At 73.9% G+C, this 54,877-nt stretch carries 56 protein-coding genes (1 of these 56 cut by a window edge); 42 read left to right on the forward strand and 14 right to left on the reverse strand.

Features of this window, described 5'->3' with window-relative positions; all coding sequences use genetic code 11:
• Window positions 1–54 precede the first annotated feature (54 nt).
• Window positions 55–1,188, reverse strand: coding sequence for a peptidoglycan recognition protein family protein (locus Q2K19_RS26895; protein WP_302764880.1), 1,134 nt, complete (start codon window positions 1,186–1,188; stop codon window positions 55–57).
• Window positions 1,189–1,531: 343 nt separating this feature from the next.
• On the opposite strand from Q2K19_RS26895, the gene Q2K19_RS26900 reads away from it, so the two are divergent.
• From Q2K19_RS26900 to Q2K19_RS26955, 12 genes are all read left to right on the forward strand, one after another.
• Window positions 1,532–1,972 (forward strand): TlpA family protein disulfide reductase, encoded by a 441-nt coding sequence (locus Q2K19_RS26900; protein WP_302764882.1) that lies wholly within the window; start codon window positions 1,532–1,534, stop codon window positions 1,970–1,972.
• A gap of 115 nt (window positions 1,973–2,087) precedes the next feature.
• Window positions 2,088–2,528, forward strand: coding sequence for a DUF4395 domain-containing protein (locus Q2K19_RS26905; protein WP_302764884.1), 441 nt, complete (start codon window positions 2,088–2,090; stop codon window positions 2,526–2,528).
• 386 nt (window positions 2,529–2,914) lie between these two features.
• Window positions 2,915–4,018: a LacI family DNA-binding transcriptional regulator gene (locus Q2K19_RS26910; protein ID WP_302764886.1), complete on the forward strand. Its 1,104-nt coding sequence runs from the start codon at window positions 2,915–2,917 to the stop codon at window positions 4,016–4,018.
• Window positions 4,015–4,947 (forward strand): carbohydrate ABC transporter permease, encoded by a 933-nt coding sequence (locus tag Q2K19_RS26915; RefSeq protein WP_302764887.1) that lies wholly within the window; start codon window positions 4,015–4,017, stop codon window positions 4,945–4,947. The genes Q2K19_RS26910 and Q2K19_RS26915 overlap by 4 nt, the downstream gene beginning before the upstream one ends.
• A gap of 1 nt (window position 4,948) precedes the next feature.
• Window positions 4,949–5,788: a carbohydrate ABC transporter permease gene (locus Q2K19_RS26920; protein WP_302764888.1), complete on the forward strand. Its 840-nt coding sequence runs from the start codon at window positions 4,949–4,951 to the stop codon at window positions 5,786–5,788.
• A gap of 38 nt (window positions 5,789–5,826) precedes the next feature.
• The gene (locus Q2K19_RS26925) at window positions 5,827–7,122 is read left to right on the forward strand and encodes an ABC transporter substrate-binding protein (RefSeq protein WP_302764891.1); all 1,296 of its coding nucleotides are present in this window, start codon (window positions 5,827–5,829) and stop codon (window positions 7,120–7,122) included.
• A gap of 2 nt (window positions 7,123–7,124) precedes the next feature.
• Window positions 7,125–8,258, forward strand: a complete 1,134-nt coding sequence (locus tag Q2K19_RS26930) for an ADP-ribosylglycohydrolase family protein (protein ID WP_302764893.1) — start codon at window positions 7,125–7,127, stop codon at window positions 8,256–8,258.
• A complete protein-coding gene (locus Q2K19_RS26935; RefSeq protein ID WP_302764895.1) occupies window positions 8,255–9,643 on the forward strand; it encodes an ADP-ribosylglycohydrolase family protein in 1,389 nt (462 codons plus the stop codon). Before Q2K19_RS26930 ends, Q2K19_RS26935 begins: the two co-directional genes overlap by 4 nt.
• On the forward strand, window positions 9,640–10,572 hold the full coding sequence (locus Q2K19_RS26940) for a ribokinase (RefSeq protein WP_302764897.1): 933 nt from the start codon (window positions 9,640–9,642) through the stop codon (window positions 10,570–10,572). Before Q2K19_RS26935 ends, Q2K19_RS26940 begins: the two co-directional genes overlap by 4 nt.
• Entirely contained in the window at window positions 10,569–12,512 is a 1,944-nt protein-coding gene (locus Q2K19_RS26945; RefSeq protein WP_302764899.1) for an SUMF1/EgtB/PvdO family nonheme iron enzyme, read from the forward strand. The genes Q2K19_RS26940 and Q2K19_RS26945 overlap by 4 nt, the downstream gene beginning before the upstream one ends.
• The gene (locus tag Q2K19_RS26950; protein ID WP_302764900.1) at window positions 12,512–13,699 is read left to right on the forward strand and encodes a CaiB/BaiF CoA transferase family protein; all 1,188 of its coding nucleotides are present in this window, start codon (window positions 12,512–12,514) and stop codon (window positions 13,697–13,699) included. Before Q2K19_RS26945 ends, Q2K19_RS26950 begins: the two co-directional genes overlap by 1 nt.
• Window positions 13,699–14,520, forward strand: coding sequence for an HpcH/HpaI aldolase/citrate lyase family protein (locus Q2K19_RS26955; protein ID WP_302764902.1), 822 nt, complete (start codon window positions 13,699–13,701; stop codon window positions 14,518–14,520). Before Q2K19_RS26950 ends, Q2K19_RS26955 begins: the two co-directional genes overlap by 1 nt.
• A gap of 74 nt (window positions 14,521–14,594) precedes the next feature.
• On the opposite strand, the gene Q2K19_RS26960 is transcribed toward Q2K19_RS26955, so the two are convergent.
• Entirely contained in the window at window positions 14,595–14,768 is a 174-nt protein-coding gene (locus Q2K19_RS26960; RefSeq protein WP_302764904.1) for a hypothetical protein, read from the reverse strand.
• A gap of 107 nt (window positions 14,769–14,875) precedes the next feature.
• Complete coding sequence (locus tag Q2K19_RS26965; RefSeq protein WP_302764905.1) at window positions 14,876–15,379, reverse strand: MarR family winged helix-turn-helix transcriptional regulator; 504 nt, start codon at window positions 15,377–15,379, stop codon at window positions 14,876–14,878.
• 149 nt (window positions 15,380–15,528) lie between these two features.
• On the opposite strand from Q2K19_RS26965, the gene Q2K19_RS26970 reads away from it, so the two are divergent.
• Entirely contained in the window at window positions 15,529–16,389 is an 861-nt protein-coding gene (locus Q2K19_RS26970; protein WP_302764907.1) for an SPFH domain-containing protein, read from the forward strand.
• 15 nt (window positions 16,390–16,404) lie between these two features.
• Here the strand turns inward: Q2K19_RS26970 and Q2K19_RS26975 are convergent, their stop codons facing one another.
• From Q2K19_RS26975 to shbA, 3 genes are read right to left on the reverse strand one after another with little or no spacing between them, the layout of a single operon-like run.
• Window positions 16,405–18,012, reverse strand: a complete 1,608-nt coding sequence (locus tag Q2K19_RS26975) for a sensor histidine kinase (protein WP_302764908.1) — start codon at window positions 18,010–18,012, stop codon at window positions 16,405–16,407.
• Between the two features lie 46 nt (window positions 18,013–18,058).
• Complete coding sequence (locus tag Q2K19_RS26980; RefSeq protein WP_302764909.1) at window positions 18,059–18,916, reverse strand: anti-sigma-D factor RsdA; 858 nt, start codon at window positions 18,914–18,916, stop codon at window positions 18,059–18,061.
• A complete protein-coding gene (shbA, locus tag Q2K19_RS26985) occupies window positions 18,913–19,491 on the reverse strand; it encodes an RNA polymerase sigma factor ShbA (protein ID WP_302764911.1) in 579 nt (192 codons plus the stop codon). Before shbA ends, Q2K19_RS26980 begins: the two co-directional genes overlap by 4 nt.
• Window positions 19,492–19,653: 162 nt before the next feature.
• On the opposite strand from shbA, the gene Q2K19_RS26990 reads away from it, so the two are divergent.
• The 14 genes from Q2K19_RS26990 (at window position 19,654) to Q2K19_RS27055 (ending at window position 34,621) form a co-directional block, all read left to right on the forward strand.
• Window positions 19,654–20,667: an ABC transporter ATP-binding protein gene (locus Q2K19_RS26990; RefSeq protein ID WP_302764913.1), complete on the forward strand. Its 1,014-nt coding sequence runs from the start codon at window positions 19,654–19,656 to the stop codon at window positions 20,665–20,667.
• Complete coding sequence (locus tag Q2K19_RS26995; protein ID WP_302764916.1) at window positions 20,664–21,434, forward strand: MlaE family ABC transporter permease; 771 nt, start codon at window positions 20,664–20,666, stop codon at window positions 21,432–21,434. Before Q2K19_RS26990 ends, Q2K19_RS26995 begins: the two co-directional genes overlap by 4 nt.
• 1 nt (window position 21,435) lies before the next feature.
• The gene (locus Q2K19_RS27000) at window positions 21,436–22,239 is read left to right on the forward strand and encodes an MlaE family ABC transporter permease (protein ID WP_302764918.1); all 804 of its coding nucleotides are present in this window, start codon (window positions 21,436–21,438) and stop codon (window positions 22,237–22,239) included.
• A gap of 2 nt (window positions 22,240–22,241) precedes the next feature.
• On the forward strand, window positions 22,242–23,522 hold the full coding sequence (locus tag Q2K19_RS27005) for an MCE family protein (RefSeq protein WP_302764920.1): 1,281 nt from the start codon (window positions 22,242–22,244) through the stop codon (window positions 23,520–23,522).
• Window positions 23,519–24,553 carry an MCE family protein gene (locus tag Q2K19_RS27010; protein WP_302764922.1) on the forward strand — a complete coding sequence of 345 codons (1,035 nt, stop codon included), beginning with the start codon at window positions 23,519–23,521 and terminating at the stop codon, window positions 24,551–24,553. Before Q2K19_RS27005 ends, Q2K19_RS27010 begins: the two co-directional genes overlap by 4 nt.
• A complete protein-coding gene (locus Q2K19_RS27015; protein WP_302764924.1) occupies window positions 24,550–25,533 on the forward strand; it encodes an MCE family protein in 984 nt (327 codons plus the stop codon). Before Q2K19_RS27010 ends, Q2K19_RS27015 begins: the two co-directional genes overlap by 4 nt.
• Window positions 25,533–26,774 carry an MCE family protein gene (locus Q2K19_RS27020; RefSeq protein WP_302764925.1) on the forward strand — a complete coding sequence of 414 codons (1,242 nt, stop codon included), beginning with the start codon at window positions 25,533–25,535 and terminating at the stop codon, window positions 26,772–26,774. Before Q2K19_RS27015 ends, Q2K19_RS27020 begins: the two co-directional genes overlap by 1 nt.
• Window positions 26,771–28,171, forward strand: coding sequence for an MCE family protein (locus Q2K19_RS27025; protein ID WP_302764927.1), 1,401 nt, complete (start codon window positions 26,771–26,773; stop codon window positions 28,169–28,171). Before Q2K19_RS27020 ends, Q2K19_RS27025 begins: the two co-directional genes overlap by 4 nt.
• A complete protein-coding gene (locus Q2K19_RS27030) occupies window positions 28,168–29,403 on the forward strand; it encodes an MCE family protein (RefSeq protein WP_302764928.1) in 1,236 nt (411 codons plus the stop codon). Before Q2K19_RS27025 ends, Q2K19_RS27030 begins: the two co-directional genes overlap by 4 nt.
• A 23-nt stretch (window positions 29,404–29,426) precedes the next feature.
• Complete coding sequence (locus Q2K19_RS27035) at window positions 29,427–30,269, forward strand: hypothetical protein (RefSeq protein WP_302764930.1); 843 nt, start codon at window positions 29,427–29,429, stop codon at window positions 30,267–30,269.
• A 15-nt stretch (window positions 30,270–30,284) separates the two neighbouring features.
• Window positions 30,285–30,791 (forward strand): hypothetical protein, encoded by a 507-nt coding sequence (locus tag Q2K19_RS27040; RefSeq protein ID WP_302764931.1) that lies wholly within the window; start codon window positions 30,285–30,287, stop codon window positions 30,789–30,791.
• Between the two features lie 239 nt (window positions 30,792–31,030).
• Entirely contained in the window at window positions 31,031–32,677 is a 1,647-nt protein-coding gene (locus tag Q2K19_RS27045; protein ID WP_302764932.1) for a serine/threonine protein kinase, read from the forward strand.
• 54 nt (window positions 32,678–32,731) lie between these two features.
• Entirely contained in the window at window positions 32,732–33,622 is an 891-nt protein-coding gene (locus tag Q2K19_RS27050; protein ID WP_302764934.1) for a hypothetical protein, read from the forward strand.
• Between the two features lie 75 nt (window positions 33,623–33,697).
• Complete coding sequence (locus Q2K19_RS27055) at window positions 33,698–34,621, forward strand: mechanosensitive ion channel family protein (protein ID WP_302764935.1); 924 nt, start codon at window positions 33,698–33,700, stop codon at window positions 34,619–34,621.
• A gap of 164 nt (window positions 34,622–34,785) precedes the next feature.
• On the opposite strand, the gene Q2K19_RS27060 is transcribed toward Q2K19_RS27055, so the two are convergent.
• On the reverse strand, window positions 34,786–35,232 hold the full coding sequence (locus tag Q2K19_RS27060) for an SRPBCC family protein (RefSeq protein ID WP_302764937.1): 447 nt from the start codon (window positions 35,230–35,232) through the stop codon (window positions 34,786–34,788).
• A 190-nt stretch (window positions 35,233–35,422) separates the two neighbouring features.
• On the opposite strand from Q2K19_RS27060, the gene Q2K19_RS27065 reads away from it, so the two are divergent.
• The 3 genes from Q2K19_RS27065 to Q2K19_RS27075 all read left to right on the forward strand — a co-directional run bounded on the left by Q2K19_RS27065 (window position 35,423) and on the right by Q2K19_RS27075 (window position 39,187).
• Window positions 35,423–36,745 carry an MFS transporter gene (locus tag Q2K19_RS27065; protein WP_302764939.1) on the forward strand — a complete coding sequence of 441 codons (1,323 nt, stop codon included), beginning with the start codon at window positions 35,423–35,425 and terminating at the stop codon, window positions 36,743–36,745.
• A 111-nt stretch (window positions 36,746–36,856) separates the two neighbouring features.
• Window positions 36,857–38,713: a transketolase gene (locus Q2K19_RS27070; protein ID WP_302772759.1), complete on the forward strand. Its 1,857-nt coding sequence runs from the start codon at window positions 36,857–36,859 to the stop codon at window positions 38,711–38,713.
• Between the two features lie 66 nt (window positions 38,714–38,779).
• On the forward strand, window positions 38,780–39,187 hold the full coding sequence (locus Q2K19_RS27075) for a DUF2267 domain-containing protein (protein WP_302764940.1): 408 nt from the start codon (window positions 38,780–38,782) through the stop codon (window positions 39,185–39,187).
• 17 nt (window positions 39,188–39,204) lie between these two features.
• Here Q2K19_RS27075 and ligD read toward each other — a convergent pair whose 3' ends face one another.
• The gene (gene ligD, locus Q2K19_RS27080) at window positions 39,205–40,170 is read right to left on the reverse strand and encodes a non-homologous end-joining DNA ligase (RefSeq protein WP_446839591.1); all 966 of its coding nucleotides are present in this window, start codon (window positions 40,168–40,170) and stop codon (window positions 39,205–39,207) included.
• 135 nt (window positions 40,171–40,305) lie between these two features.
• Here ligD and Q2K19_RS27085 point away from each other — a divergent pair, with 135 nt between their 5' ends.
• Both Q2K19_RS27085 and Q2K19_RS27090 read left to right on the forward strand, forming a co-directional pair.
• A complete protein-coding gene (locus Q2K19_RS27085; RefSeq protein ID WP_302764941.1) occupies window positions 40,306–40,695 on the forward strand; it encodes a DUF2267 domain-containing protein in 390 nt (129 codons plus the stop codon).
• Window positions 40,696–40,730: 35 nt separating this feature from the next.
• Window positions 40,731–41,525, forward strand: coding sequence for a maleylpyruvate isomerase family mycothiol-dependent enzyme (locus tag Q2K19_RS27090; protein WP_302764942.1), 795 nt, complete (start codon window positions 40,731–40,733; stop codon window positions 41,523–41,525).
• A 41-nt stretch (window positions 41,526–41,566) separates the two neighbouring features.
• On the opposite strand, the gene Q2K19_RS27095 is transcribed toward Q2K19_RS27090, so the two are convergent.
• From Q2K19_RS27095 to Q2K19_RS27105, 3 genes are all read right to left on the reverse strand, one after another.
• On the reverse strand, window positions 41,567–41,956 hold the full coding sequence (locus tag Q2K19_RS27095) for a VOC family protein (protein ID WP_302764944.1): 390 nt from the start codon (window positions 41,954–41,956) through the stop codon (window positions 41,567–41,569).
• Window positions 41,953–42,660, reverse strand: a complete 708-nt coding sequence (locus Q2K19_RS27100) for a hypothetical protein (protein WP_302764945.1) — start codon at window positions 42,658–42,660, stop codon at window positions 41,953–41,955. Before Q2K19_RS27100 ends, Q2K19_RS27095 begins: the two co-directional genes overlap by 4 nt.
• A gap of 226 nt (window positions 42,661–42,886) precedes the next feature.
• On the reverse strand, window positions 42,887–43,645 hold the full coding sequence (locus tag Q2K19_RS27105) for a FadR/GntR family transcriptional regulator (protein ID WP_302764947.1): 759 nt from the start codon (window positions 43,643–43,645) through the stop codon (window positions 42,887–42,889).
• Between the two features lie 137 nt (window positions 43,646–43,782).
• Here Q2K19_RS27105 and Q2K19_RS27110 point away from each other — a divergent pair, with 137 nt between their 5' ends.
• From Q2K19_RS27110 to Q2K19_RS27145, 8 genes are all read left to right on the forward strand, one after another.
• Window positions 43,783–45,072, forward strand: coding sequence for an ABC transporter substrate-binding protein (locus Q2K19_RS27110; protein WP_302764949.1), 1,290 nt, complete (start codon window positions 43,783–43,785; stop codon window positions 45,070–45,072).
• A gap of 74 nt (window positions 45,073–45,146) precedes the next feature.
• Complete coding sequence (locus Q2K19_RS27115; RefSeq protein WP_302764950.1) at window positions 45,147–46,094, forward strand: carbohydrate ABC transporter permease; 948 nt, start codon at window positions 45,147–45,149, stop codon at window positions 46,092–46,094.
• The gene (locus tag Q2K19_RS27120; protein WP_302764952.1) at window positions 46,091–46,906 is read left to right on the forward strand and encodes a carbohydrate ABC transporter permease; all 816 of its coding nucleotides are present in this window, start codon (window positions 46,091–46,093) and stop codon (window positions 46,904–46,906) included. Before Q2K19_RS27115 ends, Q2K19_RS27120 begins: the two co-directional genes overlap by 4 nt.
• Before the next feature lie 5 nt (window positions 46,907–46,911).
• The gene (gene dgoD / locus Q2K19_RS27125) at window positions 46,912–48,060 is read left to right on the forward strand and encodes a galactonate dehydratase (RefSeq protein ID WP_302764954.1); all 1,149 of its coding nucleotides are present in this window, start codon (window positions 46,912–46,914) and stop codon (window positions 48,058–48,060) included.
• A 4-nt stretch (window positions 48,061–48,064) separates the two neighbouring features.
• Window positions 48,065–48,688: a bifunctional 4-hydroxy-2-oxoglutarate aldolase/2-dehydro-3-deoxy-phosphogluconate aldolase gene (locus tag Q2K19_RS27130; protein WP_302764955.1), complete on the forward strand. Its 624-nt coding sequence runs from the start codon at window positions 48,065–48,067 to the stop codon at window positions 48,686–48,688.
• Between the two features lie 31 nt (window positions 48,689–48,719).
• Window positions 48,720–49,673 carry a sugar kinase gene (locus tag Q2K19_RS27135; protein WP_302764956.1) on the forward strand — a complete coding sequence of 318 codons (954 nt, stop codon included), beginning with the start codon at window positions 48,720–48,722 and terminating at the stop codon, window positions 49,671–49,673.
• 28 nt (window positions 49,674–49,701) lie between these two features.
• Window positions 49,702–50,931 (forward strand): D-mannonate dehydratase ManD, encoded by a 1,230-nt coding sequence (gene manD / locus Q2K19_RS27140; RefSeq protein WP_302764957.1) that lies wholly within the window; start codon window positions 49,702–49,704, stop codon window positions 50,929–50,931.
• Window positions 50,921–51,466, forward strand: a complete 546-nt coding sequence (locus Q2K19_RS27145; protein WP_302764958.1) for a gluconokinase — start codon at window positions 50,921–50,923, stop codon at window positions 51,464–51,466. The genes manD and Q2K19_RS27145 overlap by 11 nt, the downstream gene beginning before the upstream one ends.
• A 16-nt stretch (window positions 51,467–51,482) precedes the next feature.
• Here the strand turns inward: Q2K19_RS27145 and Q2K19_RS27150 are convergent, their stop codons facing one another.
• Window positions 51,483–51,899 (reverse strand): YchJ family protein, encoded by a 417-nt coding sequence (locus Q2K19_RS27150; protein WP_302764959.1) that lies wholly within the window; start codon window positions 51,897–51,899, stop codon window positions 51,483–51,485.
• Window positions 51,900–51,920: 21 nt separating this feature from the next.
• Window positions 51,921–52,391, reverse strand: coding sequence for a hypothetical protein (locus tag Q2K19_RS27155; RefSeq protein WP_302764960.1), 471 nt, complete (start codon window positions 52,389–52,391; stop codon window positions 51,921–51,923).
• Window positions 52,392–52,620: 229 nt separating this feature from the next.
• Between Q2K19_RS27155 and Q2K19_RS27160 the strand changes: the two genes are divergently transcribed.
• Together Q2K19_RS27160 and Q2K19_RS27165 are read left to right on the forward strand one after the other, a co-directional pair.
• Window positions 52,621–53,565: a hypothetical protein gene (locus Q2K19_RS27160; protein WP_302764961.1), complete on the forward strand. Its 945-nt coding sequence runs from the start codon at window positions 52,621–52,623 to the stop codon at window positions 53,563–53,565.
• Window positions 53,566–53,674: 109 nt separating this feature from the next.
• Entirely contained in the window at window positions 53,675–54,292 is a 618-nt protein-coding gene (locus Q2K19_RS27165) for a mycothiol-dependent nitroreductase Rv2466c family protein (RefSeq protein WP_302764962.1), read from the forward strand.
• Between the two features lie 84 nt (window positions 54,293–54,376).
• Here Q2K19_RS27165 and Q2K19_RS27170 read toward each other — a convergent pair whose 3' ends face one another.
• Window positions 54,377–54,877, reverse strand: the 3' end of a protein-coding gene (locus Q2K19_RS27170; protein ID WP_302764963.1) for a PhoX family protein. 975 nt of this gene lie beyond the right edge of the window; the window shows 501 of its 1,476 coding nt (coding positions 976–1,476); its start codon lies beyond the right edge, outside the window; the stop codon is at window positions 54,377–54,379.

Genomic DNA, 54,877 nt, shown 5'->3' on the forward strand with positions numbered 1-54,877 from the left:
CGGTGGGGGTGGCGTCGTTTGCCACCCCCACCGCTCTCCCCGCCGGTGCGTCGGTCAGTCCTGCTGGAACGACTGACGCACCACACCCCCCACCAGGGCACACCAGGTGGTGGTGCTGACCTTGCCGTTGGTGTCCAGCCCGTGAAGTTCCTGCAGGTCCTGGAGGGCCTTCTTGGTCACCCAGTCGTACTCGCCGGTGATCGCGACGTCGGCGTAGCCCTTGGAGTTGAGCATGAACTGCACCGCCTGGACTGGGATGCCGGTCGCGTCCTTGTCCAGCTCGGGCGCCAGGGTCTCCCACGTCGGTGCGGTCAGGGTGGCGTCGATGTCGACCGGGATGCCGTTGCGGGCCTGCCAGTCCTGCACGGCGGCGACGGTGGCGGCGTCGAACACCCCGGTCACCGGCACGGTGTAGCCGCGGAAGGTCAGCAGGTACTGCGCGACCTTCACCACCGGACCGCCGACGAAGCGCCAGATGTCCGGCCAGCGGCGGGCCGGCACGTCGGCCAGGTCCGTGCCGAGCTCGGCGAAGACCCGGCGGCGCAGGGCCGGGAACTCCCGGTAGAACATGGCGCCGGGGCACTGGGTGGCCCGGAAGTCCCAGTGGCCGAAGATGTCGTGGGCGTGCAGGCCGTACTGCTGGCAGATGGTGGTGCAGAGCTTGACCAGCGTGTCGAGCAGCTGCTGCGGCGGCGTCTCGGTGACGTACGTGCCCTCGTTCTCGATGCCGATGGCCCGCCCGTTCTCGCCGGGGCAGTGCGCCGAGATCATCTGGCGGTCGCCGGCCTGGAGCCGCTCCAGGCTGCCGTGCCGGCCCTCGGTGACGTGACCGCCCCGGCTGACCGTGAAGTGCTGCCCGGTGTCCGACCAGCGGTTGACGTCCATGTGCAGGTTCTGGCAGTCCCGGGCGAGCTGCTTGGCGTGCTCCTCCGAGTAGTCGGTGCTGTTCGGGAAGGCCATGTGGTGCACGATGATCTTGTTGGTGGGGATCGCGCTGACCGACAGCGGGTCCGCCGGCGGACGGGCGCCCCACTCGTCGCAGCTGATGATCCAGTCGAGGTCCGCGCCCGGCGCGGCCTGCGCGGCGGCGGGGAGGGCGAGCTCGCTCCCGACGACCGCGACCGCGGCGGCGCCGAGTCCGGCCCGCAGCAGGGTACGGCGGTCCAGCTCGGGGTGGTCGAAGTGCATGTCATCTCCTCTGTGGCCGGTCAGCGGCCCACGACGGCACGCGGGAACGGGCGGCGGCCCGTTCGGGGCTGGTGAAAAGGAACTCCAAGAACCACGCGTGCTGTGGAGGATATTGCCAGGGCCGGCCGAGCGCCAGAGGCTCCGCGAGTTCGATGTGAGTGGCGGGTCCGGAGTGGACCGGCCCGTCGTGCGCCGACGCCCGGTGCCGACGCGTTGTGGCCGGGTCGGGGGAGCGGCCGGCAACTCCGATCGGCTGGATAGGTGATCCGGTGTCCGTCAGGCGGGACGGCAGGGGTCGAGCAGCACCCCGCTGTGGCACGATTGTGCGGTGCAAAGCCCCAGCATGACCGGCGTTCTCGTGGTCCTGGTCGCGCTCGCGCTCGCCGGCCTGCTCGGCTGGTGGTGGCAGCGCCGCGACGGCCGGCTCCGGGCCGTGGGGGCGGCCCCGGACGCGACCCACCCGGCCGGGTCGGCCGCCCTGGCCGCGGTCGGCGTACCGGCCGGCGCCGTCACCCTGGTGCAGTTCTCCGCCCCGGTCTGCGCGCCCTGCCGGGCCACCCGGCGGGTGCTGGCGGAGGTCCGGGCGAACCTGCCCGGCGTTCACCTGGTCGAGGTCGACGTCGAGGAGCACCTGGACGCGGCCCGGGCGCTGGACGTGTGGCGGACCCCGACCGTGCTGGTGGTCGACGCGGCGGGGCGGGTGGTCCAGCGGGCCGCCGGGGTGCCGGCACCGGACGATCTCCGGGCGGCGCTCGCCCCGCTGCTGGCCGAGGCGCAACGGTGACCGGGGTCGCGTTGACCCGGCGCCGGGTCGTGGATCACGGGTGGCTGGCGGCGAGTCTCTGTGCGTCGGTCCGTCCCGCCTGACCGACCAGACCCTCGCCCGAACGGAGCCCGTCATGCTGCTCGACCCTCGGGGGCCGCGGTTCGCCGCCGTCCTCACCACCGTCGTCCTCGCCGTCGCCCTGATCACCGGCTCGGGACTGCTCGTCCTCGCCCAGGCCGCCGTCTTCGCGATCACCGCCGCGAATCCCCGCCTCGGCCCGTACGGCCTGCTCTACCGCGCCCTGGTGGCGCCGCGGCTGGGTCCGCCCGCCGAGCTGGAGCCGGCGGCCCCGGTCCGCTTCGCCCAGCTGGTCGGGCTGATCTTCGCCGGGCTCGGGGCGGCCGGCTGGCTGGCCGGCGTGCCGGCGTTCGGGCTGACTGCCACCGGCGCCGCGCTCGCCGCCGCCTTCCTCAACGCCGCCTTCGACCTCTGCCTCGGCTGCGTCGGCTACCTGGCGCTGCGCCGCCTCCTCGGCCGCCCGCTGGCCGCCCGGGTCCCGGCCCCGACGCGCTGACCACCGCCGGCGCCGCACCGTCGGCGGCGCGCACGATCGGCGGCGCGCTCCGGCGGCGCCGCACCACCGGCGACCGCCCCGGCCCGCCAGCCGGCCGCAGCAGACGTCGGCCGGTAGCTGTCGTGCGGCCCGTCGCGCCGGGCACAGGAGGAACTCCTGGGCGACATGCCTCTCCGGCATATTTTGTGCCGGAGAGGCATATCGCTCTGAAGAAGTGGCTCAGGGGAGCGGCGTCACGTGCGGTAGCGGAAGCTCCGGCGATCAGCCGCGTCAAGGGCGGTGGACCAGCGGTTGGAAACGTTTTCGTAACGAGCCCTTGACCTGACTGTCGAGCGGGGCGCAGACTCCCGGAAACGTTTACAGCTAGCAGCTGGAGGTGCCGGGGCGTGGGTCGTAAACGTTTACAGGAGTCGGCCGACGGCCGGCCCACCGTCCACACCGTCGCCGCCCGCGCCGGTGTCTCCATCGCGTCCGCCTCCCGGGTGCTCAACGGCGTCGGCGGCAGCCCGGAGACCATCCGCAAGGTGCGCGAGGCGGCGGCCGAGGTCGGGTACGTGCCCAACGCCATCGCCCGCTCGCTCCAGTCGCAGCGCACCGGCCTGATCGCCCTCGCCGTCGAGGACATCGGCAACCCGGTCTACGTCGAGATGATGCGGGCCATCGAGTCCGTGGTGGCCGCCTCCGGCCGGCAGCTGCTGGTGCACGCCACCGGCGGGCAGATCGGCAACGAGACCGCGCTGCTGCGCCGGCTCGCCCACCGCTACGTGGACGGCATGATCGTCTCGCCGATCCGGGTCACCGACGACCACCTCGCCGCGCTGGTCGACAGCCCGGTCCCGGTGGTCGTGGTCGGCCAGCTCCCGGCCGACGCGCCGGTGGACAACGTCCGCACCGACTCGCGTACCGGCGTGGGGCTGGCCGTCGACCACCTGGTCACGGCCGGGCGGCGGCGGATCGGCTTCATCAACGGCCCGCTCGACACCGTCCCCGGCGCGGCCCGGGACGCCGGCTTTCGGGCCGCCCTCGCCGCGCACGGCATCGACCTCGACGAGCGCCTGGTCGAGGTCGGCGACTTCCAGTACGCGGCCGGCCGCGCCGCCACCGAACGGCTGCTCGCCCGGGCCCACCCCGACGCGCTGGTCTGCGCCAACGACCTGATCGCCGTCGGGGCGCTGCACGCCCTGCTCGCCGCCGGCCACCGCGTCCCGGCGGACGTGGCGGTGGTCGGCATGGACGACACCGAGCTGGCCCGGATGATGTTCCCGCAGCTCTCCAGCGTCTCCCTCGGCTCGGCCGAACGCGGTCGCCGGGCCGCCGAGCTGCTGCTGCAGCGCATCGCCGACCCGGGCCTCCCGCCGCGTCGCGAGCAGGTCGCGCCGAGCCTCGCCGTCCGCGCCTCCAGCGCCGTCGTGCCCGACGCCGCGCCGCTGTTCCTCCCCGCGCCGGCGCAGCCGGCGTCCGTGCCGCGTACCCCGGAGGTGACCGCATGACCACGGTGGCCGAACGGCCCGACGTCGCCCGCGCCGACGGGCCCCGCGCGGCGCGGTCCCGCTCCGACCGGCTCGGCATCTACCTGCTGCTGCTCCCGTCGCTGCTGCCCATCGTGGTGCTGTCGGTCTTCCCGCTGCTGCGCGGCATCTACCTCGGCTTCACCGACGCCCGCGCCGGCCGGCACGTCGAGATCAGCTTCACCGGGCTGGCCAACTACCGGGAACTGCTCGGCGACGAGCTGTTCTGGAACTCCTTCAAGATCGGCCTGCTCTGGGCGGTCGGGGTGACCGTGCTCCAGTTCCTGCTCGCGCTCGGCCTGGCCCTGCTGCTCAACCAGCAGCTGCGCTTCCGCGGGATCGCGCGGGTGCTGGCGGTCGTGCCCTGGGCGATGCCCCCGGTCGTCGTCGGCATCCTGTGGAAGCTCGTCTACCACCCGGACGCCGGCCTGCTCAACGAGTTCTTCCACCGCATCGGCGCGGACGGGCTGCGCACCAACTGGCTCGGCGACTTCAGCACCGCGCTGCCCGCGGTGATCCTGGTGGGCGTCTGGGCCGGCATGCCGCAGACCACCGTGGTGCTCCTGGCCGGGCTGCAGGGCGTGCCGCGCGAGCTGCACGAGGCCGCCGCGGTCGACGGGGCGAGCACCTGGCACCGGTTTCGCAACGTCACCCTGCCCGCCATCGCGCCGGTCGTCGTGGCGATCACCTCGCTGGACTTCATCTGGAACTTCAACTCGTTCGGGCTGGTCTACGTGCTCACCGCCGGCGGCCCGGGCGGCAAGACCATGCTGCCGATGCTCTTCGCCTACGAGGAGGCGTTCCGCTACGGCAACTACGGCTACGCCGCCGCGCTGGGCAACGTGATGGTCGTGATCATCGTCGCGCTGCTCGCGGTCTACCTGCGGCGCCGACTCCGGGAGGCGAACTGACATGTTCGGAAAGCCGAGCCGCACCGGGCGGACGCTGCAGTACGTCGCGCTGACCGGCTACCTGATCTTCCTCGGGTTCCCGCTGGTCTGGCTGCTCTCCACCGCGTTCAAGCCGCCGCGGGAGCTGGTCAAGCTGCACCCCACGCTCATCCCGAGCAACCCGACCGTGCAGAACTTCGTGCAGGCCTTCACCGAGCAGCAGCTCGGCCGGGCCGCGCTGAACAGCCTCCAGGTGTCGCTCGCCTCGGCGGTGCTCACCGTGCTCGTCGCGCTGCCCGCCTCGTACGCCCTGGCCCGGTTCCGGACCAGGCTCGGCACGGTGGCGCTCGGCTGGGTGCTGCTGTCGCAGCTCTTCCCGTTCGTGCTGCTGATCATCCCGATCTTCCTGATCCTGCGGCAGGTCGGGCTGGCCAACACGCACGCCGGACTGGTGCTGATCTACGTGGTCTGGGCGCTGCCGTTCGCCCTGTGGATGCTGCAAGGCTTCGTCCGCAACATCCCGCGGGACCTGGAGGAGGCTGCCGCGGTCGACGGCGCCAGCCGGCTCCAGGTGCTGCGCCGGGTGGTCTTCCCGCTGCTCGCGCCGGGCATCGTGGCGACCGCGCTGTTCTCCTTCATCTCCGCCTGGAACGAGTTCTTCTTCGCCCTCGTGCTGGTCAAGACGCCCGAGCTGGCGACCCTGCCGGTCGCCCTGGCCCGGTTCGTCGGCATCGAGGGCACCGCCCGCCTGGGCCCCCTGGCGGCCGGTTCGCTGCTGGCCACCCTGCCCAGCCTGATCTTCTTCGCGGTCATGCAACGCCGCCTCTCGTCCGGGTCGCTCGCCGGCGCGGTCAAGGGCTGAACCACATCCCCCCAACCACCACCAAGGAGGAATCCCCCATGCTCCGTAGCAGATTCCGTCGACTCGCCGCGGCCGCCGCGGTCGCGGTCGTCGGGCTCGGCGCCCTCACTGCGTGCGGTGACGGCGACGGCGCGGACGAGAACTCGTCCGGCCCGGTCAAGCTGCGCTTCCTCAGCCTCGCCTGGCAGAAGGAGTCGCTGCAGGCCAACAAGGACCTGGTCGCCAAGTGGAACGCCGAGCACCCGGACATCCAGGTGGAGTACGTCCAGGGCGACTGGAACTCGGTCCACGACCAGCTGGTCACCTCGTTCGAGGGCGGCGACGTGGCCGACATCGTGCACTACGAGGCCTCGTCGATCGGCGAGTTCAGCAAGCAGGGCTACCTGGCCGACGTCTCCAAGCTGCTCAGCGATGACTTCAAGGGCCAGATCGACCAGGGCGTGTGGGACACCGCCACCTTCGACGGCAAGGTCGCCGGCGTGCCGTTCCTGCTGGAGTCGCAGGTCGTCCTCGCCAACAAGAAGCTGCTCGACGCCGCCGGCATCGCGGTCCCGCCCGCCGACGGCGGCTGGACCTGGGACGAGTTCCAGGCCAACGCGCAGAAGCTCACCAAGCCCGGCCAGTACGGCGTGGCCTGGGCGCTGAAGTCGCCCACCAACCGGGTAATGAACCTGGCGCTGAACTACGACGGCAAGTTCTTCTACACCGACGGCGGCAAGACGGAGGTCAAGGTCGGCGACGCGGAGAAGGAGGTGCCGAAGCGGATCCACGACATGCTCTACACCACCAAGTCGGCCTCCCCGGAGGCGCTCGGGATGAGCGGCGCGGACACCCTGCCCGGCTTCTTCGGCGGCAAGTACGCCCTGCTGCCCGGCTCGGTCTCGCTGCGCCAGCAGATGGTCGAGCAGGCCCCCGCCGGCTTCGACTGGGTGACCCTCCCGCCGATCAAGGGGCTGTCCAGCAAGCAGGCCGCCAACCCGCAGACGCTGTCGATCGCGGAGGACAGCAAGCACAAGAAGCAGGCCGCTCAGTTCATCGAGTGGTTCCTCAACCCGACCAACATGGCCGCCCTGGCCAAGGGTGACTGGCTGGTGCCCACCGGCAAGCAGGCCAACGAGGAGCTGGTCAAGCTCACCGGCGGCAAGCAGGGCTGGGACGTCGCCGCGGACAGCTCCGCCGACCTGACCGTCGCCCCGTTCCAGAAGGCCGACGGCTACCCGGAGTGGAAGACCAAGTACGCCACTCCGGCGCTGCAGCAGTACTTCGCCAACAAGATCACCCTGGACCAGCTCGGCACGCAGCTGGTCGACGGGGGCAAGCAGGTTCTGAGGTAACCATGTCACTCTTGCTCGACACGTCGGTCGGTTGCCTGGTCGGCGCCGCGGTGGGCGACGCCCTCGGCGGGGCCACCGAGACAGCGCTCCCCGAGCAGATCCGCGCCCGCTTCGGCGGCTGGGTCGAGGGAATCGTTCCCCCGTACCACGCCGACTGGGCCACCGCGCGGCCACTCGCGCCGTACCACAAGGGCGACGGGCACATCACCGACGACACGTTGATGACCCACGCGCTGGTCCGGGCGTACGCGGCCAAGCGGGACCACCTCGACGCGTACGACGTGGTGGAACTGCTCGTCCCCGACCTGATCGAGCGGGTGGTGTACATCCCGGACCTGGAGCGGGAGGGGGTGACCTTCCACCGGCTGGCCGCCGCCGAACGGTGGTTGGTCACCCGCCTGCACCACGCGCACGCCGATCCCCGGGAGGCCGGCGTGGGCAACATCGTCAACTGTGGCGCCGCCATGTACATGGCCCCGGTCGGCATCGTCAACGCCGGCGACCCGGCCGGGGCGTACGCGGAGGCGGTGGAGATCGCCGGGGCGCACCAGCACAGCTACGGACGGGAGGCCGCGGCGGTCTTCGCCGCCGCGGTCGCCGCCGCCGCGACCCCCGGCGCCGGCGTCGAGGACGTGCTCACCGCGGCGCTCGACGTGGCCCGCGACGGCACCCGCGCCGCGATCGACGCGGTGGTCAAGGAGGCCCGCGGCCACGACGACTGGAAGGCCGCCATCCCCGCGCTGCGGGCGGCGGTCGCCCCCTTCGACACGGTGGGGGAGGAGTACCGCAGCCCCGGCCTGGGCGCCCGCCGCCCGAGCCGGCTGCACGCCATCGAGGAGCTGCCGGTGGCCCTGGGCATGCTGGTGGTGGCCGGCGGCGACTACCGGGCGGCGGTGCTCGGCGCGGTCAACTACGGCCGGGACGCCGACTCCACCGCCACCATGGCCGGCGCGATCGCCGGGGCGCTCGGCGGCGCGGCGGCGGTGCCGGCCGAGTGGTCGGACGCCGTCGCCGCGGCGTCCCGCACCGACCTGGTCGAGCCGGCCCGGGTGCTCGCCCAGGTCGCCACCGAGGTCTTCGACCGCGACCGGGAGCGGTTCGCCCGCCGCGCCGAGCGGTTCGGCGGGCTGGCATGAGCACCGCGGCCGGCGGCCAGCCGGCCCGCGGGCTGCGGCTGACCTGGGTGCAACCGGAGGACCTGCTGCCGCACGAGCTGGCCGCCAGCGCCGACGAGGGCCGCGAGGTGGCCGCCCTCGCCGAGCGCTGGGCGGCGGCGGGCGGTGACGGCACCGCCCCGGTCAGCGGTGCCTCGCCGGTCCCCGCGCCGCCGGCGCTGCGCGCCCTCGCCGTCGAGCTGCTCGACGCCGCCGACGCGCTGCCCACGCCGGACCCGGAATCCGAACCGGGTGACCTCGACGCGGTCCGGAAGAGCTGGCCGGACGCATGGCAGCTGCCGACCACCGTCGAGCGGGACCGGCTGCACGGCGCCTGGCTCGGCCGGGCGGCCGGCTGCCTGCTCGGCAAGCCGGTGGAGAAGATCCCCCGTCACGGGATCCGGGAGATCCTCACCGCCACCGGCCGGTGGCCGCTGCGCGACTGGTTCACCGCGCAGGGGCTGCCGGCCGAGGTGGCCGCCCGCTGGCCGTGGAACCGGCGCAGCGCGCCGACCAGCCTGGCCGAGAACATCGCCGGCATGCCCGAGGACGACGACCTCAACTTCCCGCTGCTGGCGCTGCGCATCCTGGAGACCCGCGGGCCCGGTTTCACCAGCGCCGACGTGGCCCAGGCCTGGCTGGACTGGCTGCCCGCCGGCCGGGTCTTCACCGCCGAGCGGGTCGCCTACCGCAACCTGCTGCTCGGCCTGACCCCGCCGGAGACCGCCCGCCGGCACAACCCGTTCCGGGAGTGGATCGGCGCGCAGATCCGCACCGACGTGTACGGCTGGACCAACCCCGGCCGCCCCGACCGGGCCGCCGAGGCGGCTTGGCGCGACGCCGCCGTCAGCCACGTCCGCGCCGGGGCGTACGGGGCGATCTGGGCGGCCGCCCTGGCCGCGGCGGCGCCCGTCGCCGGCAGCGTCGACGAGGTGCTCGACGCGGGCGAGTCGGTGCTGCCCCCGGGCAGCCGGTTCACCGCCGCGATCCAGGAGGCACGCGCCCTCGGCGCCGGCGGCGACGACTGGGAGAACATCGTGGACACCCTCTACGCGCGCCACGGGCACCTGCACTGGGTGCACGTACGCAACAACGCCGCCCTGGTCGCGGCGGCCCTCGCGTACGGGCGCGGCGACCTGGACCGGTCCATCTGCGCCGTGGTCGCCGGCGGCTGGGACACCGACTCCAACGGGGCCACCGTCGGCGCGGTCACCGGGGCGCTCACCGGCGCCTCCCGGCTGCCCGCCCGCTGGGTCGCCCCGCTGCGCAACCGGCTGGCCAGCAGCATCGCCGGCTTCGACGGCATCGGCTTCGACACGCTGGCCGACCGTACCCTCGCCCTGGCCCACGCCGGGGGCGTGGCATGAGCGCCCGGGTGGTGGTGGTCGGCAGCGCCAACCTGGACCTGGTGGTCACCACGCCGCAGCTGCCCCGGCCCGGCGAGACGGTGCTCGGCGACGACTTCCGCACGGTCCCCGGCGGCAAGGGCGCCAACCAGGCGGTCGCCGCCGCCCGGGCCGGCGCGGACTGCGACTTCGTCGGCGCGGTCGGCGCCGACGAGTTCGGCGTGCTGCTGCGGGACAACCTGGTCGCCGCCGGCATCGACGTGCGCGGCCTGCGCACCGCCGACGGTCCGTCCGGCGTCGCGCTGATCGCCGTCGACCACGCGGCGGAGAACTGCATCGTGGTCGCCCCCGGCGCCAACGCCACCCTGGCCCTGGACGACGCCGACCGGACCGCGGTGGCCGCCGCCGACGTGCTGCTGCTGCAACTGGAGGTGCCGCTGCCGGAGGTCACCCGGGCCGCCGGCTGGGCCCGCGCCGCCGGCACCGCCGTGGTGCTCAACGCCGCCCCGGCCCGACCGCTCCCCACCGAACTGCTCGACCTGCTCGACGTGCTGGTGGTCAACGAACACGAGGCGGCGGTCGTCGCCGGGGTGTTGACCGACGAGCCCGCCGCGCTGCTCGACATCCTGGTCACCCTGGTGCCCCGGGTGGTGCTCACCCTGGGCGCGCGGGGCGCCGCCTACGCCGACCGGGACGGCACCCGGATCGAGGTGCCGGCGCCGAAGGTCGACGCGGTGGACACCACGGCCGCCGGTGACGCCTTCACCGGCGCGCTCGCGGTCGCCCTCGCCGAACGCGGCGGCCTCACCGCCGACACCGCGACCGCCGTGCTGCAGTGGGCGTGCGCCGCCGGTGCCGCCTGCGCCCAGCGACCCGGCGCGTCCACCGCCCTGCCCGAGCGGGCCGCCATCGAGGCGCTGTCCGCGACCACCTACGGAGGGGCCGAGTGAGCTTCAACCCGTACGTGCCGAGGCCGATCGACCGGCCCACCGAGGTGCCGCTCGGCGCGCACGCCGACCTGACCACCCTGGACGAGGCGAAGATCTTCGCCGCCCCCGACGACCCCGCCGACTGGCCCGCCTGGCGGGAACAGCTCACCCGGTGGCGGGCCGACGCCCGGGGTCGCCTCGGCTACACCGGCGAGCACTACGACGAGATCGCCGGCGACTGCTTCAGCGTCTGCCTCGCGTGGCTCTGGGACGAGACCCTCTACGACCACGACCGGGGCGTGTTCACGGTGGCGGCGTTCCTCGACGACGCCCGGCGCGACTTCGGCGGCTTCGACGGGGTGGTGCTCTGGCACGCGTACCCGGTGATCGGGCTGGACGAGCGCAACCAGTTCGACTGGTACCGCGACGTGCCCGAACTGCCCGACGTGGTGCGCGCGTTCCAGGACCACGGGGTCCGGGTGTTCGTCGACTACAACCCGTGGGACACCGGCACCCGGCGCAAACCCGGCGCCGACGCCGAGGAGGTCGCCGCGCTGGCCGCCACCCTCGGCGTCGACGGCGTCTTCCTGGACACCCTCAAGGAGGGCGCCGGGGAGCTGCGCAAGGCTCTCGACGCCGTCCGCCCCGGCCTGGTCCTGGAGGGGGAGAGCCGGGTGCCGCTGGCCCGGATCGCCGACCACGCCATGTCCTGGGCCCAGTGGTTCGCCGACTCGGACACCCCGGGTGTGCTGCGGGCCAAGTGGTTCGAACGCCGGCACCTCCTGCACCACACCCGCCGCTGGCACCGCAGCCACCTCGACGAGCTGCACTCCGCCTGGCTCAACGGCTGCGGGATGCTGGTCTGGGAGAGCGTCTTCGGCGTCTGGGTCGGCTGGAACGACCGGGACAAGGCCGTGCTGCGCGCCATGCGCCGGGTGCAGGCCAGCCACGCCGCGTGGCTGCGCGCCGAGGACTGGGTCCCGCTCGCCGACCACCCCGGCACGGGCCAGGTGTACGCGTCCCGCTGGACCCACGACGACCAGCCGCTGTGGACGGTGGTCAACCGGGGCGCCGCCCACGACGGGCCCTGGCTGGTCACCGAGCCCCGCCCGGGACGCTTCGTCGACCTGGTCACCGGCGCCGAGCTGGCCGTCACCGAACTGGAGGACGGGCGGGTGGCCGTCGGTGGGCCGCTGGCCGCCGGGGCGATCGCCGCCGTGGCCGTCACCGACGCGCCGGTGCCCCGGCACGAGCCGCCGACCGGCGACCCGTCCTTCCCGGCCCGCGCCGCGGTGCGGACCCGCACCCCGCAGGCGCGGCTCGCCGCCCTGCCCGATGGCATGGTCACCCTCGAGGCCGGCCGCCACGACCTGACCGTCCGCCACCGGGTCCGGGAAACCGGCCTGTACGGCGAAGCCCCGTACGTCGACGAGTGGAAGCCGCTGCCGCCCCGGCTGCACCACACCGGCACCCTGCACCGGCCCGTGCGGCTCGGCCGCTTCGCCATCGAGACCCACGAGGTCACCCACGGGCAGTACGCCCGCTTCCTGGCCGCCACCGGCTACCGCCCGGTGCGACCGGAACGGTTCACCGCCGGGCAGGGGCCCGCCGAGGCCCCGGTCACCGGCGTCGACCTCGCCGACGCCCGCGCGTACGCCGACTGGGCGGGGATGCGGCTGCCCACCGAGGACGAGTGGCAGGTGGCCGCCGAGGCCGGCCGGCTCGTCCGGCGCGAACCCCTGGTGTGGAACCTGACCGAAAGTGAACACTCGGACGGGCGGACCCGGTTCGTCATCCTCAAGGGCGGCTGCGGGTACCGGGCCGAGGGCTCCGACTGGTACCTCGACGGCGGCCCGCAGCCCCCCGAGGTGTCGGTGAAGTTGCTGCTCACCGGCGCCGGCCTCACCCGGTCCACCTCGATCGGCTTCCGCTGCGCCGCCGACCTGCCGGGGGAGGCGTGATGACCGCGCCGCTGCACGGGGTCAAGGTCGTCGACCTGGCCACCCTCTTCGCCGGCCCGCTCGCCGCCGCGTTCCTCGGCGACTTCGGCGCCGACGTCATCAAGGTCGAGCACCCGGCCAAGCCCGACCCGTCCCGGGGACACGGCCCCGCCAGGGACGGCGTCGGCCTGTGGTGGAAGGTGCTCGGCCGCAACAAGCGCACCGTCACCTGCAACCTCTCCGACCCGGAGGGCGCCGAGCTGCTGCGCCGGCTGCTGGCTGACGCCGACGTGTTGGTGGAGAACTTCCGCCCCGGCACCCTGGAACGCTGGGGCCTCGGCCCGGACGAGCTGCACGCGGTCAACCCGCGGCTGGTGATCGCCCGGATCAGCGGCTTCGGTCAGCTCGGCCCGTACGCCCCCCGGCCCGGCTTCGGCACCCTCGCCGAGGCGATGAGCGGCTTCGCCGCCGCCACCGGCGAACCCGACGGGCCGCCCACCCTGCCCCCGTTCGGGCTGGCCGACTCGGTCACCGCCCTCGCCGCCGCGTACGCGGTCATGCTGGCCCTGCGCGGCCGCGACCTGACCGGCCGCGGCCAGGTCGTCGACCTGGCCATCATCGAACCCATCATGGCGATGCTCGGCCCGCAGATCACCTGGTACGACCAGCTCGGCTACGTCCAGCCCCGGCTGGGCAACCGGTCCAACAACAACGCCCCGCGCAACACCTACCGCTGCGCCGACGGCCGCTGGGTGGCCGTCTCGACCAGCGCGCAGAGCATCGCCGAGCGGGTTCTCCGGCTGGTCGGCCGCCCGGAACTGGTCGACGAGCCCTGGTTCGCCACCGGCAGTGGCCGGGCCGCGCACGCCGACGAACTCGACGCGGCGGTCGGCGCCTGGGTGGCGAAGCGGGACCGGGACGAGGTGGTGGCCGCGTTCGAGGCGGCCCAGGCGGCCGTCGCCCCCGTCTACGACGTCCGCGACATCCTCACCGACCCGCAGTACGCGGCGCTCGGCACCGTGGTCACCGTCCCCGACGAGGAGTTGGGCGAGGTCCGGATGCAGAACGTGCCGTTCCGGATGTCGGACAGCCCGGGGGAGATCCGGCACGCCGGCCGCCGCCACGGCCAGGACACCGACGAGGTGTTCCGCGCGCTCGGCCGCACCGACGACGAACTGGCCGCGCTGCGCGAGCGCGGGGTGATCTGATGCTGCTCACCTGGCTCTACGTGCCCGGCGACCGGCCCGACCGGTTCGCCAAGGCGGTCGCCTCCGGCGCCGACGCGGTCATCCTCGACCTGGAGGACGCCGTCGTCGCCGGCCGCAAGGCGTACGCCCGCGACGCCGTCGCCGAGTTCCTCGCCGACCGGCAGCCGGTGCCCGTCCAGGTCCGGGTCAACGAGCTGACCGGCCCGGACGTCGACGCCGACCTGGCCGCCGTCGCCGGCGCGCCCGGGCTCGCCGGGCTGCGACTGCCCAAGGTGGAGTCCGCGGCGGACATCGCCGCCGTCGCCGCCCGGGTGGACACCCCGCTGCACCCGCTCATCGAGTCGGCCCTCGGCCTGGAGTTCGCGCACGCCGTCGCGGACGCGCATCCGGCGGTGGCCTCGCTCGGGCTCGGCGAGGCCGACCTTCGCTCCGACCTGGGCGTCGCCGACGACGACGGGCTGCTCTGGGCGCGCGGCCGGATCGTGATCGCGGCCCGTGCGGCCGGGCTGCCGCCACCGGCCATGTCGGTGTACGCGAACGTCGCCGACCTCGACGGGCTGGCCGCCTCCTGCGCGACCGGCCGGCGGCTCGGCTTCCTCGGCCGCGCCGCCATCCACCCGCGCCAGCTGCCGGTGATCACCGAGGCGTTCCGGCCGGGCGACCGTGAGGTGGCCCGGGCGCGGGAACTGCTCGCCGCGGTCGCCGAGGCGCAGACCCGCGACTCCGGCACGGCGGTGCTGCCCGACGGCCGGTTCGCCGACCGGGCCATGGTGGCGGCGGCCCGCCGGGTGGTCGACCTCGCCGCCCGTTACGCCGCCTGACCGGCCCGCCGCCACCGGACGCGGTGCGCCGGTCGCTCGGCCCGCGCCGGACCTGGTCCGCGGCGGCCGACCGGTCAGCCGCCGGCCGGGTCGCGGCGCGGGTGGGTCAGCGCCTCGGCGATGCCCTCGATGGTCTGGGCCAGGTAGTCGAAGTCGGGCACGGCGACCCGCTCCGCGCGTTCGTGCAGGTTCGCCGGGGTCACCGTGTCGTCGATCCGGGCGACCTCGTGCCGTCCGTCGCGTTCCATGACTGCCTCCCTGATGGCGAGGCGGCGCTGCCCGGCAGCGCCGTCAGACGGTTCCGAGCACAGGCCAATCATTGCACTATGCAATCGTGCCGGCCAGGGCTATCGCGTCAGGCGTCGGCGGTCGCCTCCGCGTCCCGCGCGGTGAAGCCGAGCCACCACTCCTGCTCGGGCACCTCGCCCGCGGCGGCGGCGAAGGCGGCCAGCGCCTCGGTCACCTCCGGCTGCCAGTAGCCGGCCGTGGCCGCCACGATCCGGGACAGCTCCTCCCGGCGGCGCCGGATCACCTCCGCCACCAGGCGCTGCCCGGCCGGGGTGAGGCGCAGCCGGACCACCCGCCGGTCGGCGGTGGACCGGGTGCGGCGGATCAGGCCCTTGCGGATGAGCCGGTCGCACATCCGGGTCCCGGTCGACGGGGCGACCTGCAACTCCGCCGAGATGTCCGCCGCGCGCTGCGGGCCCCGCGTCGCCAGCACGACCAGCGCCCGGAACTGCGGCAGGGTCACCTCGGCGTCGAGGTCGGCCAGCGACCGGGCGGCCAGCCCGACGAAGGCCCGGCTGGCGGCCATCAGCGCCTCGACGGCGCGGTCGGGATCCGCGGCGGGTGGTGGCATGCCGACCATCATCGCAGCCGATCCGGCTCCGTCCGGTGGCCGGTCGGGACCGGCGGGGCGGCGCGGGGTCGAGGCGTGCAGGCGTGAAACGCGGCGGAACGGGTAGGCGCGGCGCCGGGAGGCGGGCGCCTCCGGGATCGAGGGGGGCCATGGGAGTCGCCGTTGCCATCGTGCTGGTCATCGTCGTCGTGCTCGTGGTGCTCGTGCTGTCGCTGAGTGTCCGGCTCGTGCAGCAGTATCAGCGGGGCGTGGTGTTCCGATTCGGCCGGGTGATGGACCGCATCCGGCAGCCCGGCTTCCACCTGATCATCCCGGTCGCCGACCGGATGGTGCGGGTCAGCATGCAGACCACCGTGATCGGGGTGCCCGCGCAGGGCGTGATCACCCGGGACAACGTCACGCTCACCGTCGACGCGGTCGTCTACTACCGCGTGGTCGACCCGGTGAAGGCGCTGGTCAACGTCCGCGACTACCCGTCGGCCGTGCTCCAGGTGGCGCAGACCGCGCTGCGCTCGGTGATCGGCAAGGCCGACCTCGACACCCTGCTGCGGGACCGGGACCGGATCAACGCCGAGCTGAAGGCCGTCATCGACGCGCCGACCGAGAAGCCGTGGGGCCTGCTCATCGAGCGGGTCGAGGTGAAGGACGTGTCGCTGCCCGAGGGGATGAAGCGGTCGATGTCCCGCCAGGCCGAGGCGGAGCGGGAACGCCGGGCCCGGGTGATCGCGGCGGACGGCGAGTTCCAGGCGTCCCGCCGGCTCGCCGACGCCTCACGGGCGATGGCGAACACGCCGGGCGCGTACCAGTTGCGGCTGCTGCAGACGGTGGTGGACGTCGCCGCGGAGAAGAACAGCACGCTGGTCATGCCGTTCCCGGTGGAGCTGCTGAAGTTCTTCAACGCGTTCGCCGAGGGCGCCCGTGCGCCGGCGGCGCAGACCCCGACGCTCGGTCCGACCACCGAGAGCGTGGCCGCGGCCGCCGAGGGGGACGGGCACCGACGCGAGGGCTGACCCGGCCGCCGCCGGTCAGGCCGGGGCCGCCGGGCTCCGCTCGCCCGCCTGCGCCGGCACGGTCACCGCGGCCGGCTTCGGCAGGGTGAAGACGAAGCGGGCGCCGCCGGCGTACGCGTCGTCCAGCCGCAGCGCGCCGCCGTGGTACTCGACGATCTTCTTGCAGATCGCCAGGCCGATGCCGGTGCCGTCGTACGCGTCCCGGGCGTGCAGCCGCTGGAAGATCAGGAAGATCTTGTTGGCGTACCTCGGGTCGATGCCGATTCCGTTGTCCGCCACGGCGAACGACCAGGCGGCCGGCTCCTCGGTGACCTCGACCCGGACCCGGGGCGCCCGGTCGGCGCGGCGGAACTTCACCGCGTTGCCGAGCAGGTTCTGCCAGAGCATGGTGAGCAGGGTCGGGTCGCCCTGCACCACGGGCAGCGGGTCCGCGGTGACCACCGCGCCGGCCTCGGCGATCGGCCGGGACAGGTTCGACTCGGCCTGCTCCAGCACCTCGGCGAGGTCCACCTCCCGGTCGTCGCGGTAGAACCGCCCGATCCGGGAGAACGCCAGCAGGTCGCTGATCAGGTTCTGCATCCGGGTCGCCCCATCCACCGCGTACCCGATGTACTGGCGGGCCCGGTCGTCGAGCTGGTCGGCGTAGCGGCGCTGGAGCATCTGGCAGAACGACGCCACCTTGCGCAGCGGCTCCTGCAGGTCGTGCGAGGCGACGTACGCGAACTGCTCCAGGTCCTCGTTGGAGCGGCGCAGCTCGGCGGCCTGCTCCGCGAGGGCGTCCCGGTGCCGCCGGCTGGTCTTCAACGCGTCCACCACCCGCTGCCGCATCGTCTCCACATCCGCGGTGAGCCGGGCGATGTCGGCCGGCCCCTCGGTGGTCAGGCGGTGGTCGAAGTCCCCACCGGCAACCTGCCGCACCGAGGCGCCCAGCCGGCCCAGCGGGCGCAGCACGGTCACCCGGACCAGCACCGAGATGACGATGCTGGACAGCAGCAGCATCGCCAGGATCGACACGAAGAGCAGGTCGCGCAGCGCGCGGGCAGCGTCCAGGTCGGCCCGCCCGGCCGCCTGCAGCCGGTCCAGCCGGGTCTCCAGGGTGGTCAGGGCCCGCTGGGCGGCGTCGAAGGCGAGCCGGCCCCGCTCCACGATCGGGGCCAGCTCCGCCGCCGTGGCCCCGGCCCGACGGGCCGCGATCAGCCGGGTCGGATAGTCCGCCCGCCAGCGGTCGGCGAGGGTGAGCGCCGCGTCCAGCTCGCGGCGCACCCCCGGCTCGTCGGCGAGGAGGTCGCGCGCCCGCCGCGCCACCGCGCGCTCGCTTGCCACCCCGTCGTCGTACGGGCGCAGCAGCTCCGGATCGCCGGTGACGAGGTAGCCGCGTACCGCCGCCACCTGCTCCAGCAGGCCGCTCTCCAGACGGCTCACCGCGGTGCGGGCGGGGGAGATCCGGTCCGCCAGGCGGTCGGAGACCGCAGCCGTGTGCGACAGCGCCGCCGCGCCGACTCCACCGCCGGTGAGCACCAGGACGGTCATGGCGAGCATCATGACGCTCAGCCGACCGCTCGTCGTCATCCGCGACCGGCGACCCTCGGTGGCGGACCCGTCCGCCGGCGCTGTCCTGCGCACGGCAGCACAGTAACGGAGGGCCGGGAATGTCGCGCGAGAGCGATGCTCAGTCGAGCAGGCCGCCGGTGGGCAGCGGCAGCCCCGGCAGCAGTGGCGACAGGGACGGCAGCGGCAGGTCGGGCAGGGGCAGCAGCGGACTGGCCGCGCCGCTCGGGGAGGTGCGCGGCGCGCCGCCGGCACCGGACCGGGACGGCTGCGGTGCGGGGGCCCGGCTGCCGCCGGAGGGACGCGCGGCGGGCGTGGTGGGTCGGGGGGCGGGCGTGGCGGCGGCCGGCGGGGTGGCCGGCGGCGGCTCCTGCGCCGCGGCGAGGTCCCGGGCGAGCGCGTCGAGCTCGGCACGCAGCCGGTCGGCCGTGGCCGGGTCGGTGACGTCGGCGAGCTCGTGGCGGGCTCGGTCGACGAGTTGTCGGGCCGCGTCCCGGTCTCCGGCGGCCAGCGCGGCGCGGGCCTGGGCGATCAACTCCTCGACGTCGCGCACCTCGGCCTGCTGCGGGTACAGGACCCGGGTCAGCGACCACAGTGGGCTGCCCGGCCCGGCGTTGCGGCTGCCGACGCCGAGCCCGGCCACCAGGGCGAGCAGGGCCACGGCGGCCGCTGCGAGGCGTACCGCCCAGGGCCGGTGCCGGCGGGCCGGCAGCGGCGTCGGGGCCGCCGCCGTCCGGGTCTGCGGGGTGGTCAGCGGCAGCGGGACGGGCGTCGTGGGCTCGCCGTCCGGTGCGGCCGGCCGGAGCGCCGGGGCGGGGGCGCCGTCGGCGACGTCGGCCTGCCAGGCGGCGAGCATCGCGGCCAGGTCGTCGCCGGGCGGGGCCGGCTCACTGCGCCCGAGGGCGTCGAGCAGCAGGTCGTCGCGGGCGAGGAGCTCCAGATCCATCGCCTCGTCACCGCCTCCCGTGCGCTCGTTCATGCCGCCACCTCGTCAAGCGACCCCTCGGCAAGGGTACGGAGCCGGGCCAGTGCCCTCGACTGGGCCATTCGCACGGCGGCCGCCGTCATTCCGACGATCGTGCCCACCTCGTCGGCGGAGAGGCCCACCGCGACGCGCAGCAGGATGATCTCCCGCTGGACGTCGGGCAGGCGGTCCAGCAGCGCGGACAGGCGCCGCGCCAGGTCGCTCGAGACGGCCTGCTGCTCCGGCCCGGGCGCGGCGTCGGGCTGTTCCAGCGGCGCGTCGGTGGGGGTGACCGCGGCGTCCCGGACGGCGGCCCGCTGCGCGTCGGCGACCTTGTGGGCCGCGATGCCGTAGACGAAGGCGGCGAACGGCGCACCCTGCTCCCGATACCGGGGCAGCGCGCGCAGCACCGCCACGCACACCTCCTGGGCGACGTCGTCGGCGGTGGTGTACGCCCCGCCGACGCGGCCCAGCCGGGCCCGGCAGTAGCGCACCAACCCCGGCCGCACGTCGGTGAGCAGCGCCTCGATCGCCGCCGGGTCGCCCGCGGCGGCCCGGCGGACAAGCTCTGACTCGATCGCTGTCGTCATGACGTTCGCGAGACACCCTCATTGCCGGCCGGTTTCCGGCACGCTATCCGGACCCGGCCGGTTTTGCCTAGCTCGCCGACCGTCCGTGGCAGGTGACGCAAAGTAGTTTGTTGCGTCCGGCCGACCCCGCCCGATGTCCCAGGTGAGACGAAGGGAGGGGCGATGGGCGTCGAGGTGGCGGTCCACGGACTCACCAAGTCCTTCGGTGGGCACCCCGTGTGGTCGGACATCACCCTGACCCTGCCCGCCGGCGAGATCTCCGTCCTGTTGGGACCCTCCGGCACCGGCAAGTCGGTGTTCCTCAAGACGCTGGTCGGGCTGCTGCGGCCCGACCGGGGCTCCATCGTCATCGAGGGCCGGGACCTGCCCCGGCTCTCCGAACGCGACCTGTACGAGGTGCGCAAGCTGTTCGGCGTGCTGTTCCAGGACGGCGCGCTGTTCGGCTCGATGAACATCTACGACAACGTGGCGTTCCCGCTGCGCGAACACACCCGCAAGTCCGAGTCGCAGATCCGGGCCGTGGTCAACGAGAAGCTGGACATGGTGGGCCTGGTCGGGGCGGAGCGGAAGCTGCCCGGCGAGATCTCCGGCGGCATGCGCAAGCGGGCCGGCCTGGCCCGCGCGCTCGTCCTCGACCCGCAGATCATCCTCTTCGACGAGCCGGACTCCGGGCTGGACCCGGTCCGCACCGCCTACCTCAACCAGCTCATCATCGACCTCAACCAGCGCACCGAGGCGACCTTCCTGATCGTCACCCACGACATCAACACCGCCCGGACCGTCCCGGACAACATCGGCCTGATCTACCACGGTCACCTGGCCATGTTCGGGCCCCGGGAGATGCTGCTGTCCAGCACCGAGCCGGTGGTGCGGCAGTTCCTCAACGCGCAGCGGATCGGCCCGATCGGGATGGCCGAGGAGAAGGACGCCGACGAACTGGCCGCCGAGGCGGAGTCCGGGGCGGAGCTGCCGCCGCTGCCGCCCATCCCGCTGCAACTGCCCCCCTCCGACGGGCTGCCCCGCCGGGCCGAGCGCCCACCCGGGCAGTGGTGCCGGGAGCACGGCGTCACGCCGCCGCCCGGCTCGTTCGCCGGCCGGGGGGACGAGGAACGACCCACCATCGACCTGGGCCCGCACCTCGCCGCGGACGGCCGCCAGCGGGAGGTGACCGGATGAGCGCCCCGACCACCGCGGTCCGCAACACCGGCGAGTTCTTCGCGTTCTGCCTGGACACCCTGCGCGGCCTGGGCCGGCGGCCGGTGCAGGTCCGCGAGTTCGTGCAGCAGGCCTGGTTCATCAGCTCGGTGTCGATCCTGCCCGCCGCGCTGGTGTCCATCCCGTTCGGCGCGGTCATCGCCCTCCAGCTCGGCTCGCTGGTCCGCCAGCTCGGCGCGCAGTCGTTCACCGGCGCCGCGTCGGTGCTCGCCGTGGTCCGCGAGGCCGGTCCGATCGTCACCGCGCTCATCATCGCCGGCGCCGGCGGCTCGGCGATCTGCGCCGACCTGGGCTCCCGCAAGATCCGCGAGGAGCTGGACGCCATGCAGGTCCTCGGCATCGACCCGATCCACCGTTTGGTGGTGCCCCGGGTGCTCGCCTCGATGCTGGTCGCCGTCCTGCTCAACGGGCTGGTCAGCGTCGTCGGGGTGACCGGCGGCTACACCTTCAACGTGGTGCTGCAGGGCGGCACGCCCGGGGCGTACGTGGCCAGCTTCCAGGCCCTCGGGCAACTACCCGACCTGCTGGTGGGCGAGGTGAAGGCGCTGCTGTTCGGCGCGGCCGCCGCGCTGGTCGCCTGCTACAAGGGGATGACCGCCAAGGGCGGACCGAAGGGCGTCGGTGACGCCGTCAACCAGAGCGTCGTCATCACCTTCATGCTGCTGTTCGCGCTGAACTTCCTCGTCACGGCCGTGTACTTCCAGGTCGTACCGCAGAAGGGAAGCTGACATGACCCCGCTGCGCTACCTCGACGACCTCGGCGGCCAGCTCGCCTTCCACCTGCGCGCCCTGGCCTGGGCGCCGCGTACCCTGCGCCGCTACAAGCGCGAGGTGATCCGGCTGCTGGCCGAGGTCAGCTTCGGCACCGGCGCGCTGGCCGTGCTCGGCGGCACCGTCGGCGTCATCTGCTTCCTCACCTTCTTCACCGGCACCGAGGTCGGGCTCCAGGGCTACCAGGCCCTCGACCAGATCGGCAGCAGCGCCTTCACCGGCTTCGTCTCGGCGTACTTCAACACCCGCGAGATCTCGCCCCTGGTCGCCGCGCTGGCCCTGTCCGCGACCGTCGGCTGCGGCTTCACCGCCCAGCTCGGCGCCATGCGGATCTCCGAGGAGGTCGACGCGCTGGAGGTGATGGGCGTGCCCTCCCTGCCGTTCCTGGTCACCACCCGGATGATCGCCGGCTTCATCGCCGTCGTCCCGCTGTACGTGATCGGGCTGCTCGCCAGCTACCTGGCCACCCGCACCATCGCGGTCGGCTACTTCGGACAGTCCGCCGGCACCTACGACTACTACTTCCACCTCTTCCTGCCGCCCGGGGACGTGCTCTGGTCCTTCGGCAAGGTGCTGGTGTTCAGCGTGATCGTGGTGCTGGTGCACTGCTGGTACGGCTACACCGCCCAGGGCGGACCGGCCGCCGTCGGCGTCGCCGTCGGGCGGGCCGTGCGGACCGCCATCGTCGCGGTCAACGTCGTCGACTTCTTCCTCTCCCTGGCCATCTGGGGCGCCACCACCACCGTCCGGATCGCGGGGTGACCATGCGACACCGTCTTCTCGGCATCGTCTTCATCGCCCTGCTGACCGCGGCGCTGACCGCCTCCGTGCTGCAGTACCGCAAGGCGTTCACCCCGGTCGACCGGGTCACCCTCCAGGCCGACCGGGCCGGCCTGCAACTCCTCGAAGGCGCCGACGTCAAGGTTCGCGGCGTCGTGGTCGGCGACGTCCGCTCGATCCGCAGCGACGGCGACGGGGCGGTCATCGGGCTCGCCCTCGACCCCGCCACCACCGGCCGGATCCCCGCCGACGTGACCGCCCGGCTGCTGCCGAAGACCCTCTTCGGCGAGCGGTACGTGGAACTCGTCCCGCCGACGGGCGGCACCGCCGACCCGATCCGCGACGGCGCGGTCATCACCCAGGACCGCAGCCGCACCGCGGTCGAGCTGGAGCGGGTGCTCGACCAGGCGCTGCCGCTGCTGCAGGCCATCCGCCCGGACCAGCTCGCCGCCACCCTCGGCGCGATCGCCACCGCGCTGGACGGGCGCGGCGACCAGCTCGGCGCCAACCTCACCCGGCTCGACGCGTACCTGCGGCAGCTCAACCCGCAACTGCCGACCATCACCGAGGACCTGCGCCAGCTCACCGCCGTGCTGGACAGCTACGACGCCGCGCTGCCCGACCTGCTCGCGTTGCTGCGTGACGTCACCGTCACCGCCGGCACGGTCAGCGACCAGCGCAGCCAGCTCGCCGCGTTCCTCGCCGACACCACCGACACCGCCGACACCACCCGCGGCTTCCTCGACCGGCACGGCGACCAGCTCATCCGGCTCGGCGACGTCAGCCGCCCGGTGCTGGAACTGCTCGCCACCTACGCCCCCGAGTACCCGTGCCTGGTGCACGGGCTGGTCGCCCTGCAACCGCGGGTGGAGGAGGTCTTCGCCGGCGGTCGGATGCACATCACCCTGGAGGTGACCCGCGACGGCGGCCCGTACGAGCGGGGCCGCGACGAGCCCGTCTACGCCGCCGACGACGGCCCGAACTGCCGGCACCTGCCGAACCCGCCGCTGCCCGCCCCGGAGGTGCCGGTCGCCGACGGCTACGACTACGGCGGCACCCGTACCCGACCACTCCTGCCGGTCGGCCTGCCGGCCGGCCCGGCGGCGCCCGGCACCGCCATGGGCCAGGCCGGCACCGGCGAGGAGCAGGCCCTGGTCAAGCCCCTCGTCGGTGGACTCACCGGCACACCCCCGGTCGAGGTGCCCGACATCGCGGTGCTGCTCTGGGGCCCGCTGCTGCGCGGTGCGGTGGTGAACGCCCGATGACCGGGAAGACGACCTCCGCGCTGGTCAAACTGGTGGTGTTCGCCGCCGTCACGCTGCTGGCCACCGGCCTGCTCGCCCAGACCCTCGGCGCGTTCCCACCCGACGGGGTCACCTACCGGGCCCGGTTCACCGACGTCACCGGCCTGCTCCCCGGCGACGACGTGCGCGTCGCCGGGGTCCGGGTCGGCAAGGTCGCCGACATCGCCGTGGTCGACGACACCGTCGCCGAGGTGGCCTTCACCGTCGACCGGGACGTGCCGGTGGCCGCCGGCGTCCGCGCCGCCATCCGCTACCGCAACCTGGTCGGCCAGCGCTACCTGGCGCTGACCGAGGGGCCGGGGGACGGGCGGCCGCTGCGGGCCGACGGGCTCATCCCGCTCACCCAGACAAGGCCCGCGCTTGACCTGACCGTGCTGTTCAACGGGTTCCGGCCGCTGTTCACCGCGCTCAACCCCGACGACGTCAACAAGCTCGCGTACGAGATCATCCAGGTTCTCCAGGGCGAGGGCGGCACGGTCGCCAGCCTGCTGCGGCGGACCGCGTCGCTGACCACCACCCTGGCCGACCGGGACGCCGTGATCGGCCGGGTGGTCACCAACCTCAACCAGGTCCTGGGCACCCTGGCCAGCCGCGACCGCGAGCTGGACCAGAGCGTCAGCCAGCTCCAGCAGTTCGTCTCCGGGCTCTCCGCCGACCGCACCGCCATCGGCGAGGCCCTGGTCAACCTCGGCGAGCTGACCGACACCACCGCGGGGCTGCTGCACGACACCCGGCCGCCGCTCGCCGCCGACGTCCGGGCCCTCGGCGACCTGGCCGGCACCCTCGACCGCAACTCGGCCGTCCTCGACGCCACCCTGGGCCGGCTGCCGCAGCGCTACGAGTCGCTGACCCGGGTCGCCTCCTACGGCTCCTGGTTCAACTTCTACCTGTGCGACTTCGACGGTCGGGTGGCCGTCGCCGGCCAGCCGCCGCTGACCACGCCCGGCGTCAGCGCCCCCGCCGCCCGCTGCGCCACCGGAGGTGCCCGGTGAAACCGTTCCGCGAACGCAACCCCGTCGTCGTCGGCGCGGTCGGCCTGGCCGTGATCCTCGCCGCGCTGCTCGGCGCCTTCCAGCTCGACCGGATCGCCGCGCTCACCGGCCGCACGTACCAGGCGGCGTTCCACGACGCCAGCGGGCTGGCCACCGGCAACGAGGTCCGGGTGGCCGGGGTGCGGGTCGGCATGGTCACGGCCGTGGAACTCGCCCGCGAACCGCAGCCGTACGTGCGGGTCCGCTTCCGGGTCGACGACGACGGCGTACGCCTCGGCAGGGACACCGGCGCCACCATCCGGATCAAGACCGTGCTCGGTCAGAAGTACCTCGCGTTGGCGCCCGCCGGCCCCGGCAGGCTGCCCGAGGACGGGCAGATCCCGCTCGACCGCACCGCCGCCCCCTTCGACGTGGTGCAGGCCGTCACCGGGCTGGCCGACACCCTCGACAAGGTCGACACCGACCAGCTCGCGCAGGCGTTCACCACCCTGTCCGAGACCTTCGCCGACACCCCGGCCAGCGTCGGCACCTCACTGACCGGGCTGTCCCGGCTGTCCCGCACCGTCGCCAGCCGGGACGCCGAACTGCGTGCCCTGCTCGCCCGCGCCCACACCGTCACCGGCGTCCTGGCGCAGCGCGACGAGGAGTTCCGCAAGCTCGTCACCGACGGGGAGAAGCTGCTCGCCGAGGTCAGCCGCCGCCGCGACGCCATCCATCAGCTCCTCGTCGGCACCGACCAGCTCGCCACCGAGCTGTCCGGACTGGTCGCCGACAACCGCGGCCAGCTCGAACCGGCGCTGCGCAAGCTGCGCGACGTGGTCGCCGTCCTGCAACGCAACCGCGACGACCTGGAGCAGACCATCCGGCGGATGGGACCGTTCGTCACCGCCTTCGCCAACGTGGTCGGCAACGGCCGCTGGTTCGACTCCTACGTCGATGGTCTGCTCCAGCCGTACCTGCCCACGACGGGAGGACGCTGATGCCCGGTCCCATCCAGCGCTGGCGACGCCCCCTCGCCGCGGCCACCGTCCTGCTCACCGCCGTCGCCGCCGGCGTCGTGGTGTGGCGCCACGAGACACCCCAGCGGCGGGTCGTCGCGTACTTCACCCGGGCCGTCGGGGTGTACCCGGGCTCGGACGTCCGGGTGCTCGGCGTCCGCGTCGGTGAGGTCGAGAAGGTCGTCCCGCAGGGCACCACCGTCCGGGTCGAGATGCGCTACGACCCGGCGCTGCGCGTCCCCGCCGACGCCCAGGCGCTGATCGTCCCGCCCAGCGTGGTCAGCGACCGCTACGTGCAGCTCACCCCGGCGTTCACCGGCGGACCCGACCTCGCCGACGGCGCCGAGATCCCGGTCGCGCGGACCGCCGCGCCGATGGAGATCGACGACATCTACGCCGCGCTGGACGAGTTCAACAAGACCCTCGGCCCGCAGGGCGCGAACGCCGACGGCGCCCTGTCCGACCTGGTCGCCACCGGCCGGGCCAACCTGGAAGGCAACGGCCAGCACCTGCACGACACGCTCGACGGGCTCTCCCGCGCGCTGGACACCCTCTCCACCGGGCGCGGCGATCTGTTCGGCACGGTGGTCAACCTGCAGCGCTTCACCACCACCCTGGCCCGCAGCGACGAGCAGGTACGCCGCTTCAACCAGCAGCTCGCCGACGTCGCCGAGCAGCTCGCGGGGGAGAAGGAGGAACTCGCCGCCGCCCTGCGCAACCTCGCCACCGCGCTGGCCGAGGTCACCACCTTCGTCCGGCAGAACCGGAGCGCGCTCACCTCCAACGTCACGGCGCTGGCCGACATCACCCGGGTGCTGGTCCGCCAGCAGCAGGCCATGATCCAGATCCTCGACGTGGCGCCCCTGGCCGTGGGCAACCTCAACCTCGCCTACAACCCCCGCTCCGGCACGCTCGACACCCGGGACAACGCCCTGGGCCCGTACGACCCGGCCACCTTCGCCTGTTCCCTGATCGTGGCCCAGCTCCCCACCGAGGTGCCGGCGAAGTGCACCGCGCTGGCGCAGACCCTGCACTCCCGTGGTCTGCCCCTCACCGACCAGCTGCGCAAGCTGCTCAAGCTGCCGCCCGGCGCCCCGGCGGCCGGCGGGTCCCCACCGGGCTCCGTCAGCTCCCCCGGTGCGCCGACCGCCGACGAGGCGCCGGGCGGCTCCACCACCACGAGCGACCCCACGCTCGGCGGCATCCTGCGGGGCTCGGCGTGACCGCCCGGCGGCTGCGCCTGCTGGCCGCCGCGCTCACCGTGGCGCTGCTGCCCGCCGGCTGCGGCCTGCCCGAGGTCGCCGACCTGCCGCTGCCCGGCGGCGAGCCGGCCGGCGACGGCTACACCGTCACCGCCGAGTTCTCCGACGTGCTCGACCTGGTGCCGCGCGCCGCCGTCAAGGTCGACGACGTCACCGTCGGCACGGTGGAGAAGATCTCCCTGTCCGGCTGGCACGCCCAGGTCCGGCTGCGCCTCGACCGCGCGGTGCGGCTGCCCGCCAATGCCACCGCCGCCGTGCGCCAGAGCAGCCTGCTCGGTGAGAAGTACGTGACCGTGGCGCCGCCGCCCACCGAGCCGGCCCGCGGCCGGCTCGCCGACGGTGACCTCATCCCGCTGTCCCGCACCACCCGCGGCGCCGAGGTCGAGGAGGTCCTGGCCGCCCTCGGCCTGCTGCTCAACGGCGGCGGCCTGGCGCAGCTCCAGACCATCAACGCCGAACTCGGCAAGGCCCTCGCCGGCCGCGAACCGGAGCTGCGGGACACGCTGACCCAGCTCGACACCTTCATCGGCGGACTCGACCGGCAGAAGGCGGACATCGTCCGCGCCATCGACGCGCTCGACCGGCTCACCGGCCGCCTCGCCCGCCAGCGGCAGGTGGTCGGGGACGCGCTGGACTCCCTCGCGCCCGGCCTGACCGTGCTGGCCCGGCAACGCGCCCAGCTCACCCGGTCGCTGACCGCCCTCGGCCAGCTCGGCACCGTCGGCACCCGGGTGGTCGAGCGCAGCCGGGAGGACACCGTGGCCAGCGTGCAGGCTCTGAAACCGATCCTGGAACAGCTCGCCCGGGCCGGCGACGACCTGCCGAAGTCGCTGGACTTCATGCTCTCCTACCCGTTCCCGCCGAACGTCACCGGCGCGATCGTCGGCGACTTCGTCAACCTCTCCGTCACCGCCGACCTGGACGCCGCGAGCATCCTGGCCAACCTGGTGGCCGCCGCGCCCGCCCCGGCGACGGGTGCCCCCCGCACCAAGGCCCCGAGCGCGTCCCGGCCGCCGGTCACCGGCCCGGCGGTCCCCGGCGGCACACCCGGCGGGGTCCTTCCCGAGCTGCCGCTGAAGTGTCTGCCGGAGCTGACGGACTTCCCGGCCACCTGGACCCCGCCCAAGGAATGCGGACTGCCGGAGGGCTGCCAGCTGCTCAAGCCCGGCTCGACGGTGCCCCTCGGCGGGCTGCTGCTCCCCAAGGGCATCGTGCCCGCCGGCACCGCGCTGCCCGCCGGCACCGAACTGCCGGACGGCACCGTGCTCACCGCCGATTGCGTGCTGCCGCTGACCGGAGCCGTCACCGGACAGATCGGCGGGCTGACCGACATGCTGGGTGGAGGGCTGATCCGATGATCGGACGTACCACGAAACTCCAGGTCATCGCCTTCGTGCTGGTGAGCGTCCTGGGCATCGGCTACGTCGGGATCCGCTACGTCGGCCTCGGCGACAAGCTGCTCGGCGCCGGCTACCTGGTCCACGTCGACCTGGCCCGCGCCGGCGGCCTGTTCGCCAACGCGCCGGTCACCTACCGCGGGGTGCCCGTCGGCCGGGTCACCGCCGTCGGACTGCACGGCGACGGCGTCCGCGCCGACCTGCGCATCGACCGGGGCGTCCGGGTGCCCGAGGCGCTGCGGGCCGTGGTCGCCCAACGGTCGGCCGTGGGGGAGCAGTACCTCGACCTGCGGCCCGACCGCGACGGCGGGCCGTACCTGGCCGACGGCGCGGTCATCCCGGCCGACCGGACCGGCCTCCCGCTCGCCCCGGAGACCCTGCTGACCAACCTGGACGCCCTGGTGCGCTCGGTCGGCCCGGACGACCTGACGGTGCTGATCACCGAGCTGGGCACCGCGTTCGAGGGCAACGAGCAGGCCCTCGCCCGGATCCTCGACTCCGGTGACGCCCTGCTCACCGAGGCCGACACCCGGCTGCCCGAGACGCTCGCCCTGATCCGCGACGCGCGTACCGTGCTCACCACCCAGGCGGAGTCCGCCGAGGCGCTGCGCCGCTGGTCGGCCGGCCTGGCGCAGCTCGCCGCCACGCTCCGCGCCGCCGACCCGGACCTGCGCAAGCTGCTCGCCGTCGGGCCGCCGGCCGGCACCGAACTGCGCGCGCTGCTGCGCGGCCTGGAACCGGACATCGGAACCCTGCTCGGCAACCTGGTCACCGTCAACGGGATCGCCGCCCGCCGCCTGCCCGGCATCGAGCAGCTCCTGGTGGTCTACCCGATCGCGGTGGCCGGCGGGTTCACCGTCACCCCCGGCGACGGCACCGCCCACCTCGGACTCGTGCTCAACGTCAGCGACCCGCCGTCCTGCGTCTACCACGGCGGCGGCACCCGCTGCAGTGCCCGGGACCGCGCCGCCGGGGGGAGCGCCCGGGGCGCCGGGAACGCGCCCCGCCCGTCCGGCGCCGACCCGGCGCCACCCGCCGCCGAGGAGGAGACCACCCCGGGGTACGACCCCGCGACCGGCCTGGTGCTCGGCTCCGACGGCGCACCGCTGCAGTTCGGCGGCACCGGCGGGCAGTACCGCACGGCCGGCGACCAGTCCTGGAAACAGCTGTTGCTCGCCGGGCTGACCCCGTGACCGGCGTACCGGAGGAGGTGGCGGTGACCAGCCGCAGGAACACCACATTCAGAGTCATCAAGGGCGCGAAGGCCGGTGGCCCGACCCCGGCGCGCCGGCGCGTGGTCACCGTGCTCCGCCCGGCCGAGCCGATCGAGCAGGTGCTGGAACGCCTCGACCAGGAGCCGGTCGAGGACCCCGCGGAAGCCGGCGACCTCACCGTGATCGGCGACCCCGCGGAGGTCGAGGACCTGCCCGAACCCGCCGACGAGCCGCGCCGCCTCGCCGGTCGCCGCCACCCGTCCGTCCAGGTGGTCCGGAACCCGCGGGCCGGATCCGACGAGGACACCGGATCCGCCCCCGCGGCGGACCCACGCCAGCCGGCCCGGTCCGGCGGCGCGCACCGCGGCCGCGTCCGCACCGCCCTGCTCGTCGTGCTGCTCGCCGCCGCCCTGGCCGGCGCCGGCGTCTACGGCCACCGCTGGTACGTCGACCGGGCCACCGACCAGGCGCACCGGGAGGCCGTCGCGGCCGCCCGGCAGGCCGCCGTCAACTTCGTCTCGGTCAGCGCCGCCAGCGTCGACCGGGACCTGCAACGCGTCACGGCCGGGGCCACCGGCGACTTCAAGGACGAGTTCACCCGCGGCCAGGCGCAGGTCCGCACCGCCGTGGTGGAGAACAAGGTGCAGTCGCAGGGCAGCGTGCTCCGCGCCGGCCTGGTCTCCGGGGACCGCCGGCACGCGGTGGTGCTGGTGGCCGTCGACGCCACGGTGAAGAACGTGAAGGCGCCCGATGGCCGCCCGTCGCACTACCGCATCCAGCTCGACCTGGTCCGGGACCGGGACTCGGGCGAGTGGCTGGTGTCCAAGCTCCAGTTCGTCGGCTGACCGGAGGAGAAGACCATGCGTGTCCCGACCGTGCTGCGCCGGCGCCCCGCGCGGCTGCGATCCGTGCCCGTGCTCGTCCTCGCGATCGTCCTGGCGGCGGTCGTGGCCCTCGCCGGCTGGTACGGCGACCACCGCGCCGGCGCGCGCGACCAGGCCGTACGGCAGGCCCTGGCCACCGCGCCCGCCGCCGCCAAGGCCCTCTTCTCGTACGACTACCGCACCTTCGACGACAGCGTCGCCAACGGGCGCAGCTTCGCCACCGGCGCTTTCGCCGACGAGTACGCCCAGACCACCGCCGCGCTCAAGCAGACGGCCACCAAGCAGCAGGCGGTCGTGCTGGCCGAGGTCTCGGCCACCGGCGTGGTCAGCGCCGCGGCGGACCGGGTCGAGCTGCTGCTCTACCTCAACCAGTACCGGCGCAACGTGACCACGGCGGGGGAGAAGGTCGATCAGAACCGGGTCGTGCTCACCATGGTCCCGGTGGGCGGCGAGTGGAAGGTCGTCAAGGCCACCGCGATCTGACCGGCGGGCTTGCCGGCGTCTGCTAACTGTGGCGGCGTGTCCGTAACCGACCACGCCCCGGCCGCGCCGCCCGGCCCGCCCCGGACGGGCCCCGGATGCGGCCGGCGCCCGGGTTCCGGGGCCGCCGTCCGGCGGTGGGAAGCACCCGTTGCGCCGATGGACGCCAGCCCCGGCGGGACCAGAATGATCGGCGAGACGGGGGCCGACACCCGTCCCTGGAGCGCCGTGGGGTTCGTCGCATGAGCGGCTGGCAGCTGTCCGGCTACACGCCGGTCCGTCGGCTCGGCGCCGGCGCGTCGGGCAGCGTCATGCTCGCCACCCACGACGCCACCGGCACCCCGGTCGCCATCAAGTACCTGGTGCGCGACATCGGCGACGACCCGTCCTTCCGGAGCGCCTTCCGCGAGGAGGCGCGGCTGCTCGGCGAGATCGACGACCCGCACGTCTCCCGGCTGTACGAGTACGTCGAGTCTCCCGGCGGCGCGGCCATCGTGATGGAGCTGGTCAACGGGGTGTCGCTGCGGCAGATGCTGCGCGCGCACGGCCCGACCACGCCCGAGTCGGCGCTCTGCGTGCTCAAGGGCTCGCTCGCCGGGCTCGCCGCCGCGCACGCCCACGGCGTCGTGCACCGCGACTACAAGCCGGAGAACGTGCTGGTCACCGGCGAGGCGCTGAGCAAGCTCGCCGACTTCGGCATCGCCATGCCGGTCGGCCGGGGTTCCGACACCACCGTCTCCGGCACACCCCGCTACATGGCCCCCGAGCAGTGGACCGGTGCCCCGGCCAGCCCGGCCTGCGACATCTACGCCGCCACCGCGACCTTCTTCGAGTGCCTCACCGGCCGCCCCCCGTACCAGGCGGGGGACCTGTTGGCCCTGCGCGAGCAGCACGCCTCCGCGCCGATCCCCACCGACCCGGCCCCGGCGCCGGTGCACGACCTGCTCCGGCACGGGATGGCCAAGCAGCCCGCCGACCGCCCGCAGCCCGCCCAGGTCTTCCTGGAGCTCCTCGACCGGGTGGCCGGCGCGGCGTACGGCCCGGACTGGGAGCGGCGCGGGCTGCGTGAGCTGGCCCGCCGGGCCGCCCTGCTCGCCGCGCTGTGGCCGTTCCCGGACGGCACCGGTGGCGCCACCAGCCTGGCCAGCACCGTGCTCGGCGCGGGCGCGGCGCCGGTCCGCCGTGGCCTGTTCCGCCGGGGCCGGAAGCGGACCGCGCTGGTCGGCGGCGCCCTCGTCGCGGCCCTGCTGGCCGGCGGCGCCGGCTACCGGTACGCCGCCCAGGACGACCCCGCCGTCGCGGCGGCCCCGCCCGCCCCGGCCGGCGTCGACCCGGCCGCGACCGACCCGCAGAGCAGCAGCCCGACCGACGCCGGCACGCCGAGCCCCACCCCCGGCCCGAGCGGGTCGGCCAGCCCCACGCCGGCGGCGGCCCCGAGCGCCACGCCCAGCCGGTCCCGGCCCGCCACGCCAACCCGTTCCCCGGTGCGCACCACCGCGCCGGTGCCGACCCCGTCGACCAGCACCCCGCCGCCGGACGGCACCGCCCCCACCGTCGGCGACGTCACAGCCAACCCCGGTCAGCTGGAGCCCAAGGGTTGCCCGTACGGCTACCAGACGAGCACGGTCGCCGCCAAGGTCACCGACGACCGCAGCGGCCCGGCCGCCCTCGAGGTCAGCTTCCGCTACACCCTGGAGGGCGTCACCGCGACGGTCGGGATGAGCTCGGCCGGTCGCGGCGTGTTCCGGGGGACTCTGGGCCCGCTGCCGGCGCCGAGGCAGAGCAGCCGGATCCCCGTCCAGGTCACCGCCGTCGACGCCGCCGGCAACACCGCCACCTCGGCGTCCCCGGTGTACGTGACCCTCTACAACTACTGCAGCCCCGGCTAGGAGAGTCGACGTGCCCGCTACCAACCGATCCACCGCGGCCCGGGGACGGCTCGGGTGACCCGGCCGGAGGAGCCCACCGAGGCGTTGACCACCCGGCCGCTGCCCGTCGACCCGGGGGCGACCGTCGACCTCGACCGCACCCTGCCGGTCGGCGGCGCCGAGCCCACCGTGCCCCTCGCCGCCACCGATGCCACGGTGCACCTCGCCGCCACCGACGCCACCGTCCACCTCGGCGCACCGGAGCGGACCGCGCACCTCGGCGGGCCGACCGCCGCCGAGCCGGCCGTCCACTTCGCCGCGACGGCCGACCCGCGGCCCACCACGGCCGGCCCCACCCTGGCCGCGACCGCTCCGGCCACCGCTGGGACCGGTGGCGCGACCGGCGCGTACCCCCGGACCACGGGGGAGGCGCGGGCGGCGACCGGCGCCGCGCAGCCGGCACCCGGCGGCGAAGTGCGCTTCGGGCCCGGCGTGCCGGTCACGCCGCCGGCCGCCCCCGCCTGGCCGACCGTGGCCGGGGCGCGCCGGCCACGGCCGCTGTGGCGCCGGGTGGTCTCGGCGCTCTCCACTCTGCTCACGGCCGCCCTCCTCGTGGTCGTCGGGCTCTACCTGTGGCAGCGGCTCAGCCCGCTGGAGGTCGAGGGCGTCAGCGTGGCCGTGCCGCAGCCGGCCGGCGAGCGCTGCGACGTCACCGTCGACGTGGTGGCCACCGTGCGGACCAACGGCCGGGGCGGGGTGATCCGGTATCAGTGGCTCCGCTCGGACGCGCCGCCGGGCGCCCTGCTCACCGAGCGGGTCGGCCGGGGCCAGCGCACCGCCACGCTCACCCTCAAGTGGACGTTCAGCGGCGTCGGCGCCACCACCGGGACCGCCACCGTCAACCTCGTCGAGCCGTCGCCGGTGCAGGCCGGCACGCAGGTCGCCTACCGCTGCCGGCGGGGCTGACCGCGTTTCTCCGCACGGCGCTCCGGGTAGGTCAAAGCGGACTGACCTGAACCTGCCTGTGCCAGGAGGCCGTAGATGAGAGACAATTTCGGCAACGCGGTGGGCGACGCGTTTCGCTCGGTGATGCTGTTCCTGCCCAAGGCGGTCGCGTTCATCGCGATCCTGGTGGTCGGCTGGCTGATCGCCAAGGCCGTGCTCAAGATCGTGGACAAGGTCCTCGAGCGGCTGCACTTCGACCGGGCCGTCGAGCGCGGCGGCATCAAGACCGCCCTGGCCCGCTCGAGGTACGACGCCAGCGACATCGTCGCCAAGCTCGCCTACTACGCGGTGCTGCTGGTCACCCTGCAGCTCGCGTTCGGCATCTGGGGCCCGAACCCGATCTCGGACCTGATCTCCGGGGTCGTCGCCTGGCTGCCCCGGGCGTTCGTGGCCATCGTCATCGTGGTGGTCGCCGCGGCCATCGCGAAGGCGGTCAAGGACATCATCTCCAGCGCCCTCGGCGGCCTCTCCTACGGCCGGATCCTGGCGAACATCGCCTCGGTGTTCATTCTGGGCCTGGGCATCATCGCCGCGCTCAACCAGATCGGCGTGGCCACCGCGGTGACCACCCCGGTGCTGATCGCCGTCCTCGCCACCGTGGGCGGCATCCTGGTCGTCGGCGTCGGCGGCGGCCTGGTCCGTCCCATGCAGAACCGGTGGGAGAGCTGGCTGGCCCGCGCGGAGGAGGAGTCGCGGACCATCGCCACCCACGCCCGGGCGTACCAGGCCGGCCGGCGGGACGTCGAGTCCCGGCTGAGCGAGCCGACCAGCCCGTACGCCGAGGCCGAGCTGACCCAGCCGGTCGCCCGGGACGGATCGGTGGTGCCCACCGCGCCGGCGTACGCCGGCTCGGAGCTCACCCAGCCGACCACGCCGCGCCAGCCCACCGCCGAGCAGGCGGCGGACAGCGAGGCCACGATGATCCTGCCGACGGCGGACGCGGAGAAGTTCCGCCGCTGACCGTCCGCGCCACCACCGGGGCGGGACCCGATCGGGTTCCGCCCCGGTTTCCGTGCCGAACCAGCATCGACTGAAGCCACGATGTGCCACGTCGGCCCGAGACGCGGGTCAGCAGCGCCCATGACCTCGGAAGCAGCCCGACCAGACCACGACGCAGCCGGTTCTCAGCCCGGCCGCGCCTCCAAGAGCATCTTCAATCTCGCCAGGTCCTTCCGGTTCGCCCGGCGCATCGCGCCGGCGAGAACCGGTGCGGCGATCGTCGCGAAGCCGCTCGGCTCGCCGCGGTTGCGCAAGGTCATCCGGGTACGCTCCGGGCCCTGCGGCGTCCATTCGTAGCTGGTTTCCATCGGAAACGGGCCCTCGGCGGTCCGCATGACGAGCCGCTCGTCGGGTACCAGCTCGACGATCTCGTACGTGTAGGCCAGCCGCCGCCCGAGGAAATGCGCTACGAAGGCGACCCGGGAGCCGACCTGCAACGGCGGGGACGTCTGCCACTCGACGGAGCTGATGTTGACGTACCACGCGGGGGCGTTCGACGGGTCGCCCGCGTAGGCGGCCACCTCGCCGAGCGGGCGATCGATCACCACTTCGGACCGCACATCCACTGGCACGGAAGCCTCCTTCGGTTCGCTCCATCGTCGCAGTCGGCGCGCGGCGATGTCGCGGGCCGCACGATCGGCCGATGCCGGTTAGCATCAGGCGCATGACCTGGCGATGTTGATCCCGCCCTAGAGGCCGTGGCCGCGGGCCGCCGCGGACGCCGTACGTCCGGTGTCCGTTTCGTCCCCGTGGGAAGGCCTCATGATCGTCACTCCTGCGCGCGTACCGGCGACCCGCCCGCTGGCGGCCACGCTCTACGGCTACGCGTTCCTCACCGACTTCGTCCTGCTCTATCCGCTGTACGTGCTGCTGTTCGCCGACACCGGGCTGTCGGTCGGGCAGATCTCCTCGCTCTTCGTGATCTGGTCGGCCACCGGCATCCTGCTGGAGGTGCCCTCCGGCGCCTGGGCCGACGCGGTGTCCCGGCGGCTGCTGCTCGCCCTGGCCCCGCTGCTGCCCGCGGTCGCCTTCGCCCTCTGGGTGTTCGTCCCGTCCTACCCGGCGTTCGCCGTCGGCTTCGTGCTCTGGGGGGCGGGCGGGGCGCTGCGCTCCGGCGCCCTGGAGGCGCTGGTCTTCACCGAGCTCGACCGGCTCGGCGCCGCCGACCGCTACGCCCGCCTCATGGGCCGGGCCCGCACCGCGGACGTGGCCGCCGCGGCGGCCTCCGGGGCGCTGGCCGGTCCGGTCTTCGCCCTCGGCGGCTACCCGGCGGTCGGCGTGGCCAGCATCGGGGCCTGCCTGCTCGCCGCGGCCGTGGCGACCCGGTTCCCGGAGCACCGCGCGGTCCCGGCCGCGGGGCCCACGGCGGGCGCCGGCGGACCCGGGCCGGACGACGGCGACGACGAACCGGGCTGGCTGGCCAGCCTGCGCGCCGGCCTGGCCGCGGCCCGCGCCGACCGCACGGTCCGCGCGGCCCTGCTGCTCGTCCCGGCGGTGACCGCCGTCTGGGGCGGCCTCGACGAGTACACCGGCCTGCTGGCCCGGGACACCGGCGTCTCCGAGGCCACCGTGCCGCTGCTGCTCCTGCTGCTCTGGGGCGGGATGACCGTGGGCGGGCTGCTCACCCCGGTGGGGGAGCGGCTGACCACCGGCGGGTACGCCGGGCTGCTGGTGCTCGCCGCGTCGACGCTGGCGGTGGGCGCCCTGCTCGGCCGCCCGGCGGGGTTCCTGCTGCTCGCGGTGGCGTTCGCCGCGTTCCAGCTCGCCACGGTGCTGGCCGACGCCCGGTTGCAGGCACGGATCACCGGGACCGCGCGGGCCACGGTCACCTCGGTGGCCGGGATGGCGACCGACCTGACCATCGTCGCGTTCTACGGCGCGTACGGGCTGGTCGCCGGCGCGGCGGGCAACGCGCTCGCCTTCGCGCTGGCCGCGGTGTCCTACCTGGCGGTGGCGCTCTGGCTGGCCGCGCGGCGTGGGGCCGTCGACGCCCGGCGAGGCGGACCGCCGCCGGCTGCCGGTGCGGTGGGTGATCCCGGCCGGCCGGCAAATCGGCAGTTACCGGAAAAGAGTTCGCCGTCCTGACTACGGTAGGTGCGCAAGGCGGTCAGCGGAACGCGGCCCGGCCCGTGCCACGACGGTCCGCGGCGGTGGGCTGGCCGGGCAGGGCCGACCCCGGAGGCGATACCGGTGACGATGGAAGCAGAGCGCACCCTGCGGGAGGAGGAGCTCACCCGGCTGGGTGAGCTCGCCGCCCAGCTCCGAGTGGACGCGATCCGGAGCAGCACCCGGGCCGGATCGGGGCACCCGACGTCCAGCCTGTCCGCCGCCGACCTGCTCGCGGTGCTGATCTCCCGGCACCTGCGCTACGACTGGTCGTACCCGGGCAACCGGGCCAACGACCACCTGATCTTCTCCAAGGGCCACGCCTCGCCCCTGCTGTACGCGGTCTTCCGGGCGGTGGGCGCGATCAGCGAGCAGGAACTGATGGACACCTACCGGCAGTCGGGGTCGCGCCTGCAGGGCCACCCCACCCCGGTCCTGCCCTGGGTGGATGTCGCCACCGGTTCGCTCGGCCAGGGGCTGCCGGTCGGCGTGGGCATCGCGCTGGCCGGCCAGTACCTCGACCAGCTGCCGTACCACGTCTGGGTGCTCTGCGGCGACAGTGAGATGGCCGAGGGCTCCATCTGGGAGGCCCTGGACAAGGCCGGACACTACGGCCTGCGCAACCTCACCGCGATCGTCGACGTCAACCGGCTCGGCCAGCGCGGGGCGACCGAGCTGGAGTGGGACCTGGACACCTACCGGCGCCGGGTCGAGGCGTTCGGCTGCCAGGGGATCGTGGTCGACGGCCACGACCTGGTCGCCGTCGACGAGGCGCTGGGCCGGGCCCGGCAGGCGACGGGACCGACCGTGGTGCTCGCCCGGACGGTCAAGGGCAAGGGCGTGCCCGAGATCGAGAACAAGCCGGACTGGCACGGCAAGGCGCTGAAGCCGGACATGGCCGAGCGGGCCGTCGCCGCGCTGGGCGGCGTCCGCCAGATCCGCGTCACCGCGCCGCCGCCCGAGCCGGTGCCGGCGGCCGGCGCGCCGGCCCCCGCCGAGCCACCCGCCCTGCCCGAGTACCCCAAGGGGGAGAAGGTGGCCATTCGCAACGCGTACGGCGACGCGCTGCGCGCGCTGGGCGCCCGCCGGGACGTGGTCGCCCTCGACGGCGAGGTCAGCGACTCCACCCGCGCGGACAAGTTCGGCGAGGCGTACCCGGACCGGTTCTTCGAGATGTTCATCTCCGAGCAGCAACTGGTCGCCGCCGCGGTCGGGCTCCAGGTGCGCGGCTACCGCCCGTTCGCGGCGACCTTCGCCGCGTTCCTGTCCCGCGCCTACGACTTCATCCGGATGGCCGCCATCTCCCAGGCCGACATCGTGCTGGCCGGCTCGCACGCCGGCGTGGAGATCGGCCCGGACGGCCCCTCCCAGATGGGGCTGGAGGACCTCGCCGCCATGCGCGCCGTGCAGGGCTCCACCGTGCTCTATCCGAGCGACGCCGTCTCCTGCGCTGCCCTCGTCGCCCAGCTCGTCGACCGCGAGGGGGTCAGCTACCTGCGCACCACCCGGGGCAAGTACCCGGTGCTCTACGACAGCGGCGACGTCTTCCCCGTCGGCGGCAGCAAGCTGCTCCGCGACGGCGACGACGTCACGCTGATCGGCGCCGGGGTGACGGTGCACAACTGCCTCGCCGCCGCCGACGAGCTGGCCCGCGAGGGGATCGACAGCCGGGTCATCGACCTCTACTCGGTCAAGCCGGTCGACCGGCAGCGGCTGCTGGACGCCGTCCGCGCGACCGGCGGGCGGCTGGTGGTGGTCGAGGACCACTATCCGGAAGGGGGACTGGGCTCCGCCGTCCTCGAATCGCTGGCCGACCTCGCCGAGCCGGTGCGGGTCAGCCACCTCGCGGTACGCGGACTGCCCGGCTCCGCGACGCCGACCCAGCAGATGAACCAGGCGGGGATCGGGGTGGACGCCATCGTCCGGGCGGCACGCGCCCTGGGGTGACGGTCCCCGTCGTTTCACCCCCCTCTGCGCGGGTACCCGCAGGTCCGGTCCGAGAGGGGGTCCCAGGTGAACCACACGGAGTTCATCCAGTTGGTGGCGGCGAAACCGCAGATGTCACCGGCGCAGGCCGAGCCGATCACCCGTGCCACGCTCGAGACGCTGGCGGAACGGATCACCGGCGGACAGGCGCGCGACCTCGCGTCGCAGCTTCCCCAGGAACTGAAGGGGTGTCTCAGCTTCGCCGGGGTGAATCCCGAACCGTTCGGGCTGCCGGAGTTCCTCGAACGGGTGCAGGCCCGGGCGGCGGTGGAGCTCCAGGCGGCGACCGACGGCGCCCGCGCCGTGTTCGACACGTTGCGGGAGACGATCAGCGCCAAGGAGTACGGGGACTTCATCGACCAGTTGCCGCAGGACTTCTGGCAGCTGACCGGGCCGTCGGTCAACCGGATGGAAACCCGCCGGGTCGGCACCTGATCGGGGGACCGGCGGGATCACCGCCGCAACCGGATCTCGGCCGGTTCGCGGTCGCTGCGCAGCCCCTTCCAGGAGGGGTGCCGGAGCCGCTGGTCCGGGGTCCAGGACCGAAAGGTGACGTCCCCGACCAGGACCGGGTCCACCCAGACGGCGTGCCGCGCGTGCTCGCGCGGAACCGGGGCGTCGAACGGCGGGTCCCGTCGGGTCAGCGGCTCCAGCCGGCGCTGGAGGTCGCGCAGCACGGTCTGGGTGAAGCCGGTGCCGACGTGCCCGACATAGACCAGCCGGTCGTCCGGGTCGTACATGCCCAGCAGCAGGGAGCCGATGGTGCCGGAGCGCCGGCCGGCGCCCGGTTTCCAGCCGCCCACGACGACCTCCACGGTGTCGTTGAGCGGCACCTTGACCCAGGCGGACGCGCGGCGGCCGGGCTCGTACGTCGAGCGGAGTTGCTTGGCGACCACCCCTTCGAGGCCGAGCTCCGCCGCCGCCGTGGCCAGATCCCGGCCGGCGTCGCCGGTCCAGTAGGGCGGGGTGTCGACGCCGTCGCCGCTGAGCTCCAGCTCCTGCAACGCGCTGCGGCGTTCGGTGTACGGCAGGGACGTGGTGTCCCGCCCGTCCAGGTACAGCAGATCGAACAGGTAGATCCGTACCGGAGTGGCGCTGACCAGCGCGGCGGCCGGCGCCCGGACGTGCATCCGGCGCTGCAGCGCCGAGAAGCTGGGCCGGCCCGCGCCGTCGAGCGCCACGATCTCCCCGTCGAGCACCGCCCGCCGCCCGGCCAGCAGCGTCGCCAGCTCGCCCAGCTCCGGGTAGGCCCGGGTGACGTCCCGGTCGTTTCGGCTGAGCAGCCGGAGCCCCTTGTCGACGTAGGCGATCGCCCGGACGCCGTCCCACTTGAACTCGTAGCCCCAGCCGGGCCCGGTCGGCAGGGCGCCGCTGGAGGCGAGCATCGGCGGCACGAGCGTCGGCATCCTGGCAGCCACGTCTCGATCCTGGCCGACCTCGCCCGGGGGTGACGCCGTTTCCGGCCTTCTGCCCGGACGGCCGCGCAGGCCACCGTTTGTGGCGGTCACCGCTGGGTAGCCACGGACGCTGTCTCCCGGACGGGAAGGTGGGACATGGCGGAGCTGGAGTTCTTCGAGAAGGTGGCCGCACGGGCGGGGGTGCCGGCGGCGACCGCCCGATCCCTGACCGAGGCCACCCTGCGGACGCTCGCCGAACGGATCAGCGGCGGCGAGGCCGCGGACCTGGCCGACCACGTGGCGCACGAGCTGCGCCCGCTGCTGGCCCGGGCCCGCCCGGAGGAGCCGCAGGTGTTCGGGTACGACGAGTTCCTGCGGCGGGTGGTGGAGCGGGCCGGGACGACGCCGGACGTCGCCGAGCGGGGCGCACGGGCCGTGCTGCAGACCTTGCACCGGGTGGTGGGGCACCAGGAGTTCGAGCACGCGTTGGCGCAGCTGCCGAAGGAGATCGGGGCCCTGGCCCAGCCGGTGCCCCGCGCGCCCTGACCGGTGGGGGATCGGCCGGCCATTAGGCTGGGTCGATGGATGTTCTGAGCTTCGACCGACACCGTGCCGAGATCGTCGCGCAGAGCGATCTGCTCCGTGCCCACCTCGACGGCGCCGACCTGACCACGCCCGTGCCCTCCTGCCCGGGCTGGAACGTCGGCCAGTTGGCCCGGCACCTCGGCGGGGGCCAGCAGTGGGCGGCGGAGGTGGTCCGCACCCGGGCCGCCGAGCCGCCCTCCGACGCCCACTTCCGCGACCTGTCGCCCTACGCCGACGAGGATCCGGCGGTGGTCGGGCCGTGGCTGGTCGAGGGCGCCGCGGGACTGGCCGAGGCGCTCACGGCGGCCGGCCCCGAGGTGACCACCTGGACGCCGCTGCCGGTGCCGGCTGCCGGGGCGTTCTGGGCCCGCCGGTTCGCCCACGAGACGCTGCTGCACCGCGCCGACGCCGCCCTCGCCCTTGGCGTCGACTTCGCCGTCGACCCGGCGGTGGCCGTCGACGCGCTGGACGAGTGGATGGAACTGGGCTCCCTGCCGCAGATGTTCGACTTCCACCCGCATCGGCGCGAGCTGCTCGGGCCGGGCCGTACCCTGCACCTCCACGCCACCGACCTGCCGGCGGCGGCCGGCGCGGAGTGGCTGGTCGACCTCACCGGCGACACCCTGGCCTGGCGGCGGGCGCACGAGAAGGCCGCGGTGGCCGTCCGTGGGCCGGTGAGCGAGCTGCTGCTGCTCGTCTACGGCCGGCGGCCGGTCGACACCGCCGTCGTCGAGGTCCTCGGCGACGCCAAGCTGCTCGACTTCTGGCTGGAGCGGGTCGCCTTCGGCTGACGGCGGTCCGGCGGCCATCGACCGCCGGCGCCACCACCGGCTCAGCCGGGCAGATGCACGAACGACCACTGGTGGCCGTCGAGGTCCCGGAACCCGCGCATGTACATGAAGCCGAGGTCCTGCCCCGGGCCCAGCGACGTGCCGCCCGCGACGACCGCCAGGTCGACCAGGTCGTCCACCCGCTCCCGCCGGTCGACGCCCAGGCCGACGATCACCTCCCGGCTGGTCGAGGTGTCGCAGACCTCGGCCCCGGCGAACGCGGCGAAGGCCACCGGCGTGTGCAGGATGAGGTGGGTGGTCCCGCCGAGGGTGAGTTGGGCGCTGTCGCCGCCCGGCTGAAGGGGACCGGCGGTGAACCCCAGCGCGGTGAAGAACTCGATCGCCCGGTCGAGGTCGCGTACCGGCAGGTTGACGAAGGTGGCGACGCTCATCGGACCGCCTCCGTCGACTCCAGCACCTGCTTCAGGGCGGCGAGCCGGTCCCGCCAGTACGTCTTCAACCGCTCGGCCTCCTCGGCGTCGGTCAGCTTCTCGTGCAGGACGGCCACCCGGGCCTTGGCCTCGCCCAGCGGGGTGAAGCCGACGGCGATCCGGGTCGGCCCGCCGGCCCAGTCCGCCCGGAAGGTCTTCGGTGCGGTCGCCGTCCGAACCCGCAGGTCCACCTCGGGCAGCCACCGGCGGCGCAGCGTCTCGTCGGCGAACGCGTCGAAGAGCACCGCCACCGGTACGGCCACCGTCCGGCTCCCGGAGGTCTCGAAACCACCACCCCGGCGCTGGCCGGGGGCGCGCAGGCCGCGGGCCTGCTCGTACCCGACGGTGATGGTCTGCGCCCACCAGCCCGGCACCTCGTGCACGGTGACCAGCCAGTGGGCGATCTCGGTGTGGGTCCGTTCGACCGCGCCCCACGCGTCGAGCCGGGCGAACCAGGCGTCCCAGTCGTCTCCGGTGCGCTCGCGCAGCAGCGCGGCGGAGACCCGGTCCAGCTGGCTGCGGCTGCGCGCGGCGTCCGTGGTGGCGGTGGTCGGGGCGGCCGGCGTGGTCCTGGTGAGCAGGTGCCGGCGGGCGGTCGTGTAGCTCTCGCCGGTCCTGGCCATCCGGGCGCGGACCCGGGACTTGAACGACTTCTGACTCGTCATCACATGCTCCCTGTCGACGGCGCGGTCGCAGGGGACTCACGCTCCCGTCGACCCCGCCGTGGGCATGTGGCGTGTGTCGGTGGGCCAGTTGGCACCGCGTCCCGAGGGCTCGGGGCCCCCTTTGCCTCCGCGGGGCCGGTGGCGTGAGCACCGGGCTGGAGGTGAGGCGCAGGACTGCGCCGTGGCCAGCCTACGCCATCCGCCGCCCGGGGTGGGGGAGGTCAGCTCACCGGCCGGGCTCGGCCGCCTGCTCCCACATCGACTTCATCTCGTCGAAGGCCTGCTCCATGATCTGCACCATGGCCCGGCGGGCCCGCTCCCCGTCGCGGTGCTGGAGCGCCTGGGCCACCTCGGCGTGCAGCTGCAACGCCTGCTGGTCGGGGTGGTGCGGCATCAGGTGGTAGTGGTGCCGGCCGGTGAGCACCTCGGCGACCAGTTCCTGCAGCTTCACGAACATCTCGTTGCCGGAGGCGACGAGGACCCGCCGGTGAAAGTCGATGTCCAACCGGAGGAACCGCTCCTCGTCGCCGGCCTCGCCGGCGGCCCACATCTTCGCGGCGATGCCGACCAGGTCGCTGGCCTCGTCGGGGGAGATCCGGCTCGCCGCCAGCCAGGCGGCGTGCGGCTCGATCGCGGTCCGCAGCTCGGTGATCGAGCGCAGCTGCGCCATCCGCCCGGCGGAGGCGAGCCGCCAGCGGATCACCTGCGGATCGAAGACGTTCCACGCCTCGGCGGGCCGGATCAGCACGCCGACCCGGCGGCGGGTCTCGATGAAGCCCATCGACGCGAGCACCCGCAGGACCTCGCGGATCACCGACCGGGAGACGGCGTACCGCTCGACCAGCTCGTCGATGTTGAGCACCGAGCCGGCGGCAAGTTCGCCGCCGCAGATGGCGGTGCCGAGGTGGTCGAGGACGCGGGCGTGCAGCCCCGCCTCGGCGGGGCCGGACTGGGCGGGTGCGACCCCCGGGGAGGACTGATCCACGCGCTGGATCATATCAGTTGGAGATCAGCCCTTGAATAAATCCGCTTTTTCGGCCTAGCATCCCGTCGTTAAGCGGACGTTACAGCGTTGTGGCGCTCTTCCCCCGGGGCGGCGACCACGAGAAAAGGAGAGATGACGTGCGACGTCGATCGATAATCGGTACGTCTCTGGCCGCGGTGGTCGCCATGGGCCTGGCCGCCTGCGGCGGCGGTGGCGACGACAGCGGCGCGTCCAAGACCGTCCACGTGACCCTGGCGAACCACGTGTGGACCGAGAACATCAAGAAGGCTCTGCCCGAGTTCGAGAAGCAGACCGGGCTCAAGGTCGAGATCACCCAGCTCGGCGAGGACCAGCTCTCCGACCAGTACAACGTCAAGCTCAACGCCGGCTCGTCCGACCTCGACGTGATGATGTACCGGCCCCTCCAGGAGGGGAAGCTCTTCGCCAAGAACAAGTACCTGGCCGACCTGTCCGACCAGGTCAAGTCCAGCAAGGACTGGGACTTCTCCGACTTCCAGTCCGGCCCGGTCGAGGCCACCACCTACGAGGGCAAGCCGGTGGGCGTCCCGATCATCACCGAGCAGGAGGTCCTGTACTACCGCAAGGACCTGCTCGCCAAGGCCGGCCTGAGCGCCCCGCCGAAGACCCTCGACGAGCTCAAGACCGCCGCCGCGAAGATCAAGGCCAGCGTCCCGGGCACCGCGGGCTTCGTCGCCCGGACCGGCAAGTCGCCGGCGGTCACCCAGTTCTCCAGCTTCCTCTACAGCTTCGGCGGTGACTTCGTCGACGGCAGCGGCAAGGCGACCGTCAACAGCGACGCCGCCAAGCAGGCGTACGCCTTCTACGGCGGGCTGATCAAGGACTCCGGCCCGGCCAACGTCAGCACCGACATGAGCTGGCCCGAGGCGATGGCCATCTTCACCCAGGGCAAGGCCGCCTTCTACACCGAGGCCAACTCGCTCTACAAGAACGCCACCGACCCGGCCAAGTCCAAGGTGTCCGACACCGTCGGCTTCGCGCCGTTCCCGGCCGGCCCGGCCGGCTCCAAGCCGTACAACATCCCCTCGTGGGCGCTGGGCGTCAACGACGCCTCGAAGAACAAGAGCAACGCCTGGAAGTTCATCGAGTGGGCCACCGGCAAGGAGCAGACCCTCGCTCAGCAGAAGGCTGGTGTGCCGAGCGCCCGTACCTCGGTCTGGGCCAACCCGGAGGGCACCGCGAACTACCCGAAGGACCTGGTCGAGGCCATCAACGCGAGCACCAAGGACGGCGTCGCCCATGACCGGCCCGTGGTCGTGAAGGTCGGCCAGGCCCGCGAGCTCGTCGGCCAGCCGATCGTCGACGCGATCACCGGCAAGGACCCGGCGGCCGCGGCCGACACCGCCAACGACGCCTTCCAGAAGTTCCTGGACGACGAGGCCAAGTAACACGCGCGCGGGTGGTGGGGCAGTTCGCCCCACCACCCGCGTACCCATGTCGGTCCGCCCACCCCGGAGATCTCATGGCAACCGTCACCACCCCCAGCCGCGCGCCCGGCGGCGCCGGCGTCATGCCCGACACGCCCGGCTGGGCGCGTTGGGCCAACGACCACCGCAAGTGGCTGTTCGCCACGCCCGCGATGGCTTTCGTCGCCGCCTTGATCGTGATCCCGCTGGGCTGGACCGGCTGGCTCAGCCTCACCGACGCCGAGGGGTCCGTCCGCGCCGAGAGCGAGTTCGTGGGCTTCCAGAACTACCTCGACGTGCTGTCGGACACCGACCGGTTCTGGCCGGCGGTCGGCCGTACCGCCAGCTTCACCCTCGTCGCGCTGCTGTTCGAGGTGGTCCTCGGCATGGCCATCGCGCTGCTGCTGTGGCGGCCGTTCAAGGGCCAGAAGTGGGTCCGGGTAGCCATCCTCATGCCGTTGGTCGCCACCCCGGTCGCGGTGGGCATGATGTGGCGGCTCATCTTCGACCCGAACATCGGCCTGGCCAACCAGGTGCTCGGCTGGGTCGGCATCGGCCCGCAGCCCTGGCTCGCCGGCCAGCACTCCGCCCTGCCCACCACGATCTTCATCGACGTGTGGCAGTGGACGCCGATGGTGGTGCTGATCCTGCTCGCCGGGCTGACCTCGCTGTCCGAGGAACCCCAGGAGGCGGCGCGGATCGACGGCGCCAGCACCTGGCAGCGGTTCCGGCACGTCACCCTGCCGCTGCTGATGCCCACGGTCATCGTGGCGATCCTGCTGCGCGGCATCGACGCGCTGAAGACCTTCGACATCCTCTACGCCACCAAGGGCAAGGGCGGCGGTTCCTTCCACGAGGTGGAGACCCTGAACGTGTACGCCTACGGGCTGAGCTTCGACTACAACGAGTACGGCGTCTCCTCCACCGTCCTCATCCTCTTCTTCCTGATCATCATCGGGTCGATGTGGGCCCTGACCGCGCGGCGCAAGGGGGTCAAGCGATGAAGGCCAGTCCCGCGTACCGGGTGTTCCGGGTGGTGGCGCTCGTCCTGGTGGTGCTGTCGCTGGTGGCGCCGCTGCTCTGGATGATCGCCGCGTCCTTCAAGACCAACGTCGACATCTACGACACCGGCAAGGCGCTGATCTTCTCGCCCACCCTGGACAACTACGCCAAGGTCCTCCAGCAGTCGCACTACGTCCAGTTCATCGGCAACAGCCTCTGGGTGGCGTTCGCCGCCACCGTGCTGTCGCTGATCCTCGGCGTGCCGGCCGCGTACTCGATGAGCCGGTTCAACATGAAGAAGTCGGCCTTGGTGGTGCTGATGGCCCGGGTCATCCCCGGCGTCTCTCTGCTGGTGCCCTGGTACTACGTCTTCTCCAACCTGCAGCTCGTCGGCGGCTTCACCGTGCTGATCCTCAGCCACATGTTCGTCTCGCTGCCGCTGATCGTCTACATCATGATGGGCTTCTTCGACGGCCTGCCGGAGGAGCTGGAAGAGGCGGCGCTGGTCGACGGGCTGACCCACGTCGGCGCGTTCCGCCGGATCACCCTGCCGCTGTCCGTGCCGGGCATCGCCACGGCCGGCATCCTGTCCTTCATCTTCTCCTGGAACAACTTCATGTTCGCCCTGGTGCTCTCCGGCGCGGACACCAAGACCCTGCCCGTCGCGATCTTCGACTTCGTCGGCTACGCCAGCATCGACTGGGGCGGCCTGATGGCCGCGGCCACCGTGGTCACCCTGCCGATCATGGTGATCGCCCTGTTCGTGCAGAAGTACGTGGTCTCCGGCCTCACCGCCGGCGCGACGAAGGGCTGAGCGGCATGACGACCATCGCGCGCATCGAGACCTTCCTCGTCGCCCCCCGCTGGCTCTTCGTCCGGGTGGAGACCGAGTCCGGCATCGTCGGCTGGGGCGAGGCCACCTGCGAGGGCCGCTCCGAGACCGTCCGCGCCGCCGTCGAGCAGCTCGCCGAGCTGCTGATCGGCCGCGACGCGCTGCGCATCGAGGACCACTGGCAGGTGCTGACCAAGGGGTCGTTCTACCGGGGCGGGCCGATCCTGGCCAGCGCCGTGGCCGGCCTCGACCAGGCGCTGTGGGACATCGCCGGCAAGCACTACGGTGCCCCGGTCCACCAGCTGCTCGGGGGCCCGGTCCGGGACCGCATCCGGGTGTACGGCTGGGTCGGCGGCGACGAGCCGAGCGAGGTCCGCGACCACATCGCCGCCCAGGTCGAGGCGGGCCTCACCGCGGTCAAGATGAACGCCTCCGGCCGGATGAGCCCGATCGCCTCGGTGGCCGAGCTGGACGGCGTGGTGGCCCGGGTGGCCGCCGCCCGCGAGGTGCTCGGCGAGCACCGGGACGTGGCGGTGGACTTCCACGGCCGGTTCACCCTGGCCAACGCCCGGCGGGTGGCGCCGCTGCTGGAGCCGTACCGGCCGCTCTTCCTGGAGGAGCCGGTCGTCCCGGAGAACTCCCACCTGATCGGCGACTTCGTCCGGTCGACCACCACCCCGGTCTCCACCGGCGAGCGGCTGTACAGCCGGCAGGAGTTCCTGCCGGTGTTCCAGGCCGGCATCGCGGTCGCCCAGCCGGACCTCTCGCACGCCGGCGGCATCACCGAGGTCCGCAAGATCGCCGCCCTGGCCGAGGTCTACGACGTCCAGCTCGCCCCGCACTGCCCGCTCGGCCCGATCGCCCTCGCGGCCTGCCTCCAGGTCGGCTTCGCCACGCCGAACTACCTGATCCAGGAGCAGAGCATCGGCATCCACTACAACCTCGGCGCCGAGGTGCTCGACTACTGCCTCGACAAGGAGCCGCTGGCCTTCGTGGACGGGCACGTCGAACGGCTCACCGCGCCCGGCCTCGGCATCGAGATCGACGAGAAGGCGGTCCGGGCGGCCGACCAGCGCGGCCACGCCTGGCGCAGCCCCATGTTCCGGCACCCCGACGGCTCCTACGCGGAATGGTGACCCGATGACCCTCGACCTCACCGCCGAACTCACCGACACCCGCCTGCTCGCGGTCATCCGCGGCACCGACACCGCCGCCGCCATCGCCACCGGCACCGCCCTGCTCGCCGAGGGCGTACGCGTGGTCGAGGTGGCGCTGACCACGCCCGGCGCGCTCGACGCCATCGCCGCGATCCGGGCCGCCGCCCCGGCCGGCTCGCTGGTCGGGGCGGGCACCGTGCTCACCCCGGCCGCGGTGGCCGACGTGGCCGCGGCCGGTGCCCAGTTCGTCGTCACCCCGGCCGTCGTCGACTCCATCGGCGAGGCGGCCCGCCGGGGACTGCCGGTGGCCGCCGGGGCGTTCACCCCGACCGAGGCGTACACGGCGATCCAGCAGGGCGCCTCGGTGGTGAAGCTCTTCCCGGCCTCGGTGGGCGGACCCGCGTACCTGAAGGCGCTGCGCGACCCGCTGCCGGACATCCCGTTCGTCGCGGTCGGCGGGGTGGGCCTGGCCGAGCTGCCCGGCTACCTCGCCGCCGGCGCGATCGCCGTCGGCGTCGGCGGCCCGCTGGTCGGCGACGCCGCCTCCGGCGGTGACCTCGATGCCCTGCGCGAGCGCGCCCGCTCCTACCTCGCCGCCGTCTCATGACCGCAGCCCGCACCGACCTGGCCGCCGCCACATGACCGGCGTCGACCTGCTCACCTTCGGCGAGGCCCTGGTCTCGCTGCGCTCCACCGGGCCCCTGGCGGCCGGCGGCGCGCTCACCCCGCACCTGGCCGGCGCGGAGTCCAATGTGGCGATCGGGGTGGCCCGGCTCGGCCACCGCGCCGCCTTCGCCGGCCGGGTCAGCGACGACGAGCTCGGCGGGATGCTGCTGCGGCAGTTGCGCGCCGAGGGCGTGGACGTGGCCCACGTGACCCGCGACCCGCTGCGTCCCGCCGGGCTGATGTTCCTGGAGCGGCGCACCGCCGACCTGACCCGGGTGATCTACCGGCGGGAAGGCTCCGCCGGGTCCGCGCTCACCATCGACGACCTGCGCCCCGCGCTCGACGCCGGCACCCGGGTGCTGCACCTGACCGGGATCACGCCGGCGCTCTCCGACGACGCCCGGGAGGCCACCCGATGGGCGGCCGAGACCGCCGCCCGGGCCGGCGCGCTGGTCTGCCTCGACGTCAACCACCGGGCGAAGCTGTGGAGCCGGGACGCCGCCCGGGCGGTGCTCGCCCCGCTCGCCGGCCACGCCTCGGTCGTCGTCGCCTCCGCCGACGAGCTGGACCTGGTCGGCGAGCCCGGCGCGGACGAGCCGGCCCTGGTCGCCGGGCTGTTGGACCGGGGCGTGTCGACCGTGCTGGTGAAGCTCGGCGGCGACGGCGCCCGCGCGTACACCCGGGACGGCCGCCGGCACGCGGCGGCGCTGCCCGTGACGGCGGTCGACACCGTCGGCGCGGGGGACGCCTTCACCGCCGGCTACCTCTCCGGCCACCTGGACGGCCTCGACCTCGCCGGACGGCTGCGCCGCGCGGTCACCCTCGGCGCGTTCGCCGTCGCCGGCCACGGCGACTGGGAGCCCCTCCCGCGCCGCGACGAGCTGTCCCTCCTGGACGGGCTGCAACCCGGCAGCACCCTTCGCTGACCACCACCCCGTGAGAAAGGCACCCCGCGTGAAGATCGTCTCAGCGGACGTCATCGTCTCCAGCCCCGACCGCAACTTCGTCACCCTCAAGATCACCACTGACGAGGGGATCAGCGGGCTGGGGGACGGCACCCTCAACGGGCGGGAGCTGAGCGTCGCCTCGTACCTGGCCGACCACGTCGTCCCCCTGCTGATCGGGCGGGACCCGCACCGCATCGAGGACACCTGGCAGTTCCTCTACCGCTCGGCGTACTGGCGACGCGGACCGGTCACCATGGCCGCCATCGCCGCCGTCGACGTGGCGCTCTGGGACATCAAGGCCAAGGCCGCCGGGATGCCGCTCTACCAGCTCCTCGGCGGGGCGTCCCGGACCGGGATCATGGCGTACGGGCACGCCTCGGGGCGGGATCTGCCGGAGCTGTTCGACTCGATCCGGCGGCACCTGGAGCTGGGCTTCCGGTCCATCCGGGTGCAGACGTCGGTGCCGGGCATCAACGCCGTCTACGGCGTGGCCGCCCAGCCCAGCGTCGACGGCAAGCGCTACGACTACGAGCCGGCCCAGCGCACCCCGCTGCCCGCCGAGGAGGACTGGGACACCCGGGCGTACCTGCGCCACCTGCCCGGCGTCTTCGAGGCGGTGCGCAACGAGTTCGGCCCGGAGCTGCCGCTGCTGCACGACGGGCACCACCGGATGACCCCGATCCAGGCCGCCAAGCTCGGCAAGGCCCTCGAACCGTACGACCTGTTCTGGCTGGAGGACTGCACCCCGGCGGAGAACCAGGAGGCGCTGCGGCTGGTCCGCCAGCACACCACCACCCCGCTGGCCATCGGCGAGGTCTTCAACACCGTGTGGGACTACCAGACGCTGATCCGGGAACAGCTCATCGACTACGTCCGGTCTGCCGTCACCCACACCGGGGGCATCACGGCCATGCGGAAGCTGCTCGACTTCGCCGCGCAGTACCAGATCAAGTCCGGCATCCACGGGCCGACCGACATCTCGCCGGTCGGCATGGCCGCCGCGCTGCACCTGGACCTGGCCATCCACAACTTCGGCATCCAGGAGTACATGCAGCACGGCCCGCTCACCAACGAGGTGTTCCGGCAGTCCTTCACCTTCACCGACGGCTACCTGCACCCGGGCGAGCAGCCCGGCCTCGGCGTGGAGCTCGACGAGGAGGCTGCCGCCCGGTTCCCGTACCAGCCGGCGTACCTGCCGTTCAACCGGCTCCAGGACGGCACCGTCCATGACTGGTGAGCGGCGACCCACCCGGCACATCGTGGTGATGGGCGTGTCCGGGGCGGGCAAGACGACCGTGGCCCGGGGCATCAGTGAGCTGACCGGCCTGCGCTTCGCCGAGGCGGACGAGTTCCACTCGGCGGCCAACGTGGCGCAGATGCGGGCCGGTATCCCGCTGGACGACGCGCAGCGCTGGCCCTGGCTGCGCGCCCTGGCCGGCTGGATGGCCGACCGGCACGCCGAAGGGGTCTCCACGATCCTGACCTGCTCGGCCCTGAAGCGCTCCTACCGGGACGTGCTGCGGCAGGGGCCGCCGGAGGTGGAGTTCCTGCACCTGGACGGGGCGGCGGAGCTGATCCAGGACCGGTTGCGCCAGCGGGTCGGGCACTACATGCCGGCGAGCCTGTTCGACTCCCAGCGGGCCATCCTGGAACACCTCGACCCGGACGAGGCCGGGGTGGTGCTGGAGGTGGCGGCGTCGCCGGCCGACCTCGTCGCGGCGGCGATCAGCCGGCTCGACCTGCCGCTGCGCGCGGCGGTCGGCGGGCGCTGACCGCCGGGTCCGGCCGTCAGTCGGGGAGGGCGTCCAGGTAGACCCAGCGGCCGCCCTCCCGGACGAAGCGGCTCTGCTCCTCCACTGCGCCGGGGCGGCCGGCCTCCCGGTAGTGGGCGCGGAACGCGACCGTGCCGGCGGTGTCGAACAGGCCGCCCCGATCGGTGTCGAGGATCTCCAGGCGGGTCCACCGGGTGCCCGGGTCCAGCCGCAGCCGCGCCGGCCGGGTGCGGGAGTGCCAGCTGCGCAGCAGGTAGTCGGCGTCCCCGACGGCGAAGGCGCTGTACCGGGAGCGCATCAGCGCCTCGGCGGTCGCCGCGGTCGACCCGCCCCGGTGGACCGGGCCGCAGCAGTCCGCGTACGGCAGGCCGCTGCCGCAGGGGCAGGGCTGGGTCTCCTCGGCCGCGCTCCGGCGGGCACCACGTTTCGCCACCCGGCCATTCTCGTCGAACGTTCAGCGGGGTGAGCGGGCGGCTCCGCGAATCGGCCCGCGGCTGGGTCGGCGGGCGGTGTTCCGCCGGCCGGACGACTCCATCGTCGTCGCCTTCTTCGCCGGCGTCCGGGTCGCGGCGATGGTGCGAGCCTTGGCGGTGGCCGCGGCCTGCTTGGCGGTGGTCTTCCTGGCCGTACCCTTCTTCGTCGGCGCCTTCTTCGCCGTGGCCTTCTTGGCGGGGGCCTTCTTCGCGGTCGCCTTGGTGGCGGGGGCCTTCTTCGCGGCGGCCTTGGTGGCCGGGGCCTTCTTCGCGGCCGCCGCCTTGGCGGTCGGCCGGCGGGTGGGCGTGGCGGTGGTGGCCGCGGTGTCCGTCTTCTTGGCGACCCGCGCGGTGGTCGGGGTCGGCTTCTCGCCCGGGGTCTTGGCGGCCGTCGCCGCGGTCGCCCGCCTGGTGGCGGTCGCGACCTTCTTCGCCGCGGTCTTGTTCGGCATCGGGGCCTTCCGGGCCCCGGTGGCTTTCCTGGCGCTTCTCGGTCTCGTGGCCGCCTGGGCCATCGCTCCTCCTCGCGTCCGCCGCGGCCGGAACGGCCGTGGGCGTGGTCCGGCGACGTCGGGCCGATTCGGCCCGCGCGGCGCGCGTGTCTTCCCGCCGCGCCGGTGGTCAAACCCGCCGGGGACCGCCGGCCGGAGGTTGTTGCGGACCGGTAGTGCAATCGACGACATGGGCGACGACATCGGCGAGCGGCTCGCGGCGGCCGCCGCGGCGATCCGGGAACACGACCTGGCCGGACAGCGGTTGCGGGAGCTGTCCGGGCGGATGATGGCGGCGCGGGCCGCCGTCGGGGTCCTGCGCGAGCGGCTCGACGCCGAGCAGGCCGACGTCGACCGCCTCGAAGGGCTCACCCTGAGCCGGGTGGTCGCCGCGCTGCGCGGCGTACGCGACGACGCGCTGGCGCGGGAACGTGCCGAGGTGGACGCCGCCCGGCTGCGGCTCGCCGAGGCCGAGCGGCTGCTCGCGGCGCTGCGGGACGAGTCGGCGCGGACCCAGGCGAGGCGGCGTCGACTCGCCACCGCGCCGGGGGAGTACGCGGCGCTGCTCGACGAACGGGAGCGCCTGCTCGCCGGCTCCGACGACCCGCGGCGACCGCGCCTGCTGGAACTGGCCGAGCGGCGCGGCCGGCTGACGGCGGAGCATCGGGAGCTGACCGAGGCGGTACGCGCCGCCCGGAACGCGGAGTCCGCCCTGCATCATCTGCGGGAGCTGCTGAGCCGCGCGTCGGAGTGGTCGACGTACGACGCGCTGGGCGGCGGCCTGGTCACCAGCATGGTCAAGCACGACATCCTCGACGAGGCGGCCGACGCGTCGGCCCGCGCGGACCGGGCCCTCGCGACGCTCCGCACCGAGCTGGCCGACCTGTCCGGGGCCACCCCCGACACGCCCGGACCGGTGGCCGGCGAGCTGACCCGGTTCGCCGACATCTGGCTGGACAACCTACTCACCGACGTCGTCGTGCTGCGGCGGGTGGAGCGGTCCCTCGGCGAGGTCGTGGACGCGCTGGGCGAGGTGGCCGGACTGCGTCGCCAGCTGGAAACGCGCGCCGCCGAGCTGGGCGCTCGGCTCGCCGCCGTGGAGAGGGAACGCGGCGAGCTGCTGAAACCGGCCTGAGGTCGCCGATTGGCCCAATCACCGGCGCACGGATCGGCTCTCCTGATGGGCCGCATGCCGTCCTACCGTCGAGTCGGCAACCGAAACCCGCGAAGGGACCGAGACGACGATGACCACCGCCGACATGTGGTTCGACCCGCGCTGCCCGTGGGCCTGGAACGCCTCCCGCTGGCTGCTCGAGGTGGAGCGGGTCCGTGAGGTGCGGGTCCACTTCCACGTGATGAGCCTGTCCGTGCTCAACGAGGGGCGCGAGGGCTTGGAGGAGTGGTACCGGGAGTGGCTGAAGCCGGGCCTGGGCCCGGTCCGGGTGTGCGTGGCCGCCGAACAGAAGTACGGCCCCGAGGTGCTGCGCGACCTCTACACCGCGCTGGGCGAGCGGATCCACCACGAGCGGGCCCCGATCAGCCGGGAGCTGTACGTGGCCGCGCTGACGGAGCTGGGGCTGCCCGTCGAACTGGCCGACGCCGCCGACACCACCGACCACGACGCGGCCCTGCTGGCCAGCCACCACGCCGGGCTGACCCCGGTCGGGGAGGACCTCGGTACGCCGACCATCCACGTCACCGATCCGGCTGGGCGGATGAACGCGTTCTTCGGGCCGGTCGTGGCGCCGATCCCGCGCGGCGAGGACGCCGGCCGGCTCTGGGACGGGGTGCTGCTGGTCGCCGGCACCGACGGGTTCTTCGAGCTGAAGAGGGCCCGGACGCGGCCGCCGATCGAACGCTGAGCGCTGCCGGCGGCCCGGTGACGGGGACACCTCCGCCTGACCCGGTCGCGGCGGATGGGCGCCCCACCCGCCGCGACCGGTGTCTCAGACCCCGATCCGGGACCAGTCACCCCAGATCGCGAACGACATGCCCCGGCTCGCCTGGATGTTGACGAACAGGGTGTGCCCGTCCGGGCTGAACGTGGAGCCGGCGAACTCGTCGTTGGACCGGTCCGCGCCGGTGCTGCTGACCAGCCGGTTCAACGCGATGTCGAACAACTCGCCGCGCGGGGTGAGTCCGCGTACGTAGTTGTCGTCCACGTTGTCCTCGCAGACCACCAGCGTGCCGCGCGGGCTGGTGGTCACGTTGTCCGGGAAGTCCAGCACATCCGGCCCGGGCGACTCGTACACCAACCGCAGCACCTGCGCCCGGCAGTCGTACGCCCACACCTGGCCGTGCCCGTTGCCGTAGCCGTCGGCGACCGGTCCGGTCGACGACTCGGCGGGGCCACCACCCTGGGTGGCGGTGAAGTAGACGACGCCGTCGTCGTACGCCGACCCCTCGAGCCGGGAGAAGTAGGCGGCGCCCCGGTCCCAGCCCTGCCG

The organism is Micromonospora sp. NBRC 110009 (genome assembly GCF_030518795.1).
In the GTDB taxonomy this organism is placed as follows: Bacteria; Actinomycetota; Actinomycetes; order Mycobacteriales; family Micromonosporaceae; genus Micromonospora.

Coding starts and splice junctions, on each gene's coding strand:
- Q2K19_RS26895 (WP_302764880.1), bottom strand. CDS start 1,188: ATGCACTTCGACCACCCCGAGCTGGACCGCCGTACCCTGCTGCGGGCC.
- Q2K19_RS26900 (WP_302764882.1), top strand. CDS start 1,532: ATGACCGGCGTTCTCGTGGTCCTGGTCGCGCTCGCGCTCGCCGGCCTG.
- Q2K19_RS26905 (WP_302764884.1), top strand. CDS start 2,088: ATGCTGCTCGACCCTCGGGGGCCGCGGTTCGCCGCCGTCCTCACCACC.
- Q2K19_RS26915 (WP_302764887.1), top strand. CDS start 4,015: ATGACCACGGTGGCCGAACGGCCCGACGTCGCCCGCGCCGACGGGCCC.
- Q2K19_RS26920 (WP_302764888.1), top strand. CDS start 4,949: ATGTTCGGAAAGCCGAGCCGCACCGGGCGGACGCTGCAGTACGTCGCG.
- Q2K19_RS26925 (WP_302764891.1), top strand. CDS start 5,827: ATGCTCCGTAGCAGATTCCGTCGACTCGCCGCGGCCGCCGCGGTCGCG.
- Q2K19_RS26930 (WP_302764893.1), top strand. CDS start 7,125: ATGTCACTCTTGCTCGACACGTCGGTCGGTTGCCTGGTCGGCGCCGCG.
- Q2K19_RS26935 (WP_302764895.1), top strand. CDS start 8,255: ATGAGCACCGCGGCCGGCGGCCAGCCGGCCCGCGGGCTGCGGCTGACC.
- Q2K19_RS26940 (WP_302764897.1), top strand. CDS start 9,640: ATGAGCGCCCGGGTGGTGGTGGTCGGCAGCGCCAACCTGGACCTGGTG.
- Q2K19_RS26950 (WP_302764900.1), top strand. CDS start 12,512: ATGACCGCGCCGCTGCACGGGGTCAAGGTCGTCGACCTGGCCACCCTC.
- Q2K19_RS26955 (WP_302764902.1), top strand. CDS start 13,699: ATGCTGCTCACCTGGCTCTACGTGCCCGGCGACCGGCCCGACCGGTTC.
- Q2K19_RS26960 (WP_302764904.1), bottom strand. CDS start 14,768: ATGGAACGCGACGGACGGCACGAGGTCGCCCGGATCGACGACACGGTG.
- Q2K19_RS26965 (WP_302764905.1), bottom strand. CDS start 15,379: ATGCCACCACCCGCCGCGGATCCCGACCGCGCCGTCGAGGCGCTGATG.
- Q2K19_RS26970 (WP_302764907.1), top strand. CDS start 15,529: ATGGGAGTCGCCGTTGCCATCGTGCTGGTCATCGTCGTCGTGCTCGTG.
- Q2K19_RS26980 (WP_302764909.1), bottom strand. CDS start 18,916: ATGAACGAGCGCACGGGAGGCGGTGACGAGGCGATGGATCTGGAGCTC.
- shbA (WP_302764911.1), bottom strand. CDS start 19,491: ATGACGACAGCGATCGAGTCAGAGCTTGTCCGCCGGGCCGCCGCGGGC.
- Q2K19_RS26990 (WP_302764913.1), top strand. CDS start 19,654: ATGGGCGTCGAGGTGGCGGTCCACGGACTCACCAAGTCCTTCGGTGGG.
- Q2K19_RS26995 (WP_302764916.1), top strand. CDS start 20,664: ATGAGCGCCCCGACCACCGCGGTCCGCAACACCGGCGAGTTCTTCGCG.
- Q2K19_RS27000 (WP_302764918.1), top strand. CDS start 21,436: ATGACCCCGCTGCGCTACCTCGACGACCTCGGCGGCCAGCTCGCCTTC.
- Q2K19_RS27005 (WP_302764920.1), top strand. CDS start 22,242: ATGCGACACCGTCTTCTCGGCATCGTCTTCATCGCCCTGCTGACCGCG.
- Q2K19_RS27010 (WP_302764922.1), top strand. CDS start 23,519: ATGACCGGGAAGACGACCTCCGCGCTGGTCAAACTGGTGGTGTTCGCC.
- Q2K19_RS27020 (WP_302764925.1), top strand. CDS start 25,533: ATGCCCGGTCCCATCCAGCGCTGGCGACGCCCCCTCGCCGCGGCCACC.
- Q2K19_RS27030 (WP_302764928.1), top strand. CDS start 28,168: ATGATCGGACGTACCACGAAACTCCAGGTCATCGCCTTCGTGCTGGTG.
- Q2K19_RS27040 (WP_302764931.1), top strand. CDS start 30,285: ATGCGTGTCCCGACCGTGCTGCGCCGGCGCCCCGCGCGGCTGCGATCC.
- Q2K19_RS27045 (WP_302764932.1), top strand. CDS start 31,031: ATGAGCGGCTGGCAGCTGTCCGGCTACACGCCGGTCCGTCGGCTCGGC.
- Q2K19_RS27055 (WP_302764935.1), top strand. CDS start 33,698: ATGAGAGACAATTTCGGCAACGCGGTGGGCGACGCGTTTCGCTCGGTG.
- Q2K19_RS27065 (WP_302764939.1), top strand. CDS start 35,423: ATGATCGTCACTCCTGCGCGCGTACCGGCGACCCGCCCGCTGGCGGCC.
- Q2K19_RS27070 (WP_302772759.1), top strand. CDS start 36,857: ATGGAAGCAGAGCGCACCCTGCGGGAGGAGGAGCTCACCCGGCTGGGT.
- Q2K19_RS27085 (WP_302764941.1), top strand. CDS start 40,306: ATGGCGGAGCTGGAGTTCTTCGAGAAGGTGGCCGCACGGGCGGGGGTG.
- Q2K19_RS27090 (WP_302764942.1), top strand. CDS start 40,731: ATGGATGTTCTGAGCTTCGACCGACACCGTGCCGAGATCGTCGCGCAG.
- Q2K19_RS27095 (WP_302764944.1), bottom strand. CDS start 41,956: ATGAGCGTCGCCACCTTCGTCAACCTGCCGGTACGCGACCTCGACCGG.
- Q2K19_RS27100 (WP_302764945.1), bottom strand. CDS start 42,660: ATGACGAGTCAGAAGTCGTTCAAGTCCCGGGTCCGCGCCCGGATGGCC.
- Q2K19_RS27115 (WP_302764950.1), top strand. CDS start 45,147: ATGGCAACCGTCACCACCCCCAGCCGCGCGCCCGGCGGCGCCGGCGTC.
- Q2K19_RS27120 (WP_302764952.1), top strand. CDS start 46,091: ATGAAGGCCAGTCCCGCGTACCGGGTGTTCCGGGTGGTGGCGCTCGTC.
- dgoD (WP_302764954.1), top strand. CDS start 46,912: ATGACGACCATCGCGCGCATCGAGACCTTCCTCGTCGCCCCCCGCTGG.
- Q2K19_RS27130 (WP_302764955.1), top strand. CDS start 48,065: ATGACCCTCGACCTCACCGCCGAACTCACCGACACCCGCCTGCTCGCG.
- Q2K19_RS27135 (WP_302764956.1), top strand. CDS start 48,720: ATGACCGGCGTCGACCTGCTCACCTTCGGCGAGGCCCTGGTCTCGCTG.
- Q2K19_RS27145 (WP_302764958.1), top strand. CDS start 50,921: ATGACTGGTGAGCGGCGACCCACCCGGCACATCGTGGTGATGGGCGTG.
- Q2K19_RS27155 (WP_302764960.1), bottom strand. CDS start 52,391: ATGCCGAACAAGACCGCGGCGAAGAAGGTCGCGACCGCCACCAGGCGG.
- Q2K19_RS27160 (WP_302764961.1), top strand. CDS start 52,621: ATGGGCGACGACATCGGCGAGCGGCTCGCGGCGGCCGCCGCGGCGATC.
- Q2K19_RS27165 (WP_302764962.1), top strand. CDS start 53,675: ATGACCACCGCCGACATGTGGTTCGACCCGCGCTGCCCGTGGGCCTGG.